The organism is Bacillus stercoris (genome assembly GCF_029772985.1).
GTDB lineage: Bacteria > Bacillota > Bacilli > Bacillales > Bacillaceae > Bacillus > Bacillus stercoris.
In genome coordinates this window covers 4,205,001-4,260,871 of the sequence record NZ_CP121861.1, presented here as the reverse complement: position 1 = coordinate 4,260,871, position 55,871 = coordinate 4,205,001, and the positions used below count along the sequence as shown (strand labels likewise).

The window sequence follows — 55,871 nt, the reverse complement described above, 5'->3', positions numbered from 1 at the left end:
AGAACGTCTTGAGAGCAAATACAGGCGGTCTGATCGTTGTTGGATATAATGATAAAGTAAAAGAAGTGGTGGATGGAGGATTTCACATCAACACGGCTTTTTCTCCGGCGCATTTGTATGAGCTGGCTAAAATGGATGGCGCGATCATTTTAAGTGATTCGGGTCAAAAGATCCTATATGCGAATACACAGCTGATGCCGGATGCCACAATTGCTTCATCAGAAACAGGAATGCGGCACAGAACTGCCGAAAGAGTAGCTAAGCAAACCGGCTGTCTTGTGATTGCTATTTCTGAAAGAAGAAATGTCATAACGTTATATCAGGAAAACATGAAGTATACACTAAAGGACATAGGATTTATTTTAACAAAGGCAAACCAAGCCATTCAAACACTTGAAAAATATAAGACAATCCTCGATAAAACGATTAATGCACTGAATGCGTTAGAGTTTGAGGAGCTTGTTACCTTTAGTGATGTCTTGTCTGTCATGCATCGTTATGAAATGGTATTGAGAATTAAAAACGAAATAAATATGTATATCAAAGAGCTGGGGACAGAAGGACATCTGATCAAGCTGCAAGTCATTGAATTGATTACGGATATGGAAGAAGAGGCCGCTTTATTTATTAAGGATTATGTAAAAGAAAAGATTAAAGATCCGTTTGTTCTTTTGAAGGAGCTGCAGGATATGTCCAGTTATGATCTGCTGGATGATTCCATTGTGTATAAGCTTCTCGGTTATCCTGCTTCTACTAATCTTGATGATTATGTATTGGCTAGAGGATACAGGCTGTTAAATAAGATACCGCGTCTGCCGATGCCAATTGTTGAAAATGTTGTAGAAGCATTTGGAGTCCTTCCAAGGATTATTGAGGCGAGTGCAGAAGAATTAGATGAAGTAGAGGGAATCGGTGAAGTACGAGCCCAAAAAATCAAAAAAGGATTAAAACGCCTGCAAGAGAAGCATTATTTAGACCGGCAGCTGTGATTTCGGTTAAAACCTGGGGAATACGGGTATATTAATGTTGGTTTTTGTTTATTCTGATATTCGTAGGGTGCATAAAACTTTGTGAAATTAAAATGTTTAAAAAGGAGGTGGGGGTATGTTAAAACGAATAGTTCAGGCGTTCTTCATTATTTTTGGCGGCGTTGTTGGTATATTTCTAATACCTGAATTGTTTGTACTGTTAAATATACAGGACATACCTTTAATAACAAACGCATATACGTCTGCGGCAATTGGGGCAATTATCTTTTTTCTCATCAGTATATGGGGTACAGAATACGTTGTGAACTGGGTGAAGTGGATAGAGGATTCATTGTTAAAAGCGCCGGTTCCAGATTTGTTATTTGGAAGTCTAGGCCTGGTTTTTGGACTTATAATTGCTTATCTTATCGTAAATGTCATTCCTTTAGACAATATACCTTACCGCATATTCAGCACAATTATCCCTGTATTTTTGGCTTTCTTCCTCGGTTATCTCGGCTTCCAGGTGGGCTTTAAGAAAAAGGATGAATTGATCAGCCTGTTTTCCATTTCCGCCAGAATGCAAAAGAAAAAAGGATCAGCTGAAGAAGAACATGAGGTTCAAGACAAGAAGCTGAAAATTTTGGACACTAGTGTTATTATTGATGGGAGAATAGCAGATATTTGCCAGACTGGATTTTTAGAGGGAGTTATCGTGATTCCGCAGTTTGTCCTTGAGGAATTGCAGCATATTGCCGACTCTTCCGATGTGTTAAAACGAAACAGAGGACGCCGCGGTCTTGATATCCTGAACCGCATTCAGAAAGAATTAGACATTGAAGTTGAAATTTACGAAGGCGACTTTGAGGATATTCAGGAGGTTGACAGTAAGCTCGTCAAACTTGCGAAGCTGACATCCGGGGTCGTTGTGACGAATGATTTTAATTTAAATAAAGTATGCGAGCTTCAGAAGGTAGCAGTATTAAACATTAATGACCTTGCCAATGCGGTCAAGCCTGTTGTGCTTCCTGGCGAGGAAATGAATGTTCAGGTCATTAAGGATGGGAAAGAGCATAATCAGGGAGTTGCCTACTTGGATGATGGTACGATGATTGTCGTTGAAGAAGGACGCAATTATATCGGCAAGCATATTGATGTACTCGTCACAAGTGTGCTGCAGACAGCAGCGGGACGAATGATTTTTGCGAAGCCTAAGCTGTTGGAGAAGGCGCTGTAAAGGGAGAAAAAACAATGAGTTATGATGTGGTGATTCCTGCAGCCGGACAGGGAAAGCGGATGAAGGCAGGGAGAAATAAACTGTTCATTGAGCTGAAAGGAGACCCGGTGATCATACACACGTTAAGAGTGTTTGACAGCCACCGGCAGTGCGAAAAAATCATCTTGGTGATTAACGAGCAGGAGCGGGAGCACTTTCAACAATTGCTGACCGATTATCCGTTTCAAACTTCGATTGAGCTTGTTGCAGGCGGAGATGAGCGTCAGCACAGTGTTTATAAGGGGCTGAAAGCCGTAAAGCAAGAAAAGATCGTCCTTGTACATGACGGTGCCCGCCCATTTATAAAACATGAACAAATTGACGAACTGATCGCAGAGGCGGAACAGACAGGAGCGGCCATCCTCGCTGTTCCGGTAAAAGATACAATTAAACGCGTTCAAAATTTACAAGTCAGCGAGACGATTGAACGTTCAAGCTTGTGGGCTGTCCAAACCCCACAAGCTTTTCGTCTTTCTTTATTGTTGGAGGCTCACGCTGAGGCCGAGCGCAAGGGATTTTTAGGGACGGATGACGCCAGCCTCGTTGAACAGATGGAAGGCGGTTCGGTCCGTGTTGTAGAAGGCAGTTATACAAATATTAAGCTGACGACGCCAGACGATCTGACGTCAGCTGAAGCTATCATGGAATTAGAAAGTGGGAATAAACATGTTTAGAATTGGACAAGGATTTGATGTGCATCAATTAGTGGAGGGCCGTCCTCTAATTATTGGCGGAATTGAAATCCCGTACGAAAAAGGGCTGCTTGGCCATTCTGATGCAGACGTATTGCTGCATACTGTCGCTGACGCCTGCCTGGGAGCTGTGGGTGAAGGTGATATTGGCAAGCATTTTCCTGACACAGATCCTGAGTTCAAGGACGCAGACTCTTTCAAATTACTTCAGCATGTTTGGGGAATCGTGAAACAAAAAGGGTATGTCCTTGGGAACATTGATTGCACCATCATAGCGCAAAAGCCGAAGATGCTGCCGTACATAGAAGATATGAGAAAAAGAATCGCTGAAGGCCTTGAGGCAGAGGTTTCACAGGTAAATGTAAAAGCAACAACGACAGAAAAGCTTGGATTTACAGGCCGGGCGGAAGGAATAGCGGCTCAGGCGACTGTACTGATACAAAAAGGCTAACTTGTTTTGATGCCGGGTCTATTTGGTGGTAGAATAGATTCATACATTTTTGCCTGAGGCCATACATGACATGAAAGGAAGTATTTGAAAATGGGAAACGAAGTACGCGTCCGTTATGCACCGAGTCCAACCGGACATTTGCATATTGGAAATGCCAGAACGGCGCTTTTTAATTATTTATTTGCTCGCAATCAAGGCGGTAAGTTTATCATTCGTGTTGAGGACACTGATAAAAAGCGCAATATTGAGGGCGGAGAACAAAGCCAGCTGAATTATCTGAAGTGGCTAGGTATTGACTGGGATGAGAGTGTGGATGTCGGCGGAGAGTACGGCCCATACCGTCAGTCAGAGCGTAACGATATCTATAAAGTGTACTATGAAGAGCTCCTTGAAAAAGGGCTTGCTTATAAATGCTACTGTACGGAAGAAGAGCTTGAAAAAGAGCGTGAAGAGCAGATTGCCCGCGGAGAAATGCCACGGTATTCTGGGAAACACAGAGATCTGACTCAGGAAGAACAGGAGAAATTTATTGCTGAAGGCAGAAAGCCGAGTATTCGTTTCCGTGTGCCGGAAGGAAAAGTCATCGCCTTCAACGATATCGTAAAAGGCGAAATTTCTTTTGAATCAGATGGCATTGGCGACTTCGTTATTGTGAAAAAGGATGGAACGCCTACTTATAACTTCGCGGTAGCTATTGATGACTACTTAATGAAAATGACACACGTGCTGCGCGGTGAAGATCATATTTCTAACACACCGAAACAGATTATGATCTATCAAGCATTCGGGTGGGATATTCCTCAGTTCGGACATATGACGCTGATTGTAAACGAAAGCCGTAAAAAGCTCAGCAAACGTGATGAATCCATTATTCAATTCATCGAGCAGTACAAAGAGCTTGGCTACTTGCCAGAAGCGCTGTTCAACTTTATCGGACTGCTAGGCTGGTCACCGGTTGGAGAAGAAGAGCTTTTCACAAAAGAGCAGTTTATTGAAATTTTTGATGTAAATCGTTTATCTAAATCACCAGCTTTGTTTGATATGCATAAGCTAAAATGGGTTAACAACCAATATGTGAAGAAGCTGGATCTTGATCAGGTTGTTGAACTGACGCTTCCACATTTGCAAAAAGCCGGCAAAGTTGGCACTGAGCTTTCTGCTGAAGAACAAGAGTGGGTTCGCAAATTGATTTCCCTGTATCATGAGCAATTAAGCTACGGTGCCGAAATTGTTGAGCTGACTGATTTGTTCTTTGCGGATGAGATCGAGTATAATCAAGAAGCGAAAGCTGTTCTGGAAGAGGAGCAGGTTCCTGAAGTGCTCAGCACATTCGCTGCGAAGCTTGAAGAGCTTGAGGAGTTCACTCCAGATAATATCAAAGCATCGATCAAAGCAGTGCAGAAAGAAACTGGCCACAAAGGGAAAAAACTGTTTATGCCGATTCGTGTTGCTGTTACAGGGCAAACTCACGGTCCGGAACTGCCGCAATCAATCGAATTGATCGGTAAAGAGACTGCGATTCAGCGTTTGAAAAATATCTAAATAAATGATTGTTGACAGGGAAGAGTATAAAGCTTTAGGCCATTACAGAAAGGATCTTCATTGGCTGAGAGAGATCCATGAGCCGGGTTTTAGAAGTGCGCCCTTAAGACCTTTGAAGAACGTTTTTTAAAATCAGTATTCAAAGGCGGCCGCCGCCGTTACAGGCTGAAGTTGGGAGAGCAGGAGTCTGCTTTTCAAACAGAGTGGAACCGCGCGGTTAAAGCGTCTCTGTCATGTTTACATGCAGAGACGCTTTTTTTATTGGGCAGAGGAAATCAGATAGAGAAACGGGGGGAAGCATGTGTTTTTTAGAATGCTCAAAGAAGACATTGATACTGTTTTCGATCAAGATCCTGCAGCAAGAAGCTATTTTGAAGTGATTTTAACTTATTCCGGTTTACATGCTATATGGGCGCATCGGATTGCACATGCTTTATATAAACGAAAATTTTATTTCCTTGCACGCCTTATATCTCAAGTAAGCCGATTTTTTACCGGGATCGAAATCCACCCCGGCGCCACAATTGGGAGAAGATTTTTCATAGACCACGGCATGGGGGTTGTCATTGGGGAGACATGTGAAATCGGCAATAACGTAACCGTTTTTCAGGGGGTTACCCTTGGGGGAACGGGGAAAGAAAAGGGAAAAAGGCACCCAACGATTAAAGATGACGCATTGATAGCCACAGGTGCTAAAGTGCTCGGTTCAATTACGGTCGGTGAAGGCTCAAAGATTGGCGCTGGTTCAGTAGTGCTGCATGATGTTCCTGATTTTTCAACAGTTGTCGGTATCCCCGGACGGGTCGTTGTACAAAATGGCAAGAAGGTAAGACGCGATTTAAACCATCAGGATTTGCCCGATCCGGTTGCTGACCGCTTTAAGTCTTTGGAACAGCAGATTTTAGAGCTGAAGGCAGAACTTGAAGACAGAAAAGAAAGGATCAATCAAAAATGACAATCACACTTTATAATACATTGACTAGACAGAAGGAAACATTCGTTCCTCTTGAAGAGGGGAAAGTGAAAATGTACGTATGCGGACCGACAGTTTACAATTACATTCACATCGGGAACGCGCGTCCGGCTATCGTTTACGATACGGTTCGAAACTATTTGGAGTATAAAGGCTATGATGTGCAGTATGTCTCTAACTTCACAGACGTAGACGATAAATTAATTAAAGCGGCAAATGAACTTGGTGAGGATGTGCCTACCATTTCAGAGCGTTTTATTAAAGCATATTTTGAAGATGTAGGTGCGCTCGGATGCCGAAAAGCCGACCTTCATCCGCGAGTGATGGAAAACATGGATGCCATTATCGAATTCGTAGATCAGCTCGTGAAAAAGGGCTACGCTTATGAATCAGAAGGTGACGTTTATTTCAAAACAAGAGCGTTTGAAGGATACGGAAAGCTTTCTCAGCAATCAATCGATGAGCTAAGATCAGGTGCACGCATCCGGGTCGGAGAGAAAAAAGAAGATGCTCTTGATTTCGCACTGTGGAAAGCGGCAAAAGAAGGGGAAATCTCTTGGGATAGCCCTTGGGGAAAAGGACGTCCGGGCTGGCACATTGAATGCTCAGCAATGGTGAAAAAGTATCTGGGTGACCAGATTGATATCCATGCGGGCGGACAGGATTTAACATTCCCTCACCATGAAAACGAAATTGCGCAATCTGAGGCACTGACAGGAAAAACGTTTGCGAAGTACTGGCTCCATAATGGCTATATCAATATTGATAATGAAAAAATGTCAAAATCACTGGGCAACTTTGTGCTTGTGCATGACATCATTAAACAGCATGATCCGCAGCTTTTGAGATTCTTTATGCTATCTGTTCATTATCGCCATCCGATTAACTATTCAGAAGAGCTTCTAGAAAATACGAAAAGCGCATTTAACCGTTTAAAAACAGCGTACAGCAATCTTCAGCACCGTCTGAACAGCAGTACGAATTTAACGGAAGATGACGATCAATGGCTTGAGAAAGTTGAAGAACACCGCAAAGCATTTGAAGAAGCGATGGACGATGATTTTAATACGGCGAATGCGATTTCTGTCTTGTTCGACTTAGCGAAACACGCCAATTATTATCTTCAGAAAGATCATACGGCTGATCATGTAATTACGGCGTTTATCGAGATGTTTGACCGTATTGTTTCTGTTCTCGGTTTTTCATTGGGTGAGCAGGAACTTCTCGATCAAGAGATTGAAGACTTAATCGAAAAACGAAACGAAGCGCGCCGGAATCGCGATTTTGCGTTGTCAGACCAGATTCGCGACCAGCTGAAAAGCATGAATATCATTCTTGAAGATACGGCTCAAGGCACTCGCTGGAAACGGGGAGAATAACGGATGCTTGAATTTGATACGATAAAAGATTCAAAGCAGCTTAACGGTCTTGCGCTTGCTTATATAGGTGATGCCATTTTTGAAGTATATGTAAGGCATCACCTGCTTAAGCAGGGCTTTACCAAACCAAATGATCTTCATAAGAAATCAAGCCGGATTGTTTCGGCAAAGTCGCAGGCTGAGATCCTATTTTTTCTGCAGAATCAATCATTTTTTACGGAAGAAGAGGAAGCGGTGCTGAAAAGAGGCAGAAATGCCAAGTCAGGAACAACACCTAAAAATACAGATGTTCAGACGTACCGCTATAGTACAGCATTTGAAGCGCTTCTAGGCTACCTTTTTCTAGAGAAAAGAGAGGAACGGCTTAGTCAGCTCGTAGCCGAGGCTATACAATTCGGGACGTCAGGGAGGAAAACAAATGAGTCAGCAACATGATTACGTCATAGGGAAGAATGCAGTGATCGAGACGTTAAAATCTGATCGGAAGCTGTATAAGCTGTGGATGGCGGAAAACACCGTAAAGGGACAGGCACAGCAAGTGATTGAGCTTGCGAAAAAGCAGGGAATCACGATTCAATACGTCCCGAGAAAAAAACTCGATCAAATGGTGACAGGACAGCATCAAGGCGTTGTGGCACAGGTTGCAGCGTATGAATATGCAGAACTGGACGATTTATATAAAGCAGCCGAGGAAAGAAATGAACAGCCTTTCTTCCTCATTCTGGACGAGCTTGAAGACCCTCATAATCTTGGTTCCATTATGAGAACAGCGGATGCGGTCGGCGCTCATGGCATCGTCATTCCAAAACGGAGAGCTGTCGGGCTGACAACAACAGTGGCAAAAGCTTCAACAGGGGCAATTGAACACATTCCTGTAGCGAGAGTCACCAATTTGGCACGGACGTTAGAAGAGATGAAAGAACAGGGAATCTGGGTTGTCGGAACGGACGCGTCCGCGCGTGAGGATTACCGCAATATGGACGGCAATATGCCTTTGGCTTTAGCATCGGAAGTGAAGGAAAAGGGATGGGCCGACTCGTGAAAGAAAAGTGTGATTTTCTCATTAAACTCCCGATGGCCGGAAAGGTAACTTCACTAAATGCATCTGTCGCGGCTGGTCTTTTGATGTATGAAGTCTACCGGAAACGAAACCCTCTGGGAGAATAAAGACCCATGGATATCCTGTTAGTAGACGGGTACAACATGATTGGAGCCTGGCCGCAGCTGAAGGATTTAAAAGCAAACAGTTTCGAAGAGGCGAGAGACGTACTGATTCAGAAAATGGCGGAATATCAATCGTATACAGGAAACAGGGTTATTGTTGTTTTTGACGCGCATCTCGTAAAAGGGCTTGAGAAAAAACAGACCAACCATCGAGTTGAAGTGATTTTTACAAAAGAAAATGAGACGGCTGATGAGCGGATAGAAAAGCTCGCTCAGGCTTTGAATAATATTGCGACTCAAATTCACGTTGCGACCTCTGACTATACTGAGCAATGGGCGATTTTCGGACAGGGGGCATTGCGGAAATCGGCCCGGGAGCTTTTGAGAGAGGTAGAAGCGATTGAAAGGCGAATAGAGAGACGGGTAAGAAAAATCACTTCCGAAAAGCCGCGGGTAAAATTGCTTTATCGGAAGAGGTTTTGAAAACGTTTGAAAAGTGGAGGCGGGGAGACTTAGATTAAGTTGACGCTTTTTTGCCCAATACTGTATAATATTTCTATCTACGTGCGCCGGGGGGATCGGAGTGAATCTACAGAACAACAAGGGAAAATTCAACAAAGAGCAGTTTTGCCAGTTGGAGGACGAGCAGGTCATTGAAAAGGTTCATGTTGGGGACAGTGATGCGTTAGATTACTTGATTACGAAGTACCGAAACTTTGTTCGGGCGAAAGCAAGATCCTATTTCTTAATAGGGGCGGACAGAGAAGATATTGTTCAGGAAGGTATGATAGGCCTCTATAAGTCTATTCGTGACTTCAAAGAGGACAAGCTTACCTCTTTCAAAGCTTTCGCAGAATTATGTATTACCCGCCAAATTATTACCGCAATAAAGACAGCTACTCGCCAGAAACACATTCCTTTGAATTCCTACGTCTCATTAGATAAACCGATTTTTGATGAAGAATCAGACCGAACGCTGCTTGATGTCATTTCAGGGGCGAAAACCTTAAATCCTGAGGAAATGATCATTAATCAGGAAGAATTTGATGACATTGAAATGAAAATGGGAGAACTACTAAGTGATTTAGAGAGAAAAGTACTCGTCTTATATCTCGACGGGAGAAGTTACCAAGAGATTTCCGATGAACTGAACCGACATGTGAAATCGATCGACAATGCCCTTCAGCGTGTGAAACGCAAGCTGGAGAAGTACTTGGAAATTCGCGAAATCAGTTTGTAATAGGAATTTATGCTATATTGACAGTATTTTTCTGACTATGATATGTTACTAAAGATAAGAACTAATGTCTATTTAGAAAAAGGTGTAATGACATGAGAAAAAAGATTACGTTAGCATGCAAGACATGCGGAAACCGTAATTATACGACAATGAAGAGCTCTGCATCAGCGGCTGAGCGATTAGAAGTAAAGAAATACTGCAGTACTTGCAATTCACATACAGCTCATCTTGAAACAAAATAGTTTTTGCGCTTTTTAAATTGTGGAGGTCTTTTACATGCGTATTATGAAATTCTTTAAAGATGTTGGGAAAGAAATGAAAAAGGTAAGCTGGCCTAAAGGAAAAGAGTTAACGCGTTATACCATTACGGTAATTTCAACAGTTATCTTTTTTGTTATCTTTTTTGCCCTCCTTGACACAGGAATTTCTCAATTAATTCGTTTAATAGTTGAATAATGATCAGCAATACGTGCTATAATAGATCATAATATTACTTGCCAAAACCCGTTCAGCGGGTTTTTTATTGTGGCTTAAAATGAAAGTTATCATAGGCTTGCCGCCTATTTTTTGAAGCGTTATGGTAATTCACTAAAACCAAATGCGGGGAGGGAAGGACTGGACAGTCCTGAAGAGAATGGAAAAGAATTGGTATGTTGTTCACACGTACTCTGGTTATGAGAATAAAGTAAAAGCCAACTTGGAAAAACGTGTTGAATCAATGGGGATGCAGGATAAAATTTTCCGTGTAGTCGTACCCGAAGAAGAAGAAACGGATATCAAAAACGGCAAGAAAAAAGTCGTGAAAAAGAAAGTATTCCCTGGTTATGTGCTTGTTGAAATTGTAATGACAGACGACTCTTGGTATGTTGTCCGCAACACGCCGGGCGTTACTGGATTCGTAGGATCTGCTGGATCAGGTTCAAAACCGACGCCGCTTCTTCCAGGCGAAGCAGAAACCATTTTGAAGAGAATGGGCATGGACGAACGCAAAACTGATATTGACTTTGAACTGAAAGAGACAGTGAAAGTAATAGACGGACCTTTTGCTAACTTTACTGGATCGATTGAAGAGATTGATTATGACAAAAGCAAGGTCAAAGTTTTCGTTAATATGTTCGGCCGCGAAACGCCGGTTGAACTGGAATTTACCCAAATCGATAAATTGTAATGTGAAAAAACTTGAAATTGCTATATATAAATGATAATATAGCAAAGGTACGTCTTGGACTTATCCAAGGCAACTAGCATGATATTTCGTCATTCATATAAAGAATGAAACCTTGAGTGGGAGGGTTTACCCTATTACCACATCACGGACTTAAGGAGGTGTGTCTCGTGGCTAAAAAAGTAGTTAAAGTTGTAAAATTGCAAATTCCTGCTGGAAAAGCTAACCCAGCACCACCAGTTGGACCTGCACTTGGTCAAGCCGGTGTTAACATCATGGGATTCTGTAAGGAGTTTAACGCTCGTACAGCTGACCAAGCTGGTTTAATCATTCCTGTTGAAATTTCGGTTTACGAAGACCGTTCATTTACATTTATTACAAAAACTCCACCTGCTGCAGTATTGCTTAAAAAAGCAGCTGGAATTGAGTCTGGTTCTGGTGAACCAAACCGTAATAAAGTGGCAACCGTTAAGCGCGATAAAGTACGCGAAATCGCTGAAACGAAAATGCCTGACTTAAACGCAGCAGACGTTGAAGCGGCAATGCGCATGGTTGAAGGTACTGCCCGCAGTATGGGTATTGTAATCGAGGATTAATTTGTTTCTTGTCGGGTTGCGAGTTTTAACAAGTTCGCAACCCTTATTCGTGGGAGGTTATTCCGCTATAACCACATAAGGAGGAAATTTTAAAATGGCTAAAAAAGGTAAAAAGTACGTTGAAGCTGCTAAGCTTGTAGACCGTTCTAAAGCTTACGACGTTTCTGAAGCAGTAGCTCTCGTTAAAAAAACAAACACAGCTAAATTCGACGCTACAGTTGAAGTGGCTTTCCGTTTAGGGGTTGACCCTCGTAAAAACGACCAGCAAATCCGCGGAGCAGTTGTGCTTCCAAACGGAACTGGTAAAACTCAGCGCGTTCTCGTTTTCGCAAAAGGCGAAAAAGCGAAAGAAGCTGAAGCTGCTGGTGCAGATTACGTAGGCGATACTGACTACATCAACAAAATTCAACAAGGCTGGTTCGATTTCGATGTAATCGTAGCTACACCTGATATGATGGGTGAAGTTGGTAAAATTGGTCGTGTACTTGGACCAAAAGGTTTAATGCCAAACCCTAAAACTGGTACAGTTACTTTCGAAGTTGAAAAAGCGATCGGCGAAATCAAAGCTGGTAAAGTTGAATACCGCGTAGATAAAGCTGGAAACATTCATGTTCCTATCGGTAAAGTTTCTTTCGAGGATGAAAAACTTGTTGAGAACTTCACGACAATGTACGATACAATCCTGAAAGCTAAACCTGCCGCAGCTAAAGGCGTTTACGTGAAAAACGTTGCTGTAACTTCTACTATGGGACCTGGTGTCAAAGTAGACTCTTCAACTTTTAACGTAAAATAATATTGACATGACATCAACATTCTGATATTATTCAAAATGTTGTAAAATAGAATATCATTTATACCGTAGACAGTAGGGGCCTAACCGCTTAATCATCCTACCGAGGTGTATATTATCACAGCTATTACGTTACGTATGCTTGTATATACAGCCTCCATGTCTCATGGAGGCTTTTTATATGGAATCCGTCGTCTCAGTCGTGATCACCTAACGGTATAAGTGTTACACAAGAATCTACAGGAGGTGTAACCATGAGCAGCGCAATTGAAACTAAAAAAGTTGTTGTTGAAGAAATTGCTTCTAAACTGAAAGAAAGTAAATCAACGATCATCGTTGACTATCGCGGACTTAACGTTTCTGAAGTAACTGAACTTCGTAAACAGCTTCGCGAAGCTAACGTTGAGTTCAAAGTTTACAAAAATACGATGACTCGCCGTGCGGTTGAACAAGCTGAGCTTAATGGTTTGAATGATTTCTTAACTGGACCGAACGCGATCGCATTCAGCACTGAAGATGTTGTCGCTCCGGCTAAAGTTCTGAATGACTTCGCTAAAAATCACGAAGCTCTTGAAATCAAAGCTGGCGTAATCGAAGGTAAAGTTTCTACTGTTGAAGAAGTGAAAGCTCTTGCTGAACTTCCATCACGCGAAGGCTTGCTTTCTATGTTGCTTAGCGTACTTCAAGCTCCAGTTCGCAACTTTGCTCTTGCTGCAAAAGCTGTGGCAGAACAAAAGGAAGAACAAGGCGCTTAATCTAATCAGTTTTTCATAAATTAAAACAAAATGGAGGAATTACAAATGGCTTTAAATATCGAAGAAATCATTGCTTCCGTTAAAGAAGCAACTGTACTTGAATTGAACGACCTAGTAAAAGCAATCGAAGAAGAATTTGGCGTAACTGCTGCTGCTCCTGTAGCTGTAGCTGGCGGAGCTGCTGCAGGCGGAGCTGCTGAAGAGCAAAGCGAATTCGATCTTATCCTTGCTGGTGCTGGATCTCAAAAAATCAAAGTTATCAAAGTTGTACGTGAAATCACTGGTCTTGGCTTGAAAGAAGCTAAAGAACTTGTTGACAACACTCCAAAACCACTTAAAGAAGGTATTGCTAAAGAAGAAGCTGAAGAGCTTAAAGCTAAACTTGAAGAAGTTGGCGCTTCTGTAGAAGTTAAGTAATCTTCACTTACCTGGAGGGGAAGCTCGCTTTTATGAGGCGAGCTTTTTCTTTGCCATTCTTTAAGCCATGAAAAAAGGAGGTTCTAATAATGAGTGAGCACTATTATTCAGAAAAACCTTCAGTGAAAAGCAACAAGCAAACCTGGTCTTTTAGGCTTCGGAATAAAGATTTCACGTTTACCAGCGACAGCGGGGTTTTTTAAAAAAGAAGTTGATTTCGGCTCCCGCCTGCTGATAGATTCTTTTGAAGAGCCTGAGGTTGAGGGCAGCATTTTGGATGTAGGCTGCGGGTACGGGCCGATTGGTTTATCGCTTGCCAGCGACTTTAAAGACCGGACTATCCACATGATTGATGTTAATGAGAGAGCCGTAGAACTATCAAATGGAAATGCGGAACAGAACGGAATAACAAACGTTAAGATTTATCAAAGCGATTTGTTTTCAAACGTTGATTCTGCTCAAACATTTGCTTCTATTCTTACAAATCCCCCAATCCGAGCCGGAAAAAAAGTTGTCCATGCTATCTTTGAGAAAAGCGCTGAACACTTAAAAGCTTCAGGTGAGTTGTGGATCGTCATACAGAAAAAGCAAGGTGCGCCTTCTGCCATTGAAAAGCTCGAGGAACTGTTCGATGAAGTTTCTGTCGTTCAAAAAAAGAAAGGCTATTATATCATAAAAGCAAAAAAAGTTTGACTCGGTATTTTAACTATGTTAATATTGTAAAATGCCAATGTATATATTTTGCTTGATATGATGAATTGTCAATATCTATGTATAAATTATACAAGTATGGAAATGCTAATAAAATCGGTATTTGTTTTTGGATGTGGTTTTCTTAATTAGAAACCCTTTTTTCTTTTGTCTTGTAAAAGTATTTCTTTCTTTGGATGAAATGCTTATTACACATATAATACGCATGATTTGAGGGGTGAATCAGTTGACAGGTCAACTAGTTCAGTATGGACGACACCGCCAGCGCAGAAGCTATGCTCGCATTAGCGAAGTGTTAGAATTACCAAATCTCATTGAAATTCAAACCTCTTCTTATCAGTGGTTTCTTGATGAGGGTCTTAGAGAGATGTTTCAAGACATATCACCAATTGAGGATTTCACTGGTAACCTCTCTCTTGAGTTCATTGATTATAGTTTAGGTGAGCCTAAATATCCTGTAGAGGAATCAAAAGAACGTGATGTGACTTACTCAGCTCCGCTAAGAGTGAAGGTTCGTTTAATTAACAAAGAAACTGGAGAGGTAAAAGACCAAGATGTCTTCATGGGTGATTTCCCTATTATGACAGATACAGGTACTTTTATCATTAACGGTGCGGAACGCGTTATCGTTTCCCAGCTTGTTCGGTCTCCAAGTGTATATTTCAGTGGTAAAGTAGACAAGAACGGTAAAAAAGGTTTTACCGCAACTGTCATTCCAAACCGTGGCGCATGGTTAGAATACGAAACTGATGCGAAAGATGTTGTTTATGTCCGCATTGATCGCACACGTAAGTTGCCGGTTACGGTTCTTTTGCGTGCTCTCGGCTTCGGCTCCGATCAAGAGATTCTTGATCTCATAGGAGAAAACGAATACCTGAGAAATACGCTTGATAAAGATAACACAGAAAACAGCGACAAAGCGCTGCTTGAAATTTACGAGCGTCTCCGTCCTGGAGAGCCGCCTACAGTAGAAAATGCGAAAAGCTTGCTTGATTCTCGTTTCTTTGATCCGAAACGATACGATCTTGCCAATGTAGGACGCTATAAAATTAATAAAAAACTTCATATTAAGAATCGCCTCTTCAATCAGAGACTTGCTGAAACGCTCGTTGATCCTGAAACAGGAGAAATCCTTGCTGAAAAAGGTCAGATTCTTGATAGAAGAACACTTGATAAAGTACTGCCATACTTAGAAAACGGAATCGGTTTCAGAAAGCTGTATCCGAATGGCGGTGTTGTTGAAGATGAAGTGACTCTTCAATCCATTAAAATCTTTGCTCCGACTGATCAAGAAGGAGAACAGGTTATTAATGTAATCGGCAATGCTTACATTGAAGAAGAGATTAAAAACATCACGCCTGCTGATATTATTTCTTCAATCAGCTACTTCTTCAACCTGCTGCACGGAGTAGGCGACACAGATGATATCGATCATCTTGGAAACCGCCGTTTACGTTCTGTAGGCGAGCTTCTCCAGAACCAATTCCGTATCGGTTTAAGCCGTATGGAGCGTGTGGTTCGTGAGAGAATGTCAATTCAAGATACGAATACAATTACGCCTCAGCAGCTGATCAATATTCGTCCTGTTATTGCGTCCATTAAAGAGTTCTTTGGAAGCTCACAGCTTTCTCAATTCATGGATCAGACGAACCCGCTTGCTGAATTAACGCATAAGCGCCGTCTGTCAGCATTAGGACCGGGCGGATTGACACGTGAGCGTGCCGGAATGGAAGTGCGTGACGTTCACTACTCCCACTATGGCCGTATGTGTCCGATTGAAACGCCTGAGGGCCCGAACATCGGTTTGATCAACTCACTATCATCTTATGCAAAAGTAAACCGTTTTGGCTTTATTGAAACGCCATATCGCCGCGTTGACCCTGAAACAGGGAAGGTAACGGGCAGAATCGATTACTTAACTGCTGATGAAGAGGATAACTATGTTGTCGCTCAAGCGAACGCTCGTCTTGATGACGAAGGCGCCTTTATTGATGACAGCATCGTAGCTCGTTTCCGCGGGGAGAACACCGTTGTTTCCAGAAACCGTGTAGACTACATGGATGTATCGCCTAAGCAGGTTGTATCTGCTGCGACAGCATGTATCCCGTTCTTAGAAAACGATGACTCCAACCGTGCCCTCATGGGAGCGAACATGCAACGTCAGGCTGTGCCTTTGATGCAGCCGGAAGCGCCATTCGTTGGAACTGGTATGGAATACGTATCAGGAAAAGACTCTGGTGCCGCTGTTATTTGTAAACACCCTGGTATCGTTGAACGTGTAGAAGCGAAAAACGTTTGGGTTCGCCGTTATGAAGAAGTAGACGGTCAAAAAGTAAAAGGAAACCTGGATAAATACAGCCTGCTGAAATTTGTCCGCTCTAACCAAGGTACGTGCTACAACCAGCGTCCGATCGTAAGTGTCGGCGATGAAGTTGTAAAAGGAGAAATCCTTGCTGACGGTCCTTCTATGGAGCTTGGTGAACTTGCACTTGGCCGTAACGTAATGGTCGGCTTCATGACATGGGATGGCTACAACTATGAGGATGCCATCATCATGAGTGAACGTCTTGTGAAGGATGATGTTTATACATCTATCCACATTGAAGAATATGAATCAGAAGCACGTGATACGAAACTTGGACCTGAAGAGATCACTCGCGATATTCCAAACGTCGGTGAAGATGCGCTTCGCAATCTTGATGACCGCGGAATCATCCGTATCGGGGCAGAAGTAAAAGACGGAGATCTTCTTGTTGGTAAAGTAACGCCTAAAGGCGTAACTGAACTGACTGCAGAAGAACGCCTGCTTCACGCCATCTTTGGCGAGAAAGCCCGCGAGGTTCGTGATACTTCTCTTCGTGTGCCTCACGGCGGCGGAGGAATTATCCATGACGTTAAAGTCTTCAACCGTGAAGACGGAGACGAACTTCCTCCAGGTGTGAACCAGTTAGTACGCGTATATATCGTTCAGAAACGTAAGATTTCTGAAGGGGATAAAATGGCCGGTCGTCACGGTAACAAAGGTGTTATCTCTAAGATTCTTCCTGAAGAGGATATGCCTTACCTTCCTGACGGCACACCAATTGATATCATGCTTAACCCGCTGGGCGTACCATCACGTATGAACATCGGGCAGGTATTAGAACTTCATATGGGTATGGCCGCTCGTTACCTCGGCATTCACATTGCATCTCCTGTATTTGACGGAGCGCGAGAAGAGGATGTCTGGGAAACACTTGAAGAAGCCGGCATGTCTCGTGACGCCAAAACAGTGCTTTACGACGGACGTACTGGAGAGCCGTTTGATAACCGTGTATCTGTCGGTATCATGTATATGATCAAACTGGCTCACATGGTTGACGATAAACTTCATGCGCGTTCTACAGGCCCTTACTCACTTGTTACGCAGCAGCCTCTTGGCGGTAAAGCTCAATTTGGCGGACAGCGTTTCGGTGAGATGGAGGTTTGGGCACTTGAAGCTTACGGTGCGGCTTACACTCTTCAAGAAATTCTGACTGTTAAGTCTGATGACGTGGTTGGACGTGTGAAAACATACGAAGCCATCGTTAAAGGCGACAATGTTCCTGAACCAGGTGTTCCGGAATCATTCAAAGTATTAATCAAAGAACTTCAAAGCTTAGGTATGGATGTCAAAATCCTTTCTGGTGATGAAGAAGAAATAGAAATGAGAGATTTAGAAGACGAAGAAGATGCGAAACAAGCTGACGGCCTGGCATTATCAGGTGATGAAGAGCCGGAAGAAACAGCATCTGCAGACGTTGAACGTGATGTAGTAACAAAAGAATAATCTCTAGTTATAAAGGCAAGTGACATCGGTTAATCCGAAGATAAAAAGGGAGGTAGGCCCCTTGCTAGATGTGAACAATTTTGAGTATATGAACATCGGTCTTGCTTCACCGGATAAAATCCGTTCATGGTCTTTTGGTGAAGTGAAAAAGCCTGAAACGATAAACTATCGTACGTTAAAACCTGAAAAGGACGGTCTATTCTGCGAACGCATTTTCGGACCGACTAAGGACTGGGAATGTCATTGCGGGAAGTACAAGCGAGTTCGTTATAAAGGCGTAGTTTGTGACCGCTGCGGAGTCGAAGTAACACGGGCTAAAGTCCGTCGTGAGAGAATGGGGCACATTGAACTGGCTGCCCCAGTTTCCCACATTTGGTATTTCAAAGGTATTCCAAGCCGTATGGGTCTTGTGCTGGATATGTCACCTCGTGCTTTAGAAGAAGTGATTTACTTTGCTTCTTACGTTGTAACTGACCCGGCAAATACACCGCTTGAAAAGAAACAGCTTCTGTCTGAGAAAGAATACCGTGCTTATCTTGATAAATACGGTAATAAATTCCAAGCATCTATGGGTGCTGAAGCAATTCATAAACTTCTTCAAGATATCGATCTTGTAAAAGAAGTTGATATGTTAAAAGAAGAGCTGAAAACTTCACAAGGACAACGACGTACTCGTGCGATCAAACGTCTTGAAGTTTTAGAAGCCTTCCGTAACTCAGGAAACAAGCCTTCTTGGATGATCCTTGATGTGCTTCCTGTTATTCCTCCGGAGCTTAGACCGATGGTTCAGCTAGATGGCGGACGTTTTGCGACTTCTGATTTGAACGATCTTTATCGTCGTGTCATCAACCGTAACAATCGTTTGAAACGCCTTCTGGACCTTGGTGCGCCAAGCATCATCGTTCAAAACGAAAAGCGTATGCTTCAAGAGGCTGTCGATGCCTTAATTGACAACGGCCGCCGCGGACGCCCTGTAACAGGTCCTGGTAACAGACCGTTAAAATCTCTTTCTCACATGTTGAAAGGGAAGCAAGGCCGTTTCCGTCAAAACCTTCTTGGTAAACGTGTCGATTACTCCGGACGTTCTGTAATCGTTGTTGGTCCTCATTTGAAAATGTACCAATGCGGATTACCGAAGGAAATGGCGCTTGAACTCTTCAAGCCTTTCGTTATGAAAGAACTTGTTGAAAAGGGTCTTGCTCACAACATTAAGAGTGCGAAACGCAAAATTGAGCGCGTACAGCCTGAAGTTTGGGATGTATTAGAATCAGTTATTAAGGAGCACCCAGTACTGCTGAACCGTGCCCCTACACTTCACAGATTAGGTATTCAGGCGTTTGAACCAACGCTTGTTGAAGGACGCGCAATCCGCCTTCACCCGCTCGTATGTACAGCTTACAACGCTGACTTTGACGGTGACCAAATGGCGGTTCACGTACCATTATCTGCTGAAGCACAAGCTGAAGCACGCATCTTGATGCTTGCGGCTCAAAACATCTTGAACCCTAAAGATGGTAAACCGGTTGTAACTCCGTCTCAGGATATGGTACTTGGTAACTATTACCTGACACTTGAGCGTGCCGGTGCTGTCGGTGAAGGTATGGTCTTCAAGAATACAGACGAAGCGCTTCTTGCTTATCAAAACGGATATGTTCACCTTCATACGAGAGTAGCTGTTGCAGCTAACTCCCTTAAGAATGTGACATTTACCGAAGAACAGCGCTCAAAATTGTTAATTACAACTGTCGGTAAGCTTGTCTTCAATGAAATTCTTCCGGAATCATTCCCTTACATGAATGAACCAACGAAGAGCAACATTGAAGAGAAAACACCTGACCGTTTCTTCTTGGAAAAAGGTGCTGACGTTAAAGCTGTCATCGCACAGCAGCCAATCAATGCACCGTTCAAAAAAGGTATTCTGGGTAAAATCATCGCGGAAATCTTTAAACGATTCCATATCACGGAAACGTCTAAAATGCTTGACCGCATGAAAAACCTAGGTTTCAAATATTCAACAAAAGCTGGTATTACAGTTGGGGTTTCTGACATCGTCGTACTCGATGATAAACAAGAAATTCTTGAAGAAGCACAAAGCAAAGTTGACAACGTTATGAAGCAGTTCCGCCGCGGTCTTATCACTGAAGAAGAACGCTATGAGAGAGTCATCTCTATCTGGAGTGCTGCAAAAGACGTGATCCAAGGCAAACTGATGAAATCACTTGATGAACTCAACCCGATCTACATGATGAGTGACTCTGGTGCCCGTGGTAACGCATCTAACTTTACGCAGCTTGCCGGAATGCGCGGTCTGATGGCCAACCCGGCTGGACGTATCATTGAGTTGCCGATCAAATCAAGTTTCCGTGAAGGTCTGACAGTATTGGAGTACTTTATCTCCACACACGGTGCGCGTAAAGGTCTTGCCGATACCGCTCTTAAAACTGCTGACTCAGGTTACCTTACACGCCGTCTCGTTGACGTTGCGCAGGATGTTATCATCCGTGAAACTGATTGCGGAACTGACCGAGGCATTCTTGCTAAGCCTCTTAAAGAAGGAACTGAAACAATTGAGCGCTTAGAAGAACGCTTAATCGGCCGTTTTGCCCGAAAACAAGTGAAGCACCCTGAAACAGGTGAAGTGCTTGTGAATGAAAACGAACTAATCGATGAAGATAAGGCGCTGGAGATTGTCGAAGCTGGCATTGAAGAAGTGTGGATCCGTTCTGCCTTCACATGTAATACGCCTCATGGTGTATGTAAACGATGCTATGGCCGAAATCTTGCAACTGGCTCCGATGTTGAAGTCGGTGAAGCTGTCGGAATCATTGCTGCCCAATCAATCGGTGAGCCTGGTACACAGTTAACAATGCGTACCTTCCATACAGGCGGGGTTGCCGGAGACGATATCACACAGGGTCTTCCGCGTATCCAAGAGCTTTTCGAAGCGCGTAATCCGAAAGGTCAGGCAACAATTACAGAAATCGACGGTACAGTCGTTGAGATTAATGAAGTTCGTGATAAGCAGCAGGAAATTGTGGTTCAAGGCGCAGTGGAAACACGTTCTTATACGGCACCTTACAACTCCCGCCTGAAAGTAGCGGAAGGAGATAAAATTACTCGTGGCCAAGTACTGACAGAAGGTTCAATCGATCCGAAAGAACTTCTTAAAGTGACTGACCTGACGACTGTTCAAGAGTATCTTCTCCATGAGGTTCAAAAGGTTTACCGTATGCAGGGTGTTGAAATCGGTGATAAACACGTAGAAGTAATGGTTCGCCAGATGCTTCGTAAAGTACGCGTAATTGATGCCGGTGACACTGATGTGCTTCCAGGTACATTGCTTGACATCCACCAATTTACTGAAGCGAACAAAAAGGTGTTGCTCGAAGGCAATCGACCTGCTACAGGCCGTCCTGTCTTACTCGGTATTACAAAAGCATCTCTTGAAACTGATTCATTCTTATCTGCTGCTTCCTTCCAGGAAACAACGCGTGTCCTTACAGATGCAGCGATCAAAGGTAAGCGTGACGAGCTTCTCGGCTTGAAAGAGAATGTTATCATCGGTAAACTTGTTCCAGCTGGTACAGGAATGATGAAATACCGTAAAGTAAAACCAGTATCAAATGTTCAGCCGACTGACGATATGGTTCCGGTTGAATAACTGATTTCATTCTGCTGAAAGACTGTTTTTGCAGTCTTTCAGCAGATATATTTATTAAAAAGGCACTCTATGAGAAGATAGAAACTAAAAAATGTCATACCTTGTTGACATTCGTCTCCTAGAATGATAATATAACCAAGGTGCTCGAAATAAACCTGTTACTTTGGAGGATATGTTTATGTCTTATGATAAAGTATCACAGGCCAAATCAATTATTATTGGTACGAAGCAAACAGTGAAAGCTCTAAAGCGAGGTTCAGTAAAGGAAGTAGTCGTTGCAAAGGACGCAGATCCGATACTTACGTCAAGTGTTGTTTCACTTGCGAAAGATCAAGGTATCTCTGTCTTAATGGTTGAATCCATGAAAAAGCTCGGCAAAGCCTGCGGAATTGAGGTAGGAGCAGCCGCTGTTGCCATTATTTTATAACGTACTTTTGTTTTTGCGTAAGATTCCATCTTGTGTAAAGACATTGTTTTTTGCCTTTTGATGAACCACCTGGGTATGTGGGTTATAAAACGTAATGAAGGGAGGAAAAAATCATGCCTACAATTAATCAGCTAATTCGCAAAGGACGCGTGAGTAAAGTAGAAAACTCAAAGTCTCCTGCACTTAACAAAGGATACAACAGCTTTAAAAAAGAGCACACTAACGTATCTTCTCCACAAAAACGCGGGGTATGTACTCGTGTTGGTACAATGACACCGAAAAAACCGAACTCAGCACTTCGTAAATATGCTCGTGTTCGTTTGACTAACGGAATCGAGGTTACTGCTTACATTCCTGGTATCGGTCACAACCTGCAAGAGCACAGTGTTGTACTTATCCGCGGTGGACGTGTAAAAGACTTACCAGGGGTACGTTACCACATCGTTCGTGGTGCGCTTGATACTGCTGGAGTTGAAAACCGTGCACAAGGCCGTTCTAAATACGGTACGAAAAAACCTAAAGCAAAATAATAAACGAAAATACGCATAATTGATGAAGGGAGGATATTCAGATGCCACGTAAAGGTCCTGTAGCAAAAAGAGACGTTTTACCTGATCCGATTTACAACTCTAAGCTTGTATCTCGTCTAATCAACAAAATGATGATCGATGGTAAAAAAGGTAAGTCTCAAACAATCCTATACAAGTCATTCGATATCATTAAAGAACGTACTGGCAATGATGCAATGGAGGTTTTCGAACAAGCATTGAAAAACATCATGCCTGTACTTGAAGTAAAAGCACGCCGTGTAGGTGGTGCGAACTACCAAGTTCCTGTAGAAGTTCGTCCTGAACGTCGTACGACTCTTGGACTTCGCTGGTTAGTAAACTACGCTCGTCTTCGTGGAGAAAAAACGATGGAAGAGCGTTTAGCTAACGAAATCCTTGACGCAGCTAACAACACTGGTGCTGCTGTTAAGAAACGTGAAGATACTCATAAGATGGCTGAAGCAAACAAAGCATTTGCTCACTATCGTTGGTAGGATTTATATACTAAAAAACACAATTTCCCAATAAGGAAGGAGAAATTACCCAATGGCAAGAGAGTTCTCCTTAGACAAAACTCGTAATATCGGGATCATGGCTCACATTGATGCCGGTAAAACGACTACTACAGAACGTATCTTGTTCTATACTGGTCGTATCCATAAAATTGGTGAAACTCATGAAGGAGCTTCACAAATGGACTGGATGGAGCAGGAACAAGAACGTGGTATCACAATCACTTCCGCTGCGACAACTGCACAGTGGAAAGGATACCGCGTAAACATCATCGATACTCCAGGACACGTAGACTTCACAGTTGAAGTTGAACGTTCTCTTCGTGTACTTGATGGTGCTGTTGCTGTACTTGACGCGCAATCAGGCGTTGAGCCTCAAACAGAAACTGTTTGGCGTCAGGCAACAACTTACGGAGTACCGCGTATCGTTTTTGTTAACAAAATGGACAAAATCGGTGCAGACTTCCTTTACTCTGTAGGAACTTTAAGAGATCGTCTTCAAGCAAACGCTCATGCAATTCAATTGCCGATCGGTGCTGAAGATAATTTCGAAGGTATCATCGACCTTGTAGAAAACGTTGCGTATTTCTACGAAGATGACCTCGGAACTCGTTCTGATGCAAAAGAAATCCCTGAAGAGTATAAAGAGCAAGCTGAAGAGCTTCGCAACAGCCTTATTGAAGCTGTATGTGAGCTTGATGAAGAGCTTATGGATAAATACCTTGAGGGTGAAGAAATCACAATTGACGAGTTAAAAGCAGGTATCCGTAAAGGTACATTAAATGTTGAATTCTACCCTGTTCTTGTTGGTTCTGCCTTCAAAAACAAAGGTGTTCAACTCGTACTTGATGCTGTTCTTGACTACCTTCCTGCACCAACTGACGTTGCTGCAATCAAAGGTACACGTCCTGATACAAATGAAGAGATTGAGCGTCATTCTTCTGACGAAGAGCCATTCTCTGCATTAGCATTTAAAGTTATGACTGACCCTTACGTTGGTAAGTTGACGTTCTTCCGTGTGTACTCTGGAACACTTGATTCCGGTTCATACGTGAAAAACTCTACTAAAGGCAAACGTGAGCGTGTTGGACGTATTCTTCAAATGCACGCTAACAGCCGTGAAGAAATCTCTACTGTATACGCAGGGGATATCGCAGCTGCTGTAGGTCTAAAAGATACAACTACTGGAGATACTCTATGTGATGAGAAGGATCTTGTTATCCTTGAGTCAATGGAATTCCCAGAACCAGTTATCGACGTTGCTATTGAGCCTAAATCAAAAGCTGACCAAGATAAAATGGGTATCGCTTTAGCGAAACTTGCTGAAGAAGATCCTACATTCCGTACTCAAACAAATCCAGAAACTGGCCAAACGATCATCTCTGGTATGGGTGAACTTCACCTTGATATCATTGTTGACCGTATGAAGCGCGAATTTAAAGTAGAAGCCAATGTTGGTGCTCCTCAAGTTGCGTACCGTGAAACATTCCGTACCGGTGCAAAAGTTGAAGGTAAATTCGTACGTCAGTCTGGTGGACGCGGTCAGTTCGGACACGTTTGGATCGAATTCGAACCAAACGAAGAAGGCGCGGGCTTTGAATTTGAAAATGCGATTGTTGGTGGGGTCGTTCCTCGTGAATACATCCCAGCTGTTCAAGCAGGTCTGGAAGATGCACTTGAAAATGGTGTACTAGCAGGCTTCCCGCTTATCGACATTAAAGCTAAACTTTTCGACGGTTCTTACCATGATGTTGACTCAAACGAAATGGCATTTAAAGTAGCTGCTTCTATGGCATTGAAAAATGCAGTCAGCAAATGTAACCCAGTTCTTCTTGAACCAATCATGAAAGTAGAAGTGGTTATTCCAGAAGAATACATGGGAGATATCATGGGTGATATCACTTCACGTCGCGGACGCGTAGAAGGTATGGAAGCACGCGGTAACGCTCAAGTTGTTCGTGCTATGGTTCCTCTTGCTGAAATGTTCGGTTACGCTACTGCACTTCGTTCTAATACGCAAGGTCGCGGTACGTTCACTATGTTCATGGATCACTACGAAGAAGTGCCGAAGAGCGTTTCTGAAGAAATTATCAAAAAAAATAAAGGCGAATAATTGATTTTGCCGCTTAACTCAAGTATAACTACTATTGTAAGATGAGGAAGTGAAAGCTTTCTTTCACTTCCTATCACTCTATACATTACTAATTAAAAGCTCTTAAGGAGGATTTTAGAATGGCTAAAGAAAAATTCGACCGTTCCAAATCACATGCCAATATTGGTACAATTGGACACGTTGACCATGGTAAAACAACTTTAACTGCTGCTATCACAACAGTACTTCATAAGAAATCTGGTAAAGGTACAGCTATGGCGTACGATCAAATTGATGGTGCTCCAGAAGAACGTGAGCGCGGTATCACAATCTCTACTGCACACGTTGAGTACGAAACTGAAACTCGTCACTATGCACACGTTGACTGCCCAGGACACGCTGACTATGTTAAAAACATGATCACTGGTGCTGCGCAAATGGACGGAGCTATCCTTGTAGTATCTGCTGCTGATGGCCCAATGCCACAAACTCGTGAGCACATCCTTCTTTCTAAAAACGTTGGTGTACCATACATCGTTGTATTCTTAAACAAATGCGACATGGTAGACGACGAAGAGCTTCTTGAACTAGTTGAAATGGAAGTTCGCGATCTTCTTAGCGAATACGACTTCCCTGGTGATGATGTACCAGTAATCAAAGGTTCTGCTCTTAAAGCTCTTGAAGGTGACGCTGAGTACGAAGCTAAAATCTTCGAACTTATGGATGCGGTTGATGAGTACATCCCAACTCCAGAACGTGACACTGAAAAACCATTCATGATGCCAGTTGAGGACGTATTCTCAATCACTGGTCGTGGTACAGTAGCGACTGGCCGTGTAGAACGCGGACAAGTTAAAGTCGGTGACGAAGTTGAAATCATCGGTCTACAAGAAGAGAACAAGAAAACAACTGTTACAGGTGTTGAAATGTTCCGTAAGCTTCTTGATTATGCTGAAGCTGGTGACAACATTGGTGCCCTTCTTCGTGGTGTATCTCGTGAAGAAATCCAACGTGGTCAAGTACTTGCTAAACCAGGTACAATCACTCCACACAGCAAATTCAAAGCTGAAGTTTATGTTCTTTCTAAAGAAGAGGGTGGACGTCACACTCCATTCTTCTCTAACTACCGTCCTCAGTTCTACTTCCGTACAACTGACGTAACTGGTATCATCCATCTTCCAGAAGGCGTAGAAATGGTTATGCCTGGAGATAACACTGAAATGAACGTTGAACTTATCTCTACAATCGCTATCGAAGAAGGAACTCGTTTCTCTATTCGTGAAGGCGGACGTACTGTTGGTTCAGGCGTTGTTTCTACAATCACTGAGTAATAGTATGATTTTAAACGAGACCCCCTGTGGGTCTCGTTTTTTGTTTGCTTGTCTTTTTCTTGTATAATAGGATCTATCATATTCGAGGGGCTACTATCTATGATTCCTGAAAAGAGATCAATCGCAATCATGAAAGAACTGAGCATTGAAAATACAAAGCAAATGCTGATGATTAATGGAGCTGATATTGAAAATCCATTGCTGCTTTTTTTACATGGCGGGCCGGGTACGCCGCAAATCGGATACATTAGACATTATCAAAAAGAGCTGGAACGGTATTTCACTGTAGTTCATTGGGATCAGAGAGGATCAGGGCTTTCATATTCTAAACGAATTTCGCAACACTCCATGACAATAAATCACTTCATTAAAGATACAATCCATGTCACTCAATGGCTCTTAGATCACTTTTCAAAAACAAAACTATATCTGGCCGGTCATTCTTGGGGGTCAATGCTGGCGCTTCATGTAGTGCAGCAGCGCCCGGACTTGTTTTACGCTTATTATGGAATCAGTCAGGTTGTCAGCCCTCACGATGAAGAATCAACTGCTTATCGACATATTCGTAAAATTTCTGAAGCAAAGAAAGCCAGAATATTATCTTTGCTCACACGTTTCATTGGGGCTCCGCCTTGGAAGCAGGATATCCAGCATCTTATCTATCGATTTTGCGTTGAGGTAAGCAGAGGAGGATTCACTCGCCTGCATCGACATTCTCTTGCTGTTTTATTTCAAATGCTTACTGGTAATGAGTATGGTGTGCGAAACATTCATAGCGTCCTCAATGGACTGCGCTTCAGCAAAAAACATTTAACAGATGAGTTGTACAGGTTTAATGCATTTAGATCTGTTCCTTCTATTAAAGTACCGTGTGTTTTCATTTCAGGGAAACATGACTTAATTGTTCCAGCTGAAATATCGAAACAGTATTATCAAGAACTCGTGGCGCCCGAAAAGCGCTGGGTTCAATTTGTGAATTCAGCTCATACCCCGCATATTGAGGAGCCGTCATTATTCGCTAGTACACTAAGTCGTCATGCACGGTACCATTTATGATAGGTCCTTGATAAATAAGAAAAACCCCTGTATAATATAAAAAGTGTGCAAACCATGCATATTTTAAATAAGTCTTGCAACATACGCCTATTTTCTGTATAATGGTGTATGTTGGTCTTTGACTGCGATGAAGTGAGAGGTTGCTGACACACCCGGCCGCTTTGCCATGGCAAGGTGTTCAGGTTTTTCTCACGGAGAACTGTCTAACGTGATGTAGGCGAAAAGGAGGGAAAATAATGGCAAAACAAAAAATTCGTATTCGTTTGAAAGCATATGATCATAGAATCCTTGATCAATCTGCAGAGAAGATTGTTGAAACGGCAAAACGTTCTGGTGCCAGCGTATCTGGTCCGATTCCGTTGCCAACTGAAAAATCAGTTTACACAATCCTTCGTGCGGTGCACAAATACAAAGATTCTCGTGAGCAATTTGAAATGCGTACACATAAACGTTTAATCGACATTGTGAACCCAACACCACAAACTGTTGATGCTCTTATGCGATTAGACTTACCATCTGGTGTCGATATCGAAATTAAACTTTAATTCTAAAATATAGAATGATCTTAATAGGAGGTGTGACGAATGACCAAAGGAATCTTAGGAAGAAAAATTGGTATGACGCAAGTATTCGCTGAGAACGGTGATCTTATTCCGGTAACTGTTATCGAGGCTGCTCCAAACGTTGTTCTTCAAAAGAAAACAGCTGAAAACGACGGTTACGAAGCAATCCAGCTTGGTTTTGACGACAAGCGTGAAAAGCTTTCTAACAAACCTGAAAAAGGGCACGTTGCAAAAGCGGAAACTGCTCCTAAGCGCTTCGTTAAAGAATTACGCGGAGTGGAAATGGATGCGTATGAAGTTGGTCAGGAAGTCAAGGTTGAAATTTTCTCTGCTGGAGAAATCGTAGATGTAACAGGAGTATCTAAAGGTAAAGGTTTCCAAGGTGCGATCAAGCGCCACGGACAATCTCGCGGACCTATGTCTCACGGTTCACGCTACCACCGTCGTCCTGGTTCAATGGGACCTGTAGATCCTAACCGTGTATTCAAAGGTAAATTATTACCTGGACGTATGGGCGGAGAGCAAATCACTGTTCAAAACCTTGAAATCGTAAAAGTTGATGCAGAACGCAATCTTCTTTTGATCAAAGGTAACGTACCTGGTGCGAAGAAAACTTTAATCACTGTTAAAAGTGCTGTTAAATCTAAATAACTCTCTTAGGAAAGGAGGAAATTGATCATGCCAAAAGTAGCATTATACAACCAAAACGGTTCTACTGCTGGTGACATCGAATTAAATGCTTCTGTATTTGGTATCGAACCAAATGAGAGTGTTGTATTCGACGCTATTCTTATGCAAAGAGCTTCCTTACGTCAAGGAACTCACAAAGTAAAAAATCGTTCTGAAGTACGCGGCGGAGGTCGTAAACCATGGCGTCAAAAAGGTACTGGACGTGCCCGTCAAGGTTCAATCCGTTCACCGCAATGGCGCGGAGGTGGTGTCGTATTCGGCCCAACACCACGCAGCTATTCTTATAAATTACCTAAAAAAGTTCGCCGCTTGGCAATCAAATCAGTATTGTCTTCTAAAGTGATCGACAACAACATCATCGTTCTTGAAGATCTTACTCTTGATACGGCTAAAACAAAAGAAATGGCAGCTATCCTTAAAGGATTATCTGTTGAGAAAAAAGCTTTAATCGTAACTGCGGATGCAAACGAAGCAGTAGCATTATCTGCTCGTAACATTCCTGGAGTTACTGTTGTTGAAGCTAACGGAATCAACGTTTTAGACGTTGTCAACCACGAGAAGCTTCTGATTACAAAAGCAGCGGTTGAAAAAGTAGAGGAGGTGCTTGCATAATGAAAGATCCTCGTGATGTTCTAAAGCGCCCCGTCATTACTGAACGTTCTGCTGATTTAATGACTGAAAAGAAATATACTTTTGAAGTTGATGTAAGAGCTAACAAAACAGAAGTGAAAGACGCGGTTGAAAGCATCTTTGGAGTGAAAGTTGACAAAGTCAACATCATGAACTACAAAGGCAAATCAAAACGTGTTGGACGCTACACTGGTATGACTAGCCGTCGCAGAAAAGCGATCGTAAAACTTACTGCAGACAGCAAAGAAATCGAAATTTTTGAAGCTTAATTATCTGTAAAAAGAAGGAGGGAAATTCAAAATGGCGATTAAAAAGTATAAACCGACCTCTAATGGACGTCGTGGCATGACAACTTCAGATTTTGCTGAAATCACGACTGACAAGCCGGAAAAATCCTTGCTTGCTCCCCTTCACAAAAAAGGCGGACGTAACAACCAAGGTAAATTGACTGTACGTCACCAAGGTGGCGGACATAAACGCCAATACCGTGTTATCGACTTCAAACGCGATAAAGATGGTATACCTGGACGCGTTGCTACAGTTGAATACGATCCAAACCGTTCAGCTAACATCGCTCTAATCAACTATGCAGACGGAGAAAAACGTTACATTCTTGCTCCTAAAGGAATTCAAGTAGGTACTGAAATCATGTCAGGTCCTGAAGCTGACATTAAAGTAGGTAATGCACTTCCACTTATCAACATCCCTGTTGGTACAGTTGTGCATAACATTGAATTAAAACCTGGTAAAGGCGGACAGCTTGTACGTTCAGCTGGTACATCTGCTCAGGTTCTTGGTAAAGAAGGTAAATACGTTCTTGTACGTCTTAACTCTGGTGAAGTTCGCATGATCCTTTCTGCTTGCCGTGCTTCTATCGGTCAAGTAGGTAACGAACAGCACGAACTTATCAACATTGGTAAAGCTGGACGTTCTCGCTGGAAAGGCATCCGTCCTACAGTTCGTGGTTCTGTAATGAACCCTAACGATCACCCACACGGTGGTGGTGAAGGACGTGCGCCAATCGGACGTAAATCACCAATGTCTCCATGGGGTAAACCAACTCTTGGATTCAAGACTCGTAAGAAAAAGAACAAATCCGATAAATTTATCGTACGTCGTCGTAAAAATAAATAACGGGGTTGTCTACGGTTCTTTTCGGACCGTAGTGCAATCACGAAGGGAGGTTCCAAAATGGCTCGCAGCTTAAAAAAAGGACCATTTGTCGATGGACACTTGATGACTAAAATCGAGAAATTAAATGAAACAGACAAGAAACAAGTCGTAAAAACTTGGTCTCGTCGTTCTACTATTTTCCCACAGTTTATTGGTCACACAATCGCAGTCTATGACGGACGTAAACACGTGCCTGTATTCATCTCTGAAGATATGGTAGGGCACAAGTTGGGTGAATTCGCTCCAACTCGTACGTACAAAGGTCATGCTAGTGATGACAAAAAAACAAGACGCTAAGAGAGGAGGCTTTTAAATGCAAGCTAAAGCTGTTGCAAGAACAGTCCGTATTGCTCCTCGTAAAGCACGTCTAGTAATGGACCTGATTCGAGGCAAGCAAGTAGGTGAGGCAGTATCAATCTTGAACCTTACACCAAGAGCTGCTTCTCCAATTATCGAGAAAGTATTAAAATCCGCTATTGCAAATGCTGAGCATAACTATGAAATGGACGTTAACAACTTGGTTATTTCTCAAGCATTCGTTGACGAAGGCCCTACGTTAAAAAGATTCCGCCCACGTGCTATGGGACGTGCGAGCCAAATCAACAAACGTACGAGCCACATTACAATCGTTGTATCAGAAAAGAAGGAGGGATAAGTAGTGGGTCAAAAGGTAAATCCAGTCGGTCTTCGTATCGGAGTCATTCGTGATTGGGAATCTAAGTGGTACGCTGGTAAAGATTACGCTGACTTCCTGCACGAAGATTTAAAAATTCGTGAATACATTAGCAAACGCCTTTCTGACGCTTCTGTTTCTAAAGTAGAAATCGAGCGTGCAGCAAACCGCGTTAACATTACGATCCACACAGCTAAGCCTGGTATGGTTATCGGTAAAGGCGGTTCTGAAGTCGAAGCACTTCGCAAAGCCCTTAACAGCCTTACTGGCAAGCGTGTACACATTAACATTCTTGAAATCAAAAGAGCAGATCTTGATGCACAGCTAGTTGCTGACAACATCGCTCGTCAATTAGAAAACCGTGTTTCTTTCCGCCGTGCGCAGAAACAACAAATCCAACGTACTATGCGTGCTGGAGCACAAGGTGTGAAAACAATGGTTTCTGGTCGTCTTGGCGGTGCAGATATCGCTCGTTCTGAATACTACAGTGAAGGAACTGTTCCATTGCACACATTACGTGCGGACATTGACTATGCAACATCTGAAGCTGATACTACTTACGGTAAGCTTGGTGTGAAAGTCTGGATCTATCGTGGAGAGGTTCTTCCTACTAAGAAGAAAACTGAGGAAGGAGGAAAATAATATGTTATTACCAAAACGCGTTAAATATCGCAGAGAGCATCGCGGAAAAATGCGTGGCCGTGCGAAAGGCGGTACTGAAGTACATTTCGGTGAATTCGGTATCCAAGCTCTTGAAGCTTCTTGGATCACTAACCGTCAAATCGAAGCTGCACGTATTGCGATGACTCGTTACATGAAACGTGGCGGTAAAGTTTGGATCAAAATTTTCCCTTCTAAACCTTACACTGCTAAACCACTTGAGGTACGTATGGGATCCGGTAAAGGGGCTCCAGAAGGTTGGGTAGCTGTTGTAAAACCGGGCAAAGTTTTATTTGAGATTTCTGGTGTGTCTGAAGAGGTTGCTCGTGAAGCGCTTCGTCTTGCATCTCACAAATTGCCAATTAAAACGAAGTTCGTAAAACGTGAAGAAATTGGTGGTGAATCAAATGAAAGCTAATGAAATTCGTGACCTTACCACTGCTGAAATTGAACAAAAAGTAAAGTCTCTTAAAGAAGAACTTTTCAATCTTCGCTTTCAATTAGCGACAGGACAACTTGAAAATACTGCTCGCATTCGTGAAGTGCGCAAAGCTATCGCGCGCATGAAAACTGTGATTCGTGAAAGAGAAATTGCTGCTAATAAATAATCACTGAGGGGAGGTCGTGAGCATGAGCGAACGTAACCAACGCAAGGTTTACCAAGGCCGTGTTGTTTCTGACAAAATGGATAAAACCATCACTGTTGTTGTTGAGACATACAAAAAACATACACTTTACGGTAAACGCGTAAAATACTCAAAAAAATTCAAAGCACATGATGAAAATAATCAAGCTAAAATCGGTGACATCGTTAAGATTATGGAAACTCGTCCATTGTCTGCAACTAAGCGTTTCCGTCTAGTTGAAGTTGTCGAAGAAGCTGTTATTATCTAATAAAGTTCGGAATTCTTTTTCCGAAGGGAGGTAACAAATAATGATTCAACAAGAGACTCGTTTAAAAGTAGCTGACAACTCTGGCGCACGTGAAGTACTTACTATTAAAGTTCTTGGTGGTTCTGGACGTAAAACAGCTAACATTGGTGATGTAATTGTTTGCACGGTTAAACAAGCAACACCAGGAGGCGTTGTCAAAAAAGGTGAAGTCGTAAAAGCTGTTATCGTTCGCACTAAAAGCGGAGCGCGCAGAAGTGATGGTTCATACATCAGCTTCGATGAGAATGCATGTGTTATCATCCGTGACGACAAGAGCCCACGCGGAACTCGTATCTTCGGACCAGTTGCTCGTGAATTGCGTGAAAACAACTTTATGAAAATTGTTTCTCTAGCTCCAGAAGTTATCTAATGAAATAAATGCCTTACTCAAGGAGGTGCGATCAGGATGCATGTAAAAAAAGGCGATAAAGTTATGGTTATCTCTGGTAAAGATAAAGGCAAACAAGGAACAATCCTTGCTGCTTTCCCTAAAAAGGACCGCGTTTTAGTTGAAGGTGTTAACATGGTAAAGAAACACTCTAAACCAACTCAAGCTAACCCTCAAGGCGGTATTTCTAATCAAGAGGCGCCAATTCATGTATCAAACGTTATGCCGCTCGATCCTAAAACAGGTGAAGTGACTCGCGTAGGATACAAAGTGGAAGATGGCAAAAAAGTTCGTGTAGCAAAAAAATCTGGGCAAGTTCTAGATAAATAGTATTAAAAGGAAGGGAGGTCTATCTCATGAACCGCCTTAAAGAAAAGTACAATAAAGAAATTGCACCTGCTTTAATGACTAAGTTCAACTATGATTCAGTCATGCAAGTGCCTAAAATCGAAAAAATCGTAATCAACATGGGTGTTGGTGACGCTGTTCAAAACGCAAAAGCAATCGACAGTGCTGTTGAAGAATTAACGTTTATCGCAGGTCAAAAACCTGTCGTTACTCGTGCGAAGAAATCAATTGCTGGATTCCGTCTTCGTGAGGGAATGCCTATCGGTGCGAAAGTAACTCTTCGCGGAGAGCGCATGTATGATTTCCTTGATAAACTTATTTCTGTATCTTTACCGCGTGTACGTGACTTCCGCGGGGTTTCTAAAAAATCTTTCGACGGTCGCGGTAACTACACACTTGGTATTAAAGAACAGTTAATCTTCCCTGAAATTGACTACGATAAAGTAACAAAGGTTCGAGGAATGGACATCGTTATCGTAACAACTGCTAATACTGACGAAGAAGCTCGTGAGCTATTAACTCAAGTAGGTATGCCGTTCCAGAAATAATCAATGAAAGGGAGGCGAAATCGTGGCTAAAAAGTCTATGATTGCGAAACAACAACGTACACCAAAGTTTAAAGTACAAGAGTACACACGCTGTGAACGCTGCGGACGTCCGCATTCAGTCATTCGTAAATTTAAACTTTGCCGTATTTGTTTCCGTGAGCTTGCATATAAAGGACAAATTCCTGGCGTGAAAAAAGCCAGCTGGTAATCCCCAAGAAAGGGAAGGAGGTAATTATATAATGGTTATGACAGATCCAATTGCAGATATGCTAACTCGTATTCGCAATGCAAACATGGTACGTCATGAGAAGCTTGAAATTCCTGCTTCTAAATTGAAAAGAGAAATTGCTGAAATTTTAAAGCGTGAAGGTTTCATTCGTGACGTTGAGTTCGTAGAAGACAGCAAACAAGGTATCATCCGCGTTTTCTTGAAATACGGACAAAACAACGAGCGCGTTATCACTGGTCTTAAAAGAATCAGCAAGCCTGGTTTGCGTGTTTATGCTAAATCTAATGAAGTACCTCGCGTACTTAACGGTCTTGGAATCGCGATTATTTCTACATCACAAGGTGTTTTAACGGACAAAGAAGCCCGTGCAAAACAAGCTGGTGGAGAAGTTCTAGCATACGTTTGGTAAGAAGTTTAACATGAATGGAGGTGTTTGGTATGTCTCGTGTAGGTAAGAAGCTACTTGAGATTCCTTCTGATGTTACAGTAACGTTAAATGATAACAACACTGTAGCTGTGAAAGGACCAAAAGGAGAATTAACTCGTACGTTTCACCCTGATATGGAGATTAAAGTAGAGGACAATGTGCTTACAGTCGTTCGTCCTTCTGATCAAAAAGAGCACCGTGCCCTGCATGGTACGACTCGTAGTCTGCTTGGCAACATGGTTGAGGGTGTATCTAAAGGATTTGAAAGAGGTTTGGAATTAGTCGGTGTCGGTTACCGTGCTTCTAAATCCGGAAATAAACTTGTTTTAAACGTTGGATACTCTCATCCTGTTGAGATCGTTCCTGAAGAAGGCATCGAAATCGAAGTTCCTTCTCAAACTAAAGTAGTTGTAAAAGGTACAGACAAAGAACGTGTAGGAGCTATTGCTGCTAACATCCGCGCTGTACGTTCTCCAGAGCCTTACAAAGGTAAAGGAATCCGCTACGAAGGTGAAGTTGTTCGCCGTAAAGAAGGTAAATCTGCTAAGTAAGATCGCTTAAAGTGAAGAAAGGAGTGACCTAGATGATTACGAAAACTAGCAAAAATGCTGCTCGTCTTAAAAGACACGCTCGTGTTCGCGCTAAACTTTCCGGTACTGCTGAAAGACCGCGTCTGAACGTTTTCCGTTCTAACAAGCACATTTACGCTCAAATCATCGATGATGTAAATGGTGTAACACTTGCTAGTGCATCTACTCTCGATAAAGACTTGAACGTTGAAAGCACTGGAGATACTTCTGCTGCTACTAAAGTTGGAGAATTAGTTGCAAAACGCGCTGCTGAAAAAGGCATTTCTGACGTAGTATTTGACCGTGGCGGATACTTATACCATGGACGTGTAAAAGCTTTGGCTGATGCCGCTCGTGAAGCTGGACTTAAATTTTAATAAAAGAAGGAGGGACACATGATTATGCGTCGTATTGACCCAAGCAAATTAGAGTTAGAAGAACGCTTAGTTACGGTTAACCGCGTAGCGAAAGTTGTTAAAGGTGGTCGTCGTTTCCGCTTCGCAGCTCTAGTCGTTGTCGGTGACAAAAACGGACACGTAGGATTCGGTACTGGTAAAGCACAAGAAGTACCAGAAGCGATCCGCAAAGCTGTTGAAGATGCGAAAAAGAATTTGATTGAAGTACCAATGGTTGGAACTACAATTCCACACGAAATCATCGGACGTTTCGGTGCAGGTAACATCTTGTTAAAACCTGCTTCTGAAGGTACTGGAGTTATCGCTGGAGGCCCTGTACGTGCGGTACTTGAGCTAGCTGGTGTAGCTGATATCCTTTCTAAGTCTTTAGGTTCTAACACACCGATCAACATGATTCGTGCAACACTTCAAGGTTTAAGTGAACTTAAACGTGCTGAAGACGTTGCGAAGCTTCGTGGAAAATCTGTAGAAGAACTGTTAGGATAAGGAGGGAACATTAATGGCTAAATTAGAAATTACCCTCAAACGAAGTGTAATCGGTCGCCCGGAAGACCAACGCGTTACTGTAAGAACACTTGGTTTAAAGAAAACAAACCAAACTGTTGTTCATGAAGACAACGCTGCGATCCGTGGCATGATTAATAAAGTATCTCATTTAGTTTCTGTTAAAGAACAATAAAAATATTTGATCGGATAAGGAGGTGTCCTAATGAAACTTCATGAATTAAAACCTTCAGAAGGTTCACGCAAAACGCGTAATCGCGTAGGTCGTGGTATTGGTTCTGGTAACGGTAAAACAGCTGGTAAAGGTCACAAAGGTCAAAACGCTCGTTCTGGCGGCGGTGTACGCCCTGGATTCGAGGGGGGACAAATGCCTTTATTCCAACGTCTTCCTAAACGCGGTTTCACTAACATCAACCGCAAGGAATACACTGTAGTCAACCTAGACAAATTGAACGGTTTTGCAGAAGGAACGGAAGTCACTCCTGAACTTCTTCTTGAGACTGGTGTTATTAGCAAACTTAATGCAGGAGTAAAGATTCTTGGCAACGGTAAATTAGAGAAAAAATTAACTGTAAAAGCCAATAAATTCTCTGCTTCTGCGAAAGAAGCTGTTGAAGCTGCTGGCGGTACAGCTGAGGTGATCTAACTTGTTTAAAACAATCTCCAACTTTATGCGTGTGAGTGATATCAGGAATAAAATCATATTCACTTTACTCATGCTTATCGTCTTTCGCATAGGTGCGTTTATTCCTGTGCCTTATGTTAACGCTGAAGCGTTACAGGCACAGTCTCAAATGGGTGTTTTTGATCTCCTTAATACATTTGGCGGCGGTGCGCTTTACCAATTTTCCATTTTTGCAATGGGAATTACTCCTTATATCACGGCTTCGATCATCATTCAGCTGCTTCAGATGGATGTTGTACCGAAGTTTACCGAGTGGTCTAAGCAAGGTGAAGTTGGCCGCCGTAAATTAGCTCAGTTCACAAGGTACTTTACGATTGTGCTTGGTTTCATCCAGGCGTTAGGTATGTCATATGGATTCAACAATCTGGCAAACGGTATGCTTATCGAAAAATCCGGTGTATCGACATATCTTATTATTGCTTTAGTGCTCACTGGCGGAACTGCCTTTTTAATGTGGCTTGGGGAACAAATTACGTCTCATGGAGTAGGCAACGGAATATCGATCATTATCTTCGCGGGGATTGTGTCTAGTATTCCAAAAACAATTGGGCAAATATATGAGACTCAATTTGTCGGCAGCAACGATCAGTTGTTTATTCATATTGTGACAATCGCACTTCTTGTGATTGCGATTTTAGCAGTTATTGTTGGAGTTATTTTCATTCAGCAAGCCGTACGGAAAATTGCGATTCAATATGCTAAAGGCACAGGTCGTTCACCTGCTGGCGGAGGTCAGTCTACACACCTTCCATTGAAAGTGAATCCTGCAGGGGTTATTCCGGTAATCTTTGCGGTTGCGTTTTTGATAACGCCGCGGACGATCGCGTCATTCTTTGGAACAAACGATGTGACAAAGTGGATTCAAAACAACTTTGATAATACGCATCCGGTGGGTATGGCGATATATGTTGCGTTGATTATTGCCTTTACGTACTTTTATGCTTTTGTGCAGGTAAACCCTGAACAAATGGCTGATAACCTTAAAAAACAGGGTGGCTATATCCCGGGGGTTCGTCCAGGGAAAATGACTCAAGATAGAATTACGAGCATTTTGTATCGACTTACGTTTGTGGGTTCTATATTCTTAGCCGTGATTTCCATTCTTCCTATCTTTTTCATTCAATTCGCTGGATTGCCTCAAAGTGCACAAATTGGCGGAACATCTTTGTTAATTGTTGTCGGGGTAGCCTTGGAGACAATGAAACAACTAGAAAGCCAGTTGGTGAAACGAAACTACCGTGGATTTATGAAAAACTAGAGGAAATGGATTTATCCATTCCCTCTTAATAAAGAGAGGACGGGGGAAATCCGAATGAACTTAGTCTTAATGGGGCTTCCTGGTGCCGGCAAAGGCACACAGGGCGAACGAATTGTTGAGGATTATGGGATTCCTCATATCTCAACAGGAGATATGTTCCGTGCTGCTATGAAAGAAGAAACACCACTCGGACTCGAAGCAAAATCTTATATTGATAAGGGAGAGCTCGTACCTGACGAAGTCACAATCGGAATTGTAAAAGAAAGACTAGGCAAAGATGATTGTGAAAGAGGTTTTCTTCTGGACGGATTTCCGCGAACAGTCGCTCAAGCCGAAGCTCTTGAAGAAATTCTTGAGGAATACGGCAAGCCGATTGATTATGTCATTAACATTGAAGTCGACAAAGACGCTCTTATGGAACGTCTGACTGGACGCAGAATTTGCAGTGTTTGCGGCACAACCTATCATTTAGTCTTTAATCCGCCGAAAAAACCGGGTGTTTGTGATAAAGACGGAGGCGAACTCTATCAACGGGCAGATGATAATGAGGAAACCGTCTCTAAACGGCTTGAGGTAAACATGAAGCAAACTCAGCCTTTACTGGATTTCTATTCAGAGAAAGGTTATCTTGCAAACGTGAATGGCCAACAGGACATTCAAGACGTTTATGCAGATGTGAAGGATCTTCTTGGAGGATTAAAAAAATGATTATCTGTAAAACCCCACGTGAACTTGGTATCATGCGGGAAGCAGGGCGAATCGTGGCTTTAACTCATGAAGAGTTAAAAAAGCACATTAAACCAGGAATCTCGACAAAAGAATTGGATCAAATTGCCGAACGTTTTATTAAGAAGCAGGGTGCAATCCCATCTTTTAAGGGGTATAATGGGTTTCGCGGGAGCATTTGCGTATCAGTTAATGAAGAACTCGTTCACGGCATTCCTGGCAGCAGGGTACTGAAGGACGGTGACATCATCAGTATTGATATCGGTGCTAAATTAAATGGTTATCATGGTGACTCTGCATGGACATATCCGGTAGGAAACATCAGCGATGATGACAAAAAACTTCTGGAAGTGACAGAGGAGTCTTTATATAAAGGCTTGCAGGAAGCAAAACCAGGTGAACGTTTGTCGAATATTTCCCACGCAATACAAACGTATGTCGAAAATGAGCAGTTTTCAGTTGTTAGGGAGTATGTCGGACATGGTGTTGGTCAAGACTTGCATGAGGACCCGCAAATTCCTCATTACGGTCCGCCCAACAAAGGACCACGGCTCAAACCTGGCATGGTTCTCGCTATTGAACCTATGGTGAACGCTGGCAGCCGCTACGTGAAAACATTGGCTGATAACTGGACGGTTGTAACGGTAGATGGGAAAAAGTGTGCTCATTTTGAACATACGATTGCGATTACGGAAACGGGTTTTGATATACTGACGAGAGTCTAGATGATGAAAATAATTCCGAAGACAGATGTTTTTTCGGCTTGATAGGGCAGAAAGCTTGGATGAACATTGGCAGGACTGAATTCATCTTGCCGCTTGTCATTGGAATTTTGACCATCATCAATGTACTAACAGCAGACGGAGAAAAGCGTACATTTCATTCTCCTAAGAAAAAGAATATCAATCATGTAACCCTTTATGATTGCGTATCTCCGGAAGTTCAGAACAGTATAAACGAAACAGGGCGTGTGACAAACTTCTTTTGAAATTTGTCAGAAAGCAAGTTACTGATTTGATGAAGGGAGAACACTTGAATGGCGAAAGACGATGTAATTGAAGTGGAAGGTACTATAGTCGAAACACTGCCAAACGCGATGTTCAAAGTTGAACTTGAAAATGGCCACACTGTTTTGGCTCATGTATCTGGTAAAATCCGCATGCACTTCATTCGCATTTTACCTGGAGACAAAGTTACGGTAGAATTATCTCCATATGACTTAACTCGTGGCAGGATTACGTACCGTTACAAATAAAGCACTCCGGAAACTGAAGGAGGTTGGAAACACATGAAAGTGAGACCATCAGTTAAACCAATCTGCGAAAAATGTAAAGTTATTCGCAGAAAAGGAAAAGTAATGGTGATCTGTGAAAATCCAAAGCATAAACAAAAACAAGGATAATTTATAAGGAGGTGCCCAGAGAATGGCTCGTATTGCTGGTGTAGATATCCCACGTGACAAACGTGTTGTTATTTCTTTAACATACATCTTCGGAATTGGCCGCACAACGGCTCAGCAAGTTTTAAAAGAAGCTGGAGTTTCAGAAGATACTCGTGTGCGCGATCTTACTGAAGAAGAACTTGGTAAAATCCGTGATATTATTGATAAACTGAAAGTAGAAGGTGACCTTCGCCGTGAAGTTTCTCTTAATATCAAACGTCTGATCGAAATCGGAAGCTACCGCGGAATCCGTCATCGCAGAGGATTACCTGTTCGCGGACAAAACTCTAAAAACAATGCGCGTACTCGTAAAGGTCCGCGTCGTACTGTAGCTAACAAGAAAAAATAAGTAAGGGAGGTTCTTAAACAATGGCTGCTGCTCGTAAATCTAACACGCGTAAACGTCGCGTGAAAAAGAATATTGAGTCTGGTATTGCTCATATTCGTTCAACTTTCAATAACACGATCGTTACGATCACTGACACCCATGGTAATGCTATTTCTTGGTCTAGTGCTGGAGCTTTAGGATTCAGAGGTTCTCGTAAATCTACTCCTTTCGCTGCGCAAATGGCTGCAGAAACAGCTGCTAAAGGTTCAATCGAACATGGTCTTAAAACTCTAGAGGTTACTGTTAAAGGACCTGGTTCAGGCCGTGAAGCTGCAATCCGTGCACTTCAAGCTGCTGGACTAGAAGTCACTGCTATCAGAGACGTAACTCCTGTTCCTCATAACGGATGCCGTCCACCAAAACGTCGCCGCGTGTAATTTGTTTGTATAGATTTTGTGTCCCTGTCAATAATGGGTTATGATACAGTTATTTATGAAACGAATGCACCGACTCGTTGCCTGAGCACATACGGGACTAAACAATGGGGAATTTCGGATGGAATCTCATATGATTCTATTCGAGGTTTCGACGTTTTGAAGGAGGGTTTTAAGTAATGATCGAGATTGAAAAACCAAAAATCGAAACGGTTGAAATCAGCGACGATGCCAAATTTGGTAAGTTTGTCGTAGAGCCACTTGAGCGTGGATATGGTACAACTCTGGGTAACTCCTTACGTCGTATCCTCTTATCCTCACTCCCTGGTGCCGCTGTAACATCAATCCAGATAGATGGTGTACTGCACGAATTCTCGACAATTGAAGGCGTTGTGGAAGATGTTACAACGATTATCTTACACATTAAAAAGCTTGCATTGAAAATCTACTCTGATGAAGAGAAGACGCTAGAAATTGATGTACAGGGTGAAGGAACTGTAACGGCAGCTGATATTACACACGATAGTGATGTAGAGATCTTAAATCCTGATCTTCATATCGCGACTCTTGGTGAGAATGCGAGTTTCCGAGTTCGCCTTACTGCTCAAAGAGGACGTGGGTATACGCCTGCTGACGCAAACAAGAGAGACGATCAGCCAATCGGCGTGATTCCGATCGATTCTATCTATACGCCAGTTTCTCGTGTATCTTATCAGGTAGAGAACACTCGTGTAGGCCAAGTTGCAAACTATGATAAACTTACACTTGATGTTTGGACTGATGGAAGCACTGGACCGAAAGAAGCAATTGCGCTTGGTTCAAAGATTTTAACTGAACACCTTAATATATTCGTTGGTTTAACTGACGAAGCTCAACATGCTGAAATCATGGTTGAAAAAGAAGAAGATCAAAAAGAGAAAGTTCTTGAAATGACAATTGAAGAATTGGATCTTTCTGTTCGTTCTTACAACTGCTTAAAGCGTGCGGGTATTAACACGGTTCAAGAGCTTGCGAACAAGACGGAAGAAGATATGATGAAAGTTCGGAATCTAGGACGCAAATCACTTGAAGAAGTGAAAGCGAAACTAGAAGAACTTGGACTCGGACTTCGCAAAGACGATTGACTAGTTTCCTTTGTGAACTAGGATTTTCGTGTGTTTATTATTCAGAAACAGCATTCCAATAAAGGAGGGGACATCACATGTCATACAGAAAACTAGGACGTACGAGTGCACAGCGTAAAGCTATGCTTCGTGATCTTACAACTGATTTGATCATCAACGAAAGAATCGAAACAACTGAAACACGTGCGAAAGAACTTCGCTCTGTAGTTGAAAAAATGATCACGCTTGGCAAACGCGGTGATCTTCACGCTCGCCGTCAAGCTGCTGCATACATCCGCAACGAGGTTGCAAACGAAGAAAATAACCAAGATGCACTTCAAAAATTATTCTCTGACATTGCAACTCGTTACGAGGAGCGCCAAGGCGGATACACACGTATTATGAAGCTTGGTCCTCGCCGTGGTGACGGAGCACCAATGGCAATTATCGAATTGGTTTAATCACATATTTTTTGTGTGTCTAAAGAAGGGCGGGACAGTTTCTAACTGGATCTATGCCCTTTTTTTAGATACTGCAACTTTTTATATAGAGACAAGCAGAGCATTAGCTGAGAGGAGGCCGGTTTTCCATGAATCAAAATCAGTTGATATCGGTAGAGGATATCGTATTTCGATATCGGAAGGACGCAGAAAGACGAGCACTAGACGGCGTCTCCCTGCAGGTGTATGAGGGTGAATGGCTTGCAATTGTAGGTCATAACGGTTCAGGGAAATCAACACTGGCACGGGCATTGAATGGTTTAATTCTTCCTGAATCAGGCGACATTGAGGTTGCCGGGATTCAATTGACAGAGGAATCAGTTTGGGAAGTGCGTAAGAAGATAGGTATGGTCTTTCAAAATCCGGATAACCAATTTGTCGGAACGACTGTTCGCGATGATGTGGCTTTTGGTTTAGAAAACAATGGTGTACCGCGGGAAGAAATGACTGAGAGAGTAGACTGGGCAGTAAATCAGGTAAATATGCAAGATTTTCTCGATCAAGAGCCGCACCATCTCTCCGGAGGCCAAAAGCAGAGAGTTGCGATTGCGGGAGTTATTGCCGCACGTCCTGATATTATTATCTTAGATGAAGCAACATCCATGCTTGATCCGATCGGGCGAGAAGAAGTGCTTGAAACGGTAAGACATTTAAAAGAACAGGGAATGGCGACTGTCATATCCATTACACATGATCTGAATGAGGCAGCAAAAGCAGACAGGATCATTGTCATGAATGGCGGTAAAAAATATGCTGAAGGGCCGCCTGAAGAGATTTTTAAATTGAATAAAGAACTTGTTCAAATCGGGCTTGATTTACCCTTCTCATTCCAGCTTAGCCAGCTTTTAAGAGAAAATGGACTGGCTTTGGAAGAAAACCATTTGACTCAGGAAGGGCTGGTGAAAGAGCTATGGACATTACAATCAAAGATGTAGAGCATCGCTATCAGATGAAGACGCCGTTCGAGCGCCTGGCACTGTATGATATCAATGCATCGATTAAAGAAGGAAGCTACGTAGCCGTTATCGGGCATACAGGCTCTGGCAAATCCACTCTTCTTCAGCACTTAAATGGTCTCCTGAAGCCGACGAAGGGACAGCTATCACTAGGCAGCACTGTCATTCAGGCAGGGAAAAAGAATAAAGAGCTGAAAAAACTTCGTAAAAAAGTCGGAATCGTTTTCCAATTTCCTGAGCATCAATTATTCGAAGAAACAGTTCTTAAAGATATATCGTTCGGACCGATGAACTTTGGGGTTAAAAAAGAGGATGCTGAACAAAAAGCGAGGGAGATGCTGAAGCTTGTAGGTTTATCAGAAGAGCTTCTGGACAGATCCCCTTTTGAATTAAGCGGCGGACAAATGCGCAGAGTTGCAATTGCAGGCGTACTTGCAATGGATCCTGAGGTGCTTGTTCTGGATGAACCGACTGCAGGATTGGACCCAAGAGGGCGAAAAGAGATTATGGACATGTTTTATGAGCTTCATCGACGTGGGAACCTGACGACGATCCTTGTGACACACAGCATGGAGGATGCAGCTGCATACGCTGATGAAATGATTGTTATGCATAAAGGAACGATACAAGCATCAGGCAGTCCGCGTGAACTGTTTTTAAAGGGTGAAGAGATGGCTGGCTGGGGGCTGGATCTTCCGGAAACGATAAAATTCCAAAGACATCTTGAAGCTGCACTGGGTGTGAAATTTAATGAGCCTATGCTCACAATAGAAGATGCCGCAGCTGAAATCCGTGCTCTTTTTCAGGGGGAGAAGACCTTATGATGGACAGCATGATTATCGGCAAGTATGTACCGGGCTCCTCACTTGTGCACCGGCTTGACCCCAGAACAAAGCTTATCACAATCTTTTTATTTGTCTGCATCGTATTCTTAGCCAATAATGTGCAGACATATGCGTTGCTTGGATTGTTTACAGTTGGCGTCGTTTCTTTAACAAGAGTTCCTTTCTCTTTTTTAATGAAAGGGCTGAAGCCTATCATTTGGATTGTCCTCTTTACGTTCCTTCTTCACATTTTTATGACACATGAAGGACCGGTTATCTTTCAAATAGGTTTTTTCAAAGTCTATGAGGGCGGTCTGGTTCAGGGGATATTCATTTCCCTTAGATTCGTCTATCTGATTTTAATCACAACCTTATTAACGCTTACGACAACACCGATTGAGATTACCGATGGAATGGAGCAGCTGCTGAATCCATTGAAAAAATTAAAGCTTCCTGTCCACGAGCTGGCCCTAATGATGTCCATTTCTTTGCGGTTTATTCCGACGCTGATGGAGGAAACAGATAAGATCATGAAGGCTCAGATGGCGCGAGGCGTTGATTTTACAAGCGGGCCTGTTAAAGATAGGGTGAAGGCTATTGTTCCGCTTCTTGTCCCCCTTTTCGTCAGTGCTTTTAAACGTGCTGAAGAGCTTGCGGTGGCAATGGAAGCAAGAGGCTATCAGGGCGGAGAAGGACGAACGAAATATAGAAAGCTTGTATGGACAGGAAAAGACACTTCTGTCATTGCCAGCTTGATGATATTAGCTGCTTTGTTATTTTTCTTAAGGGCTTAGAGGTGCTGTATGAGACTGAAATGCACGATTTCTTATGACGGACATTTGTTTAACGGTTATCAGGTTCAGCCGGGCAAAAGAACGGTTCAGGATGAACTTGAGAAGGCTTTGGCTGTCCTGCATAAGTCAAAAGAAAGAATTCCTGTCGTTTCGTCTGGAAGAACAGACAGCGGGGTTCACGCAGCCGGACAGGTGATTCATTTTGACACTCCGCTGGCTATCCCGGCGGAAAGATGGCCTTATGCCTTAAATGCACTGCTTCCGGACGATATCGCAGTCAAACAGGCAGAAATTGCGGATGATGGGTTCCATGCACGATTTAGCGCAGTCAAAAAAGAATATCGCTATTTTGTATACACGGAGAAACACCCGGACGTATTTAAACGGCATTACGCTTACCATTTTTCATATCGCCTTAGTGTGCAGGACATGAGAGAAGCGGCAAAGCATCTTATAGGGACACATGATTTTACGAGCTTTTGCGCGGCTAAAACAGAAGTGCAGGACAAGGTAAGAACGATTTACGAGCTTGATTGGACTGAGACGGATGACGGCCTGCAAATGCGGATCACAGGCAGCGGTTTCTTATATAATATGGTCAGAATTATTGTCGGTACTTTGCTTGATGCAGGTATTGGAAAAATTTCTCCTGATGATGTGAAATCCATGCTGGAAGCGAAGGATCGCGAAGCGGCAGGGCGCACAGCACCGGGGCACGGGCTATATTTATGGAACGTTTACTATGACAACTAAACCAGGTGTATAATATTTTCTTGACAGAGTCTGCATAAAGTTATAAGATATCATATGGTATGTATTTCAACCCCACGATAAGCCCCGGAACTTATTGTGTTGTGAAATAGAACGTAATCGAAGTTTATTGAAAATGACAGATCATTTAGGAGGGAAATTCAATGCGTACAACACCTATGGCTAACGCAAGTACTATTGAACGCAAGTGGTTAGTTGTTGATGCTGCTGGCAAGACTTTAGGTCGTCTTTCTTCAGAAGTTGCAGCTATCCTTCGCGGAAAACACAAACCAACTTACACACCACACGTTGATACTGGAGATCATGTGATCATCATCAACGCTGAAAAAATCGAGTTAACTGGTAAAAAGTTAACTGACAAAATCTACTACCGTCACACTCAACATCCAGGCGGATTAAAATCAAGAACTGCTCTTGAAATGCGTACAAACTACCCTGAGAAAATGCTTGAGCTTGCTATCAAAGGCATGCTTCCAAAAGGTTCTCTAGGTCGTCAAATGTTCAAAAAATTGAACGTATACCGTGGTTCTGAGCATCCACACGAAGCACAAAAACCTGAAGTTTACGAACTTCGCGGTTAATTAAAAAGGAGGTTACCAATTTGGCACAGGTTCAATATTACGGTACTGGCCGTCGTAAAAGCTCTGTAGCGCGTGTGCGTTTAGTTCCAGGAGAAGGCCGTATCGTCGTTAATAATCGTGAAATCAGCGAACACATCCCATCTGCAGCTTTAATCGAAGATATCAAACAACCATTAACTTTGACTGAAACAGCTGGCACTTATGATGTTTTAGTAAACGTACATGGAGGCGGCTTATCTGGTCAAGCTGGAGCAATCCGTCACGGTATCGCTCGTGCATTGCTTGAAGCAGATCCAGAATACCGTACAACTCTTAAACGTGCAGGTCTTCTGACTCGTGACGCTCGTATGAAAGAACGTAAAAAATACGGTCTTAAAGGCGCTCGTCGTGCACCTCAGTTCTCAAAACGTTAATTTTGCGTTTTCAAAAAAGCTCTCGACCTTGTGTTGGGAGCTTTTTTCTTTTATTAGATCCGCAACAAAAAATGGACGAATGACGTTTATAAACAAATTGCTTGCTTATAAACGGTCTCACTTGTAATAATCATAATATCTTTCATTTCATAATCATTTATTGAATTCGAAATGTGGTCATTGTTTATAATCGTTACGTCGCCAGCTCAGCCCATTCTATCCCTGTCACTCATCCGTCCTAAAGTTAACTGCAATTTCTCATCTATTTCTTAACCCAGAGGAACAATAGCTCTTTGCTAATGACATTATTTAAAGAAGTAAGTGTAAATGTAATGACGTAAATCACATATCTCCTTTGTGATTTTTTTGCGTTTTTATGAACTTTTTTCTAAATATGCAAAGGGAAAGCGTTATCAATCTAGAAATATTTGTTATACTCTATACATTAAAGTAAGGAGAAGATTCATGAATGCGTTAGTAGCTCATAATAGCAAAGCCTGGGATAAAAAAGTAGAAACAGGCAATGAATGGACTGTTGCTGTTGATCAGCAGGTTATCGAACAAGCGAAAAAAGGCAATTGGGATATAAGAGTAACACCAATGAAAGATGTACCGAAGGATTGGTTTCCGCCTGTCAAAGGTCTGAAAATACTCTGTTTAGCATCAGGCGGCGGCCAGCAAGGTCCAATTTTGGCAGCTGCGGGGGCGGATGTCACCGTATTAGATAACTCCGAAAAACAGCTGAATCAGGATAGAATGGTTGCTGAGCGAGATGGCCTCACAATACACACTGTCAAAGGAAGCATGGATGATCTCAGTGTATTTAATAATGAATCATTTGATATCATTGTACATCCTGTTGCCAATGTTTTTGTTGAGAATGTCCTCCCGGTCTGGATGGAAGCACACCGTGTATTGAAAAGAAATGGCGTACTAATCTCAGGGTTTGTCAATCCTGTCGTATTTCTGTTTGATGTAGAATTAGAACAGCAAGGTATTTTAAAAGTAAAGCACTCCATTCCATATGCTGACCCAGAAGATCTTCCGAAACATAAAGTGAAAAAACTAATCGATAATAATGAGGCTCTGGAATTCGGCCATTCCTTAGAAGACCAAATCAAAGGCCAAATAGATGCCGGTTTTATCGTCACTGGTTTTTATGAAGATAAAGGCGGGTTTGTGTTAGATCAATATATCCATACATATTCTGCAACAAGAAGCGTGAAAGTATGAAAAGCAGCGTCCTGTCAGAGGGGCTGCTTTTTTTATAACTAATTACAGAACGTTTGTTCCAATCCCCTTCGGAAAGCTGCCTTTTTATCGATTCACACCTTCATTTGGGCGAATTTCCAACCGAATTCGGGCATTGTTTCATCATCCAAACCCCAAAATAATCGGTAAAAGGAGAGTGAATTTATATGGCAGAAGTACTGTCTTTTATGGATGTGAAACGGCAAAAGGATTTTGAATTAGAAAAGAACTTGCTCAAAGAACTCTCTCTGAGACAAATTATCCAGTCTGTTAAGGAATGTTTGGAACCATTATTCCCTTTTTTACATGATGAACGAGATATAATTAGCGAAGGCTGTATTGATTTTGCGATTGAAGCCTATTTGTTAGGCGGACGTTTTGGGATATTCGGCTATTACGGAGAATCCATGCAAAGTATCAGTGCCCGCTCTGCAAGAGAAGAAGAAGAGCTTCGAATGGAGTTTTTTGATTATCTCTATAATTGGATACACGAGCAATACGCAACATTTGATAAAAACACTGTTTATGAAGCGGCACGCAAGTTCATTAAAGATTGGTGGACAGCAGGGTTTGTTCAAAGAGAAAAACAGTGTAAGCTTCGCATGCGGTAATCATATTTCCCGGCCCTGTCCCATAGTTATGTAATAACGGACAAGCGGGAGGGGAAGGGATGAGGAAAAAGCTTAAATGGCTCAGTTTTTTGCTAGGCTTCATCGTATTACTATTTCTGTTCAAGTATCAGTTCAGCAATAACGATTCTTGGAAGCCGTGGAGCCTGCCCTTGAGCGGGAAAATCATTTACCTAGATCCAGGGCATGGCGGGCCTGACGGCGGAGCAGTCGGCGGAAAGCTGTTAGAGAAGGATGTTACCCTGGAAGTCGCGTTTAGAGTCAGGGATTATCTACAAGAACAAGGAGCGCTTGTGATCATGACCAGAGAAAGTGATACTGATCTCGCTCCTGAAGGAACGAAGGGTTATAGCAGACGAAAAGCGGAAGACCTAAGACAGCGGGTCAAATTAATAAATCATTCAGAGGCAGAGCTCTATATCAGCATTCATCTCAATGCAATTCCGTCGCAAAAATGGAGCGGAGCCCAAAGCTTTTATTACGGAAAATATGCGGAAAATGAAAAAGTCGCAAAATACATTCAGGATGAGCTGAGAAGAAACCTGGAAAACACAACCCGGAAAGCAAAGCGGATTCATGGTATCTACTTAATGCAAAACGTCACTAAACCGGGGGCGCTTATAGAAGTCGGATTTTTATCCAATCCAAGTGAAGCAACGCTGCTCGGTAAACCGAAATATCAAGACAAAGTGGCATCTTCCATATATAAAGGCATTTTGCGATATTTCACAGAAAAAGGAGACCCTCCGGAGTAAGGAGGGTTTACTTGCAGTTCTAAGCATAAGACACCCGCCATTTATGTATGATATAATAATAATTGTAAACGAATACACAAAAGGGTGAGGTTCGATGATAAGAGAAGATGAAGTAAGAAAACTAGTCGGAGAAATGCGCGAACCTTTTCTTCAAAGACCTCTGGGAGAATTGGATGCCGTTAAGGAAATTAAAATAAAGCCAGAAAAACGGCATGTCAGTGTAAAAATCGCTCTTGCAAAAACAGGAACTGCAGAACAAATGCAGATTCAGCAAGAGATCGTAAACGCATTAAAAGGCGCAGGAGCTGAGACGGTCGGCCTTCGATTTGAAGAGCTGCCTGAAGAAACGGTTGCTAAATTCCGAGCGCCGTCAGCTGAGAAAAAAACATTATTAAATATGGATAACCCGCCAGTCTTTCTTGCTGTAGCAAGCGGAAAAGGCGGCGTAGGCAAGTCAACTGTGTCAGTAAACCTAGCTATTTCTTTGGCTCGCCTTGGGAAAAAGGTCGGTTTAATTGATGCGGATATTTATGGCTTCAGTGTTCCGGATATGATGGGTATCACTGTGCGTCCAACGGTTGAGGGAGAGAAACTTCTTCCTGTTGAGCGCTTCGGAGTAAAAGTCATGTCAATGGGCTTTTTCGTAGAAGAAAATGCTCCGGTCGTATGGAGAGGGCCGATGCTTGGCAAAATGCTGAATAACTTTTTCCACGAAGTAGAGTGGGGAGAAGTAGACTATATCGTTCTTGATCTTCCGCCTGGTACAGGGGACGTTGCTCTCGATGTACATACAATGCTTCCGAGCTGCAAAGAAGTCATCGTATCGACGCCGCATCCGACAGCTGCTTTTGTCGCGGCCAGAGCGGGCTCTATGGCGATTAAAACCGATCATGAGGTCGTAGGGGTCATAGAGAACATGGCCTATTATGAAAGTGCAAAGACAGGGGAAAGAGAATATGTCTTTGGTAAAGGCGGGGGAGATAAACTGGCTGAGGAACTAAATGTACCTTTGCTGGGCAGAATCCCATTGAAGCAGCCCGATTGGGATAAGGACCAATTTGCGCCGTCTGTTTATGACGAAAATCATCCCATCGGAGAAATATATCAAGACATCGCAAAAAAAATAGATGCAAAAATGTCAGTGCAAGTATAAAAAAGTGAACCGGGATTCCAGATCCCGGCTTTCCCTTTATTCACTTTCTTTGGCAGTGTCTTTTGCTGCTTTTTTCAGTTCATCTTCGAACTGTTTTTTGTAAAGCGGACTAGAAAGTGTTTCGTTAATAACCTCTTCTAAATAACTGCGGAATTCTTGGCTTTTTGCCAGCTGACTGTACTTTTTATCCATACCAGGATCCTGCATAACGTTCATCAGCATCTTTTGGTAATCTGGATCCTTCATCAGCTTTTTAATAACCTTTTCATGCTCTGTCTGAAGAGTTTTGGCAAAGCCCTCAGCAAAATCAGTGTCTTCAAAGATGTTTTTCCAAAATTCTTCGCCTTTTTTAGATGTGAGTGTTTTTTCTATTGTTCCTTTAATCGCATCTTGGTCAATCACCAGCGCTTCATTCATGGCATCATCATTTAATAATTCCTTAATGGCTTTTTTTCCATCATCAGTTTTTAATATATCAACAACCATTTTTTTGGTCTGATCATAGTCCATATCCGCTGCTTGGTCTTTTGGAGCGCAAGCTGTTACAGATAATAACAAAAAACAGCTTATCAATAGCGTTTTGGCTTTTGACATGCTTAAGCTCCTTTCACATACTTGTCTTACCTTTAATATGATTCATCTGTTAGGAATTATACATAACAAAATATCGCTGTTCGCGATTTTTGAGGGGATGAATAAAGAAATGAAAAGCCGTGGTTTAGTTCGTTTTTTCTTTTCTATTTTAGCTGTCGGAGCGCTTATCACGAGTATTGTGGGTTTTGCTTTAAAATGGGGAGAATACAGAGGGCTGTTTCTAACATTTGAAGCGGGGCAGATTTTCTCTGTTTTATTTTGGTTTATCGGTGTAGGCATGATTTTCAGTGTGATCAGCCAAATGGGGTTTTTCGTGTTTTTAACAGTTCATCGGTTCGCGCTTGAGATATTAAGATCCTCATCTTTATGGAATTTGCTTCAGTTGTTTTTCATCCTGTTTGTTGCTTTTGATTTAATGTACGTGCGTTTTTTGTTTTTTGGAGAAAGCGGAGATTCAATGGCTGGCTATGCGTGGTTACCATTGTTTTTATTGATCTTTGGAGTGATTACAGCTTATATAAAGCAAAAGCAGTCCTCTAAGAAAACATTTGTGTCATCGTTGTTTTTGATGGTTGTGATTACCGCATTAGAGTGGTTCCCTGCATTAAGAGTAAATGATGAGGACTGGCTTTATTTAATGCTATTTCCGTTAATGGCGTGTAATGCCTTCCAATTGTTGATGCTGCCTAAGTTTGCAGAGAAGTAATTACTTTACCTCTGCGGATTTGGCATCAGAATTTGCGATGAGATCACCCACGGTTACATTTTTTAATCCTTTTTCTTTCAGCTGATGGATGATATCAGGCAACGCTTCTTCTGTTTGTTTTGCCGAATCGGAGGCATGTAAAAGAATAATGTCTCCCCCGGACACTTGCTTGGTCACATTGTCGATGATTTTTTCAACTCCGGGATTTGTCCAGTCTTGAGAGTTCACACTGTAATGAACAACTGTATAATTGTATTGCTTTGCGACCTTTAGAACATTCTTATTGAATTGGCCGGTAGGAGGTCGTAATAGCTGGATGTCTTTGACTCCTAACTTTTCAAATGCTGTTTGCGCGCGATTTATGTCCTTTTTTATTTCGCTGCTCTCTAAATTGGCATAGTTTTTATAAGCATAGCCCATGCTCCCGATTTGATGGCCATCCTTTACGATACGGGCCACTGTGTCGGGATGCCGTTCTGCCCAAGAAGCTGAAAGGAAAAACGTCGCATTTTTAATCCCGTTTGCTTTCAGAGTATTAAGTATAGGTTCTGCTCTCTCATCACCCCAGCTGATATCGAAAGTAAGTGAAATATCTTTAGAGTCTGTTTCTCCTTTATAAATGGCTTTAGGCCCGGTGTCAGTTGAAAACACGGGGAGCGGGACAGCTCTTTGGATATAAAAAAAGCTGGCTGCTGCAAATGCGGCGATAAGTATAATAATTAATTGTTTCACCCGTTTAATATGCCACACATAGAAGTGATTCACTGATGATGCCTCCTTATCTTGTCCATCATTCTTGTTTTACATCTTATGAGCATGGCCAATTGAATATAACCGATAAAATGTTTCTTCACATATAGCCTAAATTGGTTGTTGACCTTTTGATAATATCCGTGGTATATTATTATTCGTCGCTGAGAAACAGCTGACATCAACTAAAAGCTTCATTAAATACTTTGAAAAAAGTTGTTGACTTAAAAGAGGCTAAATGTTATAGTAATAAAGCTGCTTCGTTAAGTGGCTGTAATGATCTTTGAAAACTAAACAAGACAAAACGTACCTGTTAATTCATTTTTTTATAAATCGCACAGTAATGTGCGTAGTCAGTCAAACTACTTTATCGGAGAGTTTGATCCTGGCTCAGGACGAACGCTGGCGGCGTGCCTAATACATGCAAGTCGAGCGGACAGATGGGAGCTTGCTCCCTGATGTTAGCGGCGGACGGGTGAGTAACACGTGGGTAACCTGCCTGTAAGACTGGGATAACTCCGGGAAACCGGGGCTAATACCGGATGCTTGTTTGAACCGCATGGTTCAAACATAAAAGGTGGCTTCGGCTACCACTTACAGATGGACCCGCGGCGCATTAGCTAGTTGGTGAGGTAATGGCTCACCAAGGCGACGATGCGTAGCCGACCTGAGAGGGTGATCGGCCACACTGGGACTGAGACACGGCCCAGACTCCTACGGGAGGCAGCAGTAGGGAATCTTCCGCAATGGACGAAAGTCTGACGGAGCAACGCCGCGTGAGTGATGAAGGTTTTCGGATCGTAAAGCTCTGTTGTTAGGGAAGAACAAGTACCGTTCGAATAGGGCGGTACCTTGACGGTACCTAACCAGAAAGCCACGGCTAACTACGTGCCAGCAGCCGCGGTAATACGTAGGTGGCAAGCGTTGTCCGGAATTATTGGGCGTAAAGGGCTCGCAGGCGGTTTCTTAAGTCTGATGTGAAAGCCCCCGGCTCAACCGGGGAGGGTCATTGGAAACTGGGGAACTTGAGTGCAGAAGAGGAGAGTGGAATTCCACGTGTAGCGGTGAAATGCGTAGAGATGTGGAGGAACACCAGTGGCGAAGGCGACTCTCTGGTCTGTAACTGACGCTGAGGAGCGAAAGCGTGGGGAGCGAACAGGATTAGATACCCTGGTAGTCCACGCCGTAAACGATGAGTGCTAAGTGTTAGGGGTTTCCGCCCCTTAGTGCTGCAGCTAACGCATTAAGCACTCCGCCTGGGGAGTACGGTCGCAAGACTGAAACTCAAAGGAATTGACGGGGGCCCGCACAAGCGGTGGAGCATGTGGTTTAATTCGAAGCAACGCGAAGAACCTTACCAGGTCTTGACATCCTCTGACAATCCTAGAGATAGGACGTCCCCTTCGGGGGCAGAGTGACAGGTGGTGCATGGTTGTCGTCAGCTCGTGTCGTGAGATGTTGGGTTAAGTCCCGCAACGAGCGCAACCCTTGATCTTAGTTGCCAGCATTCAGTTGGGCACTCTAAGGTGACTGCTTAGGTGACAAACCGGAGGAAGGTGGGGATGACGTCAAATCATCATGCCCCTTATGACCTGGGCTACACACGTGCTACAATGGACAGAACAAAGGGCAGCGAAACCGCGAGGTTAAGCCAATCCCACAAATCTGTTCTCAGTTCGGATCGCAGTCTGCAACTCGACTGCGTGAAGCTGGAATCGCTAGTAATCGCGGATCAGCATGCCGCGGTGAATACGTTCCCGGGCCTTGTACACACCGCCCGTCACACCACGAGAGTTTGTAACACCCGAAGTCGGTGAGGTAACCTTTTAGGAGCCAGCCGCCGAAGGTGGGACAGATGATTGGGGTGAAGTCGTAACAAGGTAGCCGTATCGGAAGGTGCGGCTGGATCACCTCCTTTCTAAGGATATTATACGGAATATAAGACCTTGGGTCTTATAAACAGAACGTTCCCTGTCTTGTTTAGTTTTGAAGGATCATTCCTTCGAAATGTGTTCTTTGAAAACTAGATAACAGTAGACATCACATTCAATTAGTAATGCAAGATATCACGTAGTGATTCTTTTTAACGGTTAAGTTAGAAAGGGCGCACGGTGGATGCCTTGGCACTAGGAGCCGATGAAGGACGGGACGAACACCGATATGCTTCGGGGAGCTGTAAGCAAGCTTTGATCCGGAGATTTCCGAATGGGGAAACCCACCACTCGTAATGGAGTGGTATCCATATCTGAATTCATAGGATATGAGAAGGCAGACCCGGGGAACTGAAACATCTAAGTACCCGGAGGAAGAGAAAGCAAATGCGATTCCCTGAGTAGCGGCGAGCGAAACGGGATTAGCCCAAACCAAGAGGCTTGCCTCTTGGGGTTGTAGGACACTCTGTACGGAGTTACAAAAGAACGAGGTAGATGAAGAGGTCTGGAAAGGCCCGCCATAGGAGGTAACAGCCCTGTAGTCAAAACTTCGTTCTCTCCTGAGTGGATCCTGAGTACGGCGGAACACGTGAAATTCCGTCGGAATCCGGGAGGACCATCTCCCAAGGCTAAATACTCCCTAGTGACCGATAGTGAACCAGTACCGTGAGGGAAAGGTGAAAAGCACCCCGGAAGGGGAGTGAAAGAGATCCTGAAACCGTGTGCCTACAAGTAGTCAGAGCCCGTTAACGGGTGATGGCGTGCCTTTTGTAGAATGAACCGGCGAGTTACGATCCCGTGCAAGGTTAAGCAGAAGATGCGGAGCCGCAGCGAAAGCGAGTCTGAATAGGGCGCATGAGTACGTGGTCGTAGACCCGAAACCAGGTGATCTACCCATGTCCAGGGTGAAGTTCAGGTAACACTGAATGGAGGCCCGAACCCACGCACGTTGAAAAGTGCGGGGATGAGGTGTGGGTAGGGGT

Annotated in this window: 68 protein-coding genes, 2 rRNA genes, 3 pseudogenes and 2 other annotated features (2 of these 75 cut by a window edge); of the genes and pseudogenes, 71 read left to right on the top strand and 2 right to left on the bottom strand. The window is 42.9% G+C overall.

What is annotated here, in order from left to right; genetic code table 11:
* The 68 genes and pseudogenes from disA to salA form a co-directional block, all read left to right on the top strand.
* A protein-coding gene (gene disA / locus QA442_RS22005) for a DNA integrity scanning diadenylate cyclase DisA (RefSeq protein ID WP_014662516.1) crosses the window boundary here: on the top strand, positions 1-989 show its 3' portion. Its footprint begins 94 nt before the window's first position; 989 of the gene's 1,083 nt are visible here — the last part of the coding sequence; its start codon lies off the left edge, out of view; it ends in the stop codon at positions 987-989.
* Between the two features lie 115 nt (positions 990-1,104).
* Positions 1,105-2,205, top strand: coding sequence for a PIN/TRAM domain-containing protein (locus QA442_RS22000; protein WP_014662517.1), 1,101 nt, complete (start codon positions 1,105-1,107; stop codon positions 2,203-2,205).
* Between the two features lie 14 nt (positions 2,206-2,219).
* Positions 2,220-2,918 carry a 2-C-methyl-D-erythritol 4-phosphate cytidylyltransferase gene (gene ispD, locus QA442_RS21995; RefSeq protein ID WP_095432283.1) on the top strand — a complete coding sequence of 233 codons (699 nt, stop codon included), beginning with the start codon at positions 2,220-2,222 and terminating at the stop codon, positions 2,916-2,918.
* Positions 2,911-3,387, top strand: a complete 477-nt coding sequence (gene ispF / locus QA442_RS21990) for a 2-C-methyl-D-erythritol 2,4-cyclodiphosphate synthase (protein WP_014475594.1) — start codon at positions 2,911-2,913, stop codon at positions 3,385-3,387. The genes ispD and ispF overlap by 8 nt, the downstream gene beginning before the upstream one ends.
* Positions 3,388-3,477: 90 nt before the next feature.
* The gene (gene gltX, locus QA442_RS21985) at positions 3,478-4,929 is read left to right on the top strand and encodes a glutamate--tRNA ligase (RefSeq protein ID WP_014662519.1); all 1,452 of its coding nucleotides are present in this window, start codon (positions 3,478-3,480) and stop codon (positions 4,927-4,929) included.
* 2 nt (positions 4,930-4,931) lie between these two features.
* Positions 4,932-5,162 (top strand) — a binding site (T-box leader).
* A gap of 68 nt (positions 5,163-5,230) precedes the next feature.
* Complete coding sequence (gene cysE, locus QA442_RS21980) at positions 5,231-5,884, top strand: serine O-acetyltransferase (protein ID WP_003225749.1); 654 nt, start codon at positions 5,231-5,233, stop codon at positions 5,882-5,884.
* Positions 5,881-7,281: a cysteine--tRNA ligase gene (cysS, locus tag QA442_RS21975; protein ID WP_014478619.1), complete on the top strand. Its 1,401-nt coding sequence runs from the start codon at positions 5,881-5,883 to the stop codon at positions 7,279-7,281. Before cysE ends, cysS begins: the two co-directional genes overlap by 4 nt.
* A gap of 3 nt (positions 7,282-7,284) precedes the next feature.
* Positions 7,285-7,716 carry a mini-ribonuclease 3 gene (locus QA442_RS21970; RefSeq protein WP_040081037.1) on the top strand — a complete coding sequence of 144 codons (432 nt, stop codon included), beginning with the start codon at positions 7,285-7,287 and terminating at the stop codon, positions 7,714-7,716.
* Positions 7,700-8,448, top strand: a pseudogene (rlmB, locus tag QA442_RS21965) (23S rRNA (guanosine(2251)-2'-O)-methyltransferase RlmB). The gene QA442_RS21970 and the pseudogene rlmB overlap by 17 nt, the downstream one beginning before the upstream one ends.
* A 6-nt stretch (positions 8,449-8,454) precedes the next feature.
* A pseudogene (gene rae1 / locus QA442_RS21960) lies at positions 8,455-8,966 on the top strand (ribosome-dependent mRNA decay endonuclease Rae1/YacP).
* Positions 8,967-9,028: 62 nt separating this feature from the next.
* Entirely contained in the window at positions 9,029-9,685 is a 657-nt protein-coding gene (gene sigH, locus QA442_RS21955; RefSeq protein WP_003225758.1) for an RNA polymerase sporulation sigma factor SigH, read from the top strand.
* 92 nt (positions 9,686-9,777) lie between these two features.
* The gene (rpmG, locus tag QA442_RS21950) at positions 9,778-9,927 is read left to right on the top strand and encodes a 50S ribosomal protein L33 (RefSeq protein ID WP_003156421.1); all 150 of its coding nucleotides are present in this window, start codon (positions 9,778-9,780) and stop codon (positions 9,925-9,927) included.
* Between the two features lie 34 nt (positions 9,928-9,961).
* Positions 9,962-10,141, top strand: coding sequence for a preprotein translocase subunit SecE (gene secE, locus QA442_RS21945; protein ID WP_004399676.1), 180 nt, complete (start codon positions 9,962-9,964; stop codon positions 10,139-10,141).
* Between the two features lie 178 nt (positions 10,142-10,319).
* On the top strand, positions 10,320-10,853 hold the full coding sequence (gene nusG / locus QA442_RS21940; RefSeq protein ID WP_003225764.1) for a transcription termination/antitermination protein NusG: 534 nt from the start codon (positions 10,320-10,322) through the stop codon (positions 10,851-10,853).
* A 167-nt stretch (positions 10,854-11,020) separates the two neighbouring features.
* Positions 11,021-11,446: a 50S ribosomal protein L11 gene (rplK, locus tag QA442_RS21935; protein ID WP_003156430.1), complete on the top strand. Its 426-nt coding sequence runs from the start codon at positions 11,021-11,023 to the stop codon at positions 11,444-11,446.
* 94 nt (positions 11,447-11,540) lie between these two features.
* The gene (gene rplA / locus QA442_RS21930) at positions 11,541-12,239 is read left to right on the top strand and encodes a 50S ribosomal protein L1 (protein WP_003242022.1); all 699 of its coding nucleotides are present in this window, start codon (positions 11,541-11,543) and stop codon (positions 12,237-12,239) included.
* Positions 12,240-12,284: 45 nt separating this feature from the next.
* Positions 12,285-12,425, top strand: a sequence feature (ribosomal protein L10 leader region).
* Positions 12,426-12,490: 65 nt separating this feature from the next.
* Positions 12,491-12,991, top strand: a complete 501-nt coding sequence (gene rplJ / locus QA442_RS21925) for a 50S ribosomal protein L10 (protein WP_014662526.1) — start codon at positions 12,491-12,493, stop codon at positions 12,989-12,991.
* Positions 12,992-13,036: 45 nt separating this feature from the next.
* A complete protein-coding gene (gene rplL, locus QA442_RS21920) occupies positions 13,037-13,408 on the top strand; it encodes a 50S ribosomal protein L7/L12 (RefSeq protein ID WP_003156436.1) in 372 nt (123 codons plus the stop codon).
* A gap of 89 nt (positions 13,409-13,497) precedes the next feature.
* Positions 13,498-14,101, top strand: a pseudogene (locus QA442_RS21915) (class I SAM-dependent methyltransferase).
* A gap of 244 nt (positions 14,102-14,345) precedes the next feature.
* Positions 14,346-17,927, top strand: a complete 3,582-nt coding sequence (gene rpoB, locus QA442_RS21910) for a DNA-directed RNA polymerase subunit beta (RefSeq protein ID WP_009966326.1) — start codon at positions 14,346-14,348, stop codon at positions 17,925-17,927.
* A gap of 61 nt (positions 17,928-17,988) precedes the next feature.
* A complete protein-coding gene (gene rpoC / locus QA442_RS21905) occupies positions 17,989-21,588 on the top strand; it encodes a DNA-directed RNA polymerase subunit beta' (RefSeq protein ID WP_004399688.1) in 3,600 nt (1,199 codons plus the stop codon).
* A gap of 178 nt (positions 21,589-21,766) precedes the next feature.
* On the top strand, positions 21,767-22,015 hold the full coding sequence (locus tag QA442_RS21900; RefSeq protein ID WP_095432285.1) for a 50S ribosomal protein L7ae-like protein: 249 nt from the start codon (positions 21,767-21,769) through the stop codon (positions 22,013-22,015).
* 113 nt (positions 22,016-22,128) lie between these two features.
* Positions 22,129-22,545 carry a 30S ribosomal protein S12 gene (gene rpsL / locus QA442_RS21895; protein ID WP_003225781.1) on the top strand — a complete coding sequence of 139 codons (417 nt, stop codon included), beginning with the start codon at positions 22,129-22,131 and terminating at the stop codon, positions 22,543-22,545.
* A gap of 41 nt (positions 22,546-22,586) precedes the next feature.
* On the top strand, positions 22,587-23,057 hold the full coding sequence (gene rpsG / locus QA442_RS21890) for a 30S ribosomal protein S7 (RefSeq protein ID WP_003225784.1): 471 nt from the start codon (positions 22,587-22,589) through the stop codon (positions 23,055-23,057).
* A gap of 52 nt (positions 23,058-23,109) precedes the next feature.
* Complete coding sequence (fusA, locus tag QA442_RS21885; RefSeq protein ID WP_014662529.1) at positions 23,110-25,188, top strand: elongation factor G; 2,079 nt, start codon at positions 23,110-23,112, stop codon at positions 25,186-25,188.
* A gap of 119 nt (positions 25,189-25,307) precedes the next feature.
* Positions 25,308-26,498, top strand: a complete 1,191-nt coding sequence (gene tuf / locus QA442_RS21880; protein ID WP_003242008.1) for an elongation factor Tu — start codon at positions 25,308-25,310, stop codon at positions 26,496-26,498.
* A 99-nt stretch (positions 26,499-26,597) separates the two neighbouring features.
* The gene (locus QA442_RS21875; RefSeq protein WP_095432286.1) at positions 26,598-27,554 is read left to right on the top strand and encodes an alpha/beta fold hydrolase; all 957 of its coding nucleotides are present in this window, start codon (positions 26,598-26,600) and stop codon (positions 27,552-27,554) included.
* 236 nt (positions 27,555-27,790) lie between these two features.
* Entirely contained in the window at positions 27,791-28,099 is a 309-nt protein-coding gene (gene rpsJ, locus QA442_RS21870; RefSeq protein WP_003156464.1) for a 30S ribosomal protein S10, read from the top strand.
* A 39-nt stretch (positions 28,100-28,138) separates the two neighbouring features.
* Complete coding sequence (gene rplC, locus QA442_RS21865) at positions 28,139-28,768, top strand: 50S ribosomal protein L3 (protein WP_014662531.1); 630 nt, start codon at positions 28,139-28,141, stop codon at positions 28,766-28,768.
* Between the two features lie 27 nt (positions 28,769-28,795).
* On the top strand, positions 28,796-29,419 hold the full coding sequence (gene rplD, locus QA442_RS21860; protein WP_004399658.1) for a 50S ribosomal protein L4: 624 nt from the start codon (positions 28,796-28,798) through the stop codon (positions 29,417-29,419).
* The gene (rplW, locus tag QA442_RS21855) at positions 29,419-29,706 is read left to right on the top strand and encodes a 50S ribosomal protein L23 (protein WP_003156467.1); all 288 of its coding nucleotides are present in this window, start codon (positions 29,419-29,421) and stop codon (positions 29,704-29,706) included. Before rplD ends, rplW begins: the two co-directional genes overlap by 1 nt.
* Positions 29,707-29,737: 31 nt before the next feature.
* Entirely contained in the window at positions 29,738-30,571 is an 834-nt protein-coding gene (gene rplB, locus QA442_RS21850; protein ID WP_003225795.1) for a 50S ribosomal protein L2, read from the top strand.
* Between the two features lie 57 nt (positions 30,572-30,628).
* Positions 30,629-30,907, top strand: a complete 279-nt coding sequence (rpsS, locus tag QA442_RS21845; protein ID WP_003156472.1) for a 30S ribosomal protein S19 — start codon at positions 30,629-30,631, stop codon at positions 30,905-30,907.
* Positions 30,908-30,923: 16 nt separating this feature from the next.
* Positions 30,924-31,265 (top strand): 50S ribosomal protein L22, encoded by a 342-nt coding sequence (gene rplV, locus QA442_RS21840; protein ID WP_014662532.1) that lies wholly within the window; start codon positions 30,924-30,926, stop codon positions 31,263-31,265.
* Between the two features lie 3 nt (positions 31,266-31,268).
* Positions 31,269-31,925, top strand: a complete 657-nt coding sequence (gene rpsC, locus QA442_RS21835) for a 30S ribosomal protein S3 (protein ID WP_003242001.1) — start codon at positions 31,269-31,271, stop codon at positions 31,923-31,925.
* Between the two features lies 1 nt (position 31,926).
* The gene (gene rplP, locus QA442_RS21830) at positions 31,927-32,361 is read left to right on the top strand and encodes a 50S ribosomal protein L16 (RefSeq protein ID WP_003225801.1); all 435 of its coding nucleotides are present in this window, start codon (positions 31,927-31,929) and stop codon (positions 32,359-32,361) included.
* Positions 32,351-32,551: a 50S ribosomal protein L29 gene (gene rpmC / locus QA442_RS21825; RefSeq protein ID WP_003156482.1), complete on the top strand. Its 201-nt coding sequence runs from the start codon at positions 32,351-32,353 to the stop codon at positions 32,549-32,551. The genes rplP and rpmC overlap by 11 nt, the downstream gene beginning before the upstream one ends.
* Positions 32,552-32,573: 22 nt before the next feature.
* Positions 32,574-32,837: a 30S ribosomal protein S17 gene (gene rpsQ / locus QA442_RS21820; RefSeq protein ID WP_003225804.1), complete on the top strand. Its 264-nt coding sequence runs from the start codon at positions 32,574-32,576 to the stop codon at positions 32,835-32,837.
* Positions 32,838-32,877: 40 nt separating this feature from the next.
* Complete coding sequence (gene rplN, locus QA442_RS21815) at positions 32,878-33,246, top strand: 50S ribosomal protein L14 (RefSeq protein WP_003225805.1); 369 nt, start codon at positions 32,878-32,880, stop codon at positions 33,244-33,246.
* A 36-nt stretch (positions 33,247-33,282) separates the two neighbouring features.
* A complete protein-coding gene (gene rplX / locus QA442_RS21810) occupies positions 33,283-33,594 on the top strand; it encodes a 50S ribosomal protein L24 (RefSeq protein ID WP_003156486.1) in 312 nt (103 codons plus the stop codon).
* Between the two features lie 26 nt (positions 33,595-33,620).
* The gene (gene rplE, locus QA442_RS21805; protein WP_003225809.1) at positions 33,621-34,160 is read left to right on the top strand and encodes a 50S ribosomal protein L5; all 540 of its coding nucleotides are present in this window, start codon (positions 33,621-33,623) and stop codon (positions 34,158-34,160) included.
* A gap of 22 nt (positions 34,161-34,182) precedes the next feature.
* Entirely contained in the window at positions 34,183-34,368 is a 186-nt protein-coding gene (gene rpsN / locus QA442_RS21800; RefSeq protein WP_003156488.1) for a 30S ribosomal protein S14, read from the top strand.
* 31 nt (positions 34,369-34,399) lie between these two features.
* Entirely contained in the window at positions 34,400-34,798 is a 399-nt protein-coding gene (rpsH, locus tag QA442_RS21795; protein ID WP_003241998.1) for a 30S ribosomal protein S8, read from the top strand.
* A 29-nt stretch (positions 34,799-34,827) separates the two neighbouring features.
* Positions 34,828-35,367: a 50S ribosomal protein L6 gene (gene rplF / locus QA442_RS21790; RefSeq protein ID WP_014662533.1), complete on the top strand. Its 540-nt coding sequence runs from the start codon at positions 34,828-34,830 to the stop codon at positions 35,365-35,367.
* 32 nt (positions 35,368-35,399) lie between these two features.
* On the top strand, positions 35,400-35,762 hold the full coding sequence (rplR, locus tag QA442_RS21785) for a 50S ribosomal protein L18 (RefSeq protein WP_003225816.1): 363 nt from the start codon (positions 35,400-35,402) through the stop codon (positions 35,760-35,762).
* Between the two features lie 24 nt (positions 35,763-35,786).
* Positions 35,787-36,287 carry a 30S ribosomal protein S5 gene (gene rpsE, locus QA442_RS21780; protein ID WP_003328273.1) on the top strand — a complete coding sequence of 167 codons (501 nt, stop codon included), beginning with the start codon at positions 35,787-35,789 and terminating at the stop codon, positions 36,285-36,287.
* Between the two features lie 13 nt (positions 36,288-36,300).
* The gene (gene rpmD / locus QA442_RS21775) at positions 36,301-36,480 is read left to right on the top strand and encodes a 50S ribosomal protein L30 (RefSeq protein ID WP_003156497.1); all 180 of its coding nucleotides are present in this window, start codon (positions 36,301-36,303) and stop codon (positions 36,478-36,480) included.
* Between the two features lie 30 nt (positions 36,481-36,510).
* Positions 36,511-36,951: a 50S ribosomal protein L15 gene (rplO, locus tag QA442_RS21770; RefSeq protein WP_014662534.1), complete on the top strand. Its 441-nt coding sequence runs from the start codon at positions 36,511-36,513 to the stop codon at positions 36,949-36,951.
* Position 36,952: 1 nt separating this feature from the next.
* Positions 36,953-38,248, top strand: coding sequence for a preprotein translocase subunit SecY (gene secY, locus QA442_RS21765; RefSeq protein ID WP_071581919.1), 1,296 nt, complete (start codon positions 36,953-36,955; stop codon positions 38,246-38,248).
* Between the two features lie 54 nt (positions 38,249-38,302).
* A complete protein-coding gene (locus tag QA442_RS21760; RefSeq protein WP_095432287.1) occupies positions 38,303-38,956 on the top strand; it encodes an adenylate kinase in 654 nt (217 codons plus the stop codon).
* Positions 38,953-39,699 carry a type I methionyl aminopeptidase gene (gene map / locus QA442_RS21755; protein WP_003225828.1) on the top strand — a complete coding sequence of 249 codons (747 nt, stop codon included), beginning with the start codon at positions 38,953-38,955 and terminating at the stop codon, positions 39,697-39,699. The genes QA442_RS21760 and map overlap by 4 nt, the downstream gene beginning before the upstream one ends.
* A 59-nt stretch (positions 39,700-39,758) precedes the next feature.
* Complete coding sequence (locus QA442_RS21750; RefSeq protein ID WP_014662537.1) at positions 39,759-39,962, top strand: KOW domain-containing RNA-binding protein; 204 nt, start codon at positions 39,759-39,761, stop codon at positions 39,960-39,962.
* A 48-nt stretch (positions 39,963-40,010) separates the two neighbouring features.
* Positions 40,011-40,229 carry a translation initiation factor IF-1 gene (gene infA, locus QA442_RS21745; protein ID WP_003156508.1) on the top strand — a complete coding sequence of 73 codons (219 nt, stop codon included), beginning with the start codon at positions 40,011-40,013 and terminating at the stop codon, positions 40,227-40,229.
* A 33-nt stretch (positions 40,230-40,262) separates the two neighbouring features.
* A complete protein-coding gene (gene rpmJ / locus QA442_RS21740; protein WP_003156543.1) occupies positions 40,263-40,376 on the top strand; it encodes a 50S ribosomal protein L36 in 114 nt (37 codons plus the stop codon).
* A gap of 22 nt (positions 40,377-40,398) precedes the next feature.
* Positions 40,399-40,764, top strand: a complete 366-nt coding sequence (rpsM, locus tag QA442_RS21735) for a 30S ribosomal protein S13 (RefSeq protein ID WP_003235095.1) — start codon at positions 40,399-40,401, stop codon at positions 40,762-40,764.
* 20 nt (positions 40,765-40,784) lie between these two features.
* Positions 40,785-41,180 (top strand): 30S ribosomal protein S11, encoded by a 396-nt coding sequence (gene rpsK / locus QA442_RS21730; RefSeq protein WP_009966385.1) that lies wholly within the window; start codon positions 40,785-40,787, stop codon positions 41,178-41,180.
* Between the two features lie 176 nt (positions 41,181-41,356).
* The gene (locus QA442_RS21725; protein ID WP_003225835.1) at positions 41,357-42,301 is read left to right on the top strand and encodes a DNA-directed RNA polymerase subunit alpha; all 945 of its coding nucleotides are present in this window, start codon (positions 41,357-41,359) and stop codon (positions 42,299-42,301) included.
* 77 nt (positions 42,302-42,378) lie between these two features.
* Complete coding sequence (gene rplQ / locus QA442_RS21720) at positions 42,379-42,741, top strand: 50S ribosomal protein L17 (RefSeq protein WP_003225836.1); 363 nt, start codon at positions 42,379-42,381, stop codon at positions 42,739-42,741.
* Between the two features lie 128 nt (positions 42,742-42,869).
* Positions 42,870-43,715: an energy-coupling factor ABC transporter ATP-binding protein gene (locus QA442_RS21715; protein ID WP_095432288.1), complete on the top strand. Its 846-nt coding sequence runs from the start codon at positions 42,870-42,872 to the stop codon at positions 43,713-43,715.
* The gene (locus QA442_RS21710; RefSeq protein ID WP_071581918.1) at positions 43,691-44,560 is read left to right on the top strand and encodes an energy-coupling factor ABC transporter ATP-binding protein; all 870 of its coding nucleotides are present in this window, start codon (positions 43,691-43,693) and stop codon (positions 44,558-44,560) included. The genes QA442_RS21715 and QA442_RS21710 overlap by 25 nt, the downstream gene beginning before the upstream one ends.
* Positions 44,557-45,354, top strand: coding sequence for an energy-coupling factor transporter transmembrane component T family protein (locus tag QA442_RS21705; protein ID WP_095432289.1), 798 nt, complete (start codon positions 44,557-44,559; stop codon positions 45,352-45,354). The genes QA442_RS21710 and QA442_RS21705 overlap by 4 nt, the downstream gene beginning before the upstream one ends.
* A 9-nt stretch (positions 45,355-45,363) precedes the next feature.
* Positions 45,364-46,107: a tRNA pseudouridine(38-40) synthase TruA gene (gene truA, locus QA442_RS21700; RefSeq protein ID WP_071581917.1), complete on the top strand. Its 744-nt coding sequence runs from the start codon at positions 45,364-45,366 to the stop codon at positions 46,105-46,107.
* A 161-nt stretch (positions 46,108-46,268) separates the two neighbouring features.
* Positions 46,269-46,706: a 50S ribosomal protein L13 gene (gene rplM, locus QA442_RS21695; protein WP_003241966.1), complete on the top strand. Its 438-nt coding sequence runs from the start codon at positions 46,269-46,271 to the stop codon at positions 46,704-46,706.
* A 20-nt stretch (positions 46,707-46,726) separates the two neighbouring features.
* On the top strand, positions 46,727-47,119 hold the full coding sequence (rpsI, locus tag QA442_RS21690) for a 30S ribosomal protein S9 (RefSeq protein ID WP_004399691.1): 393 nt from the start codon (positions 46,727-46,729) through the stop codon (positions 47,117-47,119).
* Positions 47,120-47,584: 465 nt separating this feature from the next.
* A complete protein-coding gene (locus QA442_RS21685; protein WP_069148835.1) occupies positions 47,585-48,352 on the top strand; it encodes a class I SAM-dependent methyltransferase in 768 nt (255 codons plus the stop codon).
* A 185-nt stretch (positions 48,353-48,537) separates the two neighbouring features.
* Positions 48,538-48,981: a YbaK family protein gene (locus QA442_RS21680; protein WP_069840421.1), complete on the top strand. Its 444-nt coding sequence runs from the start codon at positions 48,538-48,540 to the stop codon at positions 48,979-48,981.
* Positions 48,982-49,040: 59 nt separating this feature from the next.
* Positions 49,041-49,754: an N-acetylmuramoyl-L-alanine amidase CwlD gene (gene cwlD, locus QA442_RS21675; protein WP_014662544.1), complete on the top strand. Its 714-nt coding sequence runs from the start codon at positions 49,041-49,043 to the stop codon at positions 49,752-49,754.
* A 94-nt stretch (positions 49,755-49,848) separates the two neighbouring features.
* On the top strand, positions 49,849-50,907 hold the full coding sequence (salA, locus tag QA442_RS21670) for an iron-sulfur carrier protein/transcriptional regulator SalA (RefSeq protein WP_014662545.1): 1,059 nt from the start codon (positions 49,849-49,851) through the stop codon (positions 50,905-50,907).
* 36 nt (positions 50,908-50,943) lie between these two features.
* Here the strand turns inward: salA and gerD are convergent, their stop codons facing one another.
* Complete coding sequence (gene gerD / locus QA442_RS21665) at positions 50,944-51,501, bottom strand: spore germination lipoprotein GerD (RefSeq protein ID WP_014662546.1); 558 nt, start codon at positions 51,499-51,501, stop codon at positions 50,944-50,946.
* A 109-nt stretch (positions 51,502-51,610) separates the two neighbouring features.
* Here gerD and kbaA point away from each other — a divergent pair, with 109 nt between their 5' ends.
* A complete protein-coding gene (kbaA, locus tag QA442_RS21660; protein WP_069840422.1) occupies positions 51,611-52,207 on the top strand; it encodes a KinB-signaling pathway activation protein in 597 nt (198 codons plus the stop codon).
* Here the strand turns inward: kbaA and pdaB are convergent, their stop codons facing one another.
* The gene (gene pdaB / locus QA442_RS21655) at positions 52,208-52,972 is read right to left on the bottom strand and encodes a polysaccharide deacetylase family sporulation protein PdaB (RefSeq protein WP_015252978.1); all 765 of its coding nucleotides are present in this window, start codon (positions 52,970-52,972) and stop codon (positions 52,208-52,210) included.
* Between the two features lie 352 nt (positions 52,973-53,324).
* Here pdaB and QA442_RS21650 point away from each other — a divergent pair.
* Both QA442_RS21650 and QA442_RS21645 read left to right on the top strand, forming a co-directional pair.
* Positions 53,325-54,875, top strand: a 16S ribosomal RNA gene (locus QA442_RS21650).
* A 170-nt stretch (positions 54,876-55,045) separates the two neighbouring features.
* A 23S ribosomal RNA gene (locus tag QA442_RS21645) occupies positions 55,046-55,871 on the top strand; it runs 2,104 nt beyond the window's last position.
* The 16S and 23S rRNA genes sit together here, the layout of an rRNA operon.

Excerpts from the sequence above, each read along its gene's own strand:
- QA442_RS22000 (WP_014662517.1), top strand. The coding sequence starts at position 1,105 with ATGTTAAAACGAATAGTTCAGGCGTTCTTCATTATTTTTGGCGGCGTT.
- ispD (WP_095432283.1), top strand. The coding sequence starts at position 2,220 with ATGAGTTATGATGTGGTGATTCCTGCAGCCGGACAGGGAAAGCGGATG.
- ispF (WP_014475594.1), top strand. The coding sequence starts at position 2,911 with ATGTTTAGAATTGGACAAGGATTTGATGTGCATCAATTAGTGGAGGGC.
- gltX (WP_014662519.1), top strand. The coding sequence starts at position 3,478 with ATGGGAAACGAAGTACGCGTCCGTTATGCACCGAGTCCAACCGGACAT.
- cysS (WP_014478619.1), top strand. The coding sequence starts at position 5,881 with ATGACAATCACACTTTATAATACATTGACTAGACAGAAGGAAACATTC.
- QA442_RS21970 (WP_040081037.1), top strand. The coding sequence starts at position 7,285 with ATGCTTGAATTTGATACGATAAAAGATTCAAAGCAGCTTAACGGTCTT.
- rpmG (WP_003156421.1), top strand. The coding sequence starts at position 9,778 with ATGAGAAAAAAGATTACGTTAGCATGCAAGACATGCGGAAACCGTAAT.
- secE (WP_004399676.1), top strand. The coding sequence starts at position 9,962 with ATGCGTATTATGAAATTCTTTAAAGATGTTGGGAAAGAAATGAAAAAG.
- nusG (WP_003225764.1), top strand. The coding sequence starts at position 10,320 with ATGGAAAAGAATTGGTATGTTGTTCACACGTACTCTGGTTATGAGAAT.
- rplA (WP_003242022.1), top strand. The coding sequence starts at position 11,541 with ATGGCTAAAAAAGGTAAAAAGTACGTTGAAGCTGCTAAGCTTGTAGAC.
- rplJ (WP_014662526.1), top strand. The coding sequence starts at position 12,491 with ATGAGCAGCGCAATTGAAACTAAAAAAGTTGTTGTTGAAGAAATTGCT.
- rplL (WP_003156436.1), top strand. The coding sequence starts at position 13,037 with ATGGCTTTAAATATCGAAGAAATCATTGCTTCCGTTAAAGAAGCAACT.
- QA442_RS21900 (WP_095432285.1), top strand. The coding sequence starts at position 21,767 with ATGTCTTATGATAAAGTATCACAGGCCAAATCAATTATTATTGGTACG.
- rpsL (WP_003225781.1), top strand. The coding sequence starts at position 22,129 with ATGCCTACAATTAATCAGCTAATTCGCAAAGGACGCGTGAGTAAAGTA.
- rpsG (WP_003225784.1), top strand. The coding sequence starts at position 22,587 with ATGCCACGTAAAGGTCCTGTAGCAAAAAGAGACGTTTTACCTGATCCG.
- fusA (WP_014662529.1), top strand. The coding sequence starts at position 23,110 with ATGGCAAGAGAGTTCTCCTTAGACAAAACTCGTAATATCGGGATCATG.
- tuf (WP_003242008.1), top strand. The coding sequence starts at position 25,308 with ATGGCTAAAGAAAAATTCGACCGTTCCAAATCACATGCCAATATTGGT.
- QA442_RS21875 (WP_095432286.1), top strand. The coding sequence starts at position 26,598 with ATGATTCCTGAAAAGAGATCAATCGCAATCATGAAAGAACTGAGCATT.
- rpsJ (WP_003156464.1), top strand. The coding sequence starts at position 27,791 with ATGGCAAAACAAAAAATTCGTATTCGTTTGAAAGCATATGATCATAGA.
- rplC (WP_014662531.1), top strand. The coding sequence starts at position 28,139 with ATGACCAAAGGAATCTTAGGAAGAAAAATTGGTATGACGCAAGTATTC.
- rplD (WP_004399658.1), top strand. The coding sequence starts at position 28,796 with ATGCCAAAAGTAGCATTATACAACCAAAACGGTTCTACTGCTGGTGAC.
- rplW (WP_003156467.1), top strand. The coding sequence starts at position 29,419 with ATGAAAGATCCTCGTGATGTTCTAAAGCGCCCCGTCATTACTGAACGT.
- rplB (WP_003225795.1), top strand. The coding sequence starts at position 29,738 with ATGGCGATTAAAAAGTATAAACCGACCTCTAATGGACGTCGTGGCATG.
- rpsS (WP_003156472.1), top strand. The coding sequence starts at position 30,629 with ATGGCTCGCAGCTTAAAAAAAGGACCATTTGTCGATGGACACTTGATG.
- rplV (WP_014662532.1), top strand. The coding sequence starts at position 30,924 with ATGCAAGCTAAAGCTGTTGCAAGAACAGTCCGTATTGCTCCTCGTAAA.
- rplP (WP_003225801.1), top strand. The coding sequence starts at position 31,927 with ATGTTATTACCAAAACGCGTTAAATATCGCAGAGAGCATCGCGGAAAA.
- rpmC (WP_003156482.1), top strand. The coding sequence starts at position 32,351 with ATGAAAGCTAATGAAATTCGTGACCTTACCACTGCTGAAATTGAACAA.
- rpsQ (WP_003225804.1), top strand. The coding sequence starts at position 32,574 with ATGAGCGAACGTAACCAACGCAAGGTTTACCAAGGCCGTGTTGTTTCT.
- rplN (WP_003225805.1), top strand. The coding sequence starts at position 32,878 with ATGATTCAACAAGAGACTCGTTTAAAAGTAGCTGACAACTCTGGCGCA.
- rplX (WP_003156486.1), top strand. The coding sequence starts at position 33,283 with ATGCATGTAAAAAAAGGCGATAAAGTTATGGTTATCTCTGGTAAAGAT.
- rplE (WP_003225809.1), top strand. The coding sequence starts at position 33,621 with ATGAACCGCCTTAAAGAAAAGTACAATAAAGAAATTGCACCTGCTTTA.
- rpsH (WP_003241998.1), top strand. The coding sequence starts at position 34,400 with ATGGTTATGACAGATCCAATTGCAGATATGCTAACTCGTATTCGCAAT.
- rplF (WP_014662533.1), top strand. The coding sequence starts at position 34,828 with ATGTCTCGTGTAGGTAAGAAGCTACTTGAGATTCCTTCTGATGTTACA.
- rplR (WP_003225816.1), top strand. The coding sequence starts at position 35,400 with ATGATTACGAAAACTAGCAAAAATGCTGCTCGTCTTAAAAGACACGCT.
- rpsE (WP_003328273.1), top strand. The coding sequence starts at position 35,787 with ATGCGTCGTATTGACCCAAGCAAATTAGAGTTAGAAGAACGCTTAGTT.
- rpmD (WP_003156497.1), top strand. The coding sequence starts at position 36,301 with ATGGCTAAATTAGAAATTACCCTCAAACGAAGTGTAATCGGTCGCCCG.
- rplO (WP_014662534.1), top strand. The coding sequence starts at position 36,511 with ATGAAACTTCATGAATTAAAACCTTCAGAAGGTTCACGCAAAACGCGT.
- QA442_RS21760 (WP_095432287.1), top strand. The coding sequence starts at position 38,303 with ATGAACTTAGTCTTAATGGGGCTTCCTGGTGCCGGCAAAGGCACACAG.
- map (WP_003225828.1), top strand. The coding sequence starts at position 38,953 with ATGATTATCTGTAAAACCCCACGTGAACTTGGTATCATGCGGGAAGCA.
- QA442_RS21750 (WP_014662537.1), top strand. The coding sequence starts at position 39,759 with ATGAACATTGGCAGGACTGAATTCATCTTGCCGCTTGTCATTGGAATT.
- infA (WP_003156508.1), top strand. The coding sequence starts at position 40,011 with ATGGCGAAAGACGATGTAATTGAAGTGGAAGGTACTATAGTCGAAACA.
- rpmJ (WP_003156543.1), top strand. The coding sequence starts at position 40,263 with ATGAAAGTGAGACCATCAGTTAAACCAATCTGCGAAAAATGTAAAGTT.
- rpsM (WP_003235095.1), top strand. The coding sequence starts at position 40,399 with ATGGCTCGTATTGCTGGTGTAGATATCCCACGTGACAAACGTGTTGTT.
- rpsK (WP_009966385.1), top strand. The coding sequence starts at position 40,785 with ATGGCTGCTGCTCGTAAATCTAACACGCGTAAACGTCGCGTGAAAAAG.
- QA442_RS21725 (WP_003225835.1), top strand. The coding sequence starts at position 41,357 with ATGATCGAGATTGAAAAACCAAAAATCGAAACGGTTGAAATCAGCGAC.
- rplQ (WP_003225836.1), top strand. The coding sequence starts at position 42,379 with ATGTCATACAGAAAACTAGGACGTACGAGTGCACAGCGTAAAGCTATG.
- QA442_RS21715 (WP_095432288.1), top strand. The coding sequence starts at position 42,870 with ATGAATCAAAATCAGTTGATATCGGTAGAGGATATCGTATTTCGATAT.
- QA442_RS21710 (WP_071581918.1), top strand. The coding sequence starts at position 43,691 with ATGGACATTACAATCAAAGATGTAGAGCATCGCTATCAGATGAAGACG.
- QA442_RS21705 (WP_095432289.1), top strand. The coding sequence starts at position 44,557 with ATGATGGACAGCATGATTATCGGCAAGTATGTACCGGGCTCCTCACTT.
- truA (WP_071581917.1), top strand. The coding sequence starts at position 45,364 with ATGAGACTGAAATGCACGATTTCTTATGACGGACATTTGTTTAACGGT.
- rplM (WP_003241966.1), top strand. The coding sequence starts at position 46,269 with ATGCGTACAACACCTATGGCTAACGCAAGTACTATTGAACGCAAGTGG.
- QA442_RS21685 (WP_069148835.1), top strand. The coding sequence starts at position 47,585 with ATGAATGCGTTAGTAGCTCATAATAGCAAAGCCTGGGATAAAAAAGTA.
- QA442_RS21680 (WP_069840421.1), top strand. The coding sequence starts at position 48,538 with ATGGCAGAAGTACTGTCTTTTATGGATGTGAAACGGCAAAAGGATTTT.
- cwlD (WP_014662544.1), top strand. The coding sequence starts at position 49,041 with ATGAGGAAAAAGCTTAAATGGCTCAGTTTTTTGCTAGGCTTCATCGTA.
- salA (WP_014662545.1), top strand. The coding sequence starts at position 49,849 with ATGATAAGAGAAGATGAAGTAAGAAAACTAGTCGGAGAAATGCGCGAA.
- gerD (WP_014662546.1), bottom strand. The coding sequence starts at position 51,501 with ATGTCAAAAGCCAAAACGCTATTGATAAGCTGTTTTTTGTTATTATCT.
- kbaA (WP_069840422.1), top strand. The coding sequence starts at position 51,611 with ATGAAAAGCCGTGGTTTAGTTCGTTTTTTCTTTTCTATTTTAGCTGTC.